The sequence below is a fragment of the Bacteroides timonensis genome (genome assembly GCF_000513195.1).
Classification (GTDB): domain Bacteria; phylum Bacteroidota; class Bacteroidia; order Bacteroidales; family Bacteroidaceae; genus Bacteroides; species Bacteroides timonensis.
In genome coordinates this window covers 1-57,671 of sequence record NZ_CBVI010000056.1, presented here as the reverse complement: position 1 = coordinate 57,671, position 57,671 = coordinate 1, and the positions used below count along the sequence as shown (strand labels likewise).

The 57,671-nt window shown below is 43.8% G+C and carries 40 protein-coding genes (1 of these 40 running past the window's edge); 15 read left to right on the top strand and 25 right to left on the bottom strand.

The window, feature by feature from the left end; translation table 11 throughout:
- From BN161_RS11650 to BN161_RS11620, 7 genes are all read right to left on the bottom strand, one after another.
- A protein-coding gene (locus BN161_RS11650; protein ID WP_044266276.1) for a DHH family phosphoesterase crosses the window boundary here: on the bottom strand, nucleotides 1–453 show its beginning. The gene continues 585 nt to the left of window position 1, outside the view; the window shows 453 of its 1,038 coding nt (coding positions 1–453); it begins with the start codon at nucleotides 451–453; its stop codon lies beyond the left edge, outside the window.
- A 116-nt stretch (nucleotides 454–569) separates the two neighbouring features.
- The gene (locus BN161_RS11645) at nucleotides 570–1,880 is read right to left on the bottom strand and encodes an HlyD family secretion protein (RefSeq protein WP_044266274.1); all 1,311 of its coding nucleotides are present in this window, start codon (nucleotides 1,878–1,880) and stop codon (nucleotides 570–572) included.
- A 19-nt stretch (nucleotides 1,881–1,899) separates the two neighbouring features.
- Nucleotides 1,900–4,110 (bottom strand): peptidase domain-containing ABC transporter, encoded by a 2,211-nt coding sequence (locus BN161_RS11640; protein ID WP_125910797.1) that lies wholly within the window; start codon nucleotides 4,108–4,110, stop codon nucleotides 1,900–1,902.
- Nucleotides 4,107–5,657, bottom strand: coding sequence for a vitamin K epoxide reductase family protein (locus BN161_RS11635; RefSeq protein ID WP_044266267.1), 1,551 nt, complete (start codon nucleotides 5,655–5,657; stop codon nucleotides 4,107–4,109). Before BN161_RS11635 ends, BN161_RS11640 begins: the two co-directional genes overlap by 4 nt.
- 37 nt (nucleotides 5,658–5,694) lie before the next feature.
- Nucleotides 5,695–6,801, bottom strand: coding sequence for a 6-bladed beta-propeller (locus BN161_RS11630; RefSeq protein WP_044266265.1), 1,107 nt, complete (start codon nucleotides 6,799–6,801; stop codon nucleotides 5,695–5,697).
- Nucleotides 6,802–6,864: 63 nt separating this feature from the next.
- Nucleotides 6,865–7,086: a hypothetical protein gene (locus tag BN161_RS11625; protein WP_244436475.1), complete on the bottom strand. Its 222-nt coding sequence runs from the start codon at nucleotides 7,084–7,086 to the stop codon at nucleotides 6,865–6,867.
- Between the two features lie 292 nt (nucleotides 7,087–7,378).
- Complete coding sequence (locus BN161_RS11620) at nucleotides 7,379–8,818, bottom strand: tetratricopeptide repeat protein (protein WP_044266261.1); 1,440 nt, start codon at nucleotides 8,816–8,818, stop codon at nucleotides 7,379–7,381.
- 411 nt (nucleotides 8,819–9,229) lie between these two features.
- On the opposite strand from BN161_RS11620, the gene BN161_RS11615 reads away from it, so the two are divergent.
- Nucleotides 9,230–10,588 carry an ATP-binding protein gene (locus BN161_RS11615; RefSeq protein ID WP_044266283.1) on the top strand — a complete coding sequence of 453 codons (1,359 nt, stop codon included), beginning with the start codon at nucleotides 9,230–9,232 and terminating at the stop codon, nucleotides 10,586–10,588.
- Between the two features lie 77 nt (nucleotides 10,589–10,665).
- On the opposite strand, the gene BN161_RS11610 is transcribed toward BN161_RS11615, so the two are convergent.
- The 16 genes from BN161_RS11610 to BN161_RS11535 all read right to left on the bottom strand — a co-directional run bounded on the left by BN161_RS11610 (nucleotide 10,666) and on the right by BN161_RS11535 (nucleotide 32,875).
- Nucleotides 10,666–13,953 carry an efflux RND transporter permease subunit gene (locus BN161_RS11610; protein ID WP_044266258.1) on the bottom strand — a complete coding sequence of 1,096 codons (3,288 nt, stop codon included), beginning with the start codon at nucleotides 13,951–13,953 and terminating at the stop codon, nucleotides 10,666–10,668.
- 19 nt (nucleotides 13,954–13,972) lie between these two features.
- A complete protein-coding gene (locus BN161_RS11605) occupies nucleotides 13,973–15,448 on the bottom strand; it encodes a TolC family protein (RefSeq protein ID WP_044266255.1) in 1,476 nt (491 codons plus the stop codon).
- A gap of 4 nt (nucleotides 15,449–15,452) precedes the next feature.
- Nucleotides 15,453–18,518, bottom strand: coding sequence for an efflux RND transporter permease subunit (locus tag BN161_RS11600; RefSeq protein ID WP_044266253.1), 3,066 nt, complete (start codon nucleotides 18,516–18,518; stop codon nucleotides 15,453–15,455).
- Entirely contained in the window at nucleotides 18,511–19,605 is a 1,095-nt protein-coding gene (locus BN161_RS11595) for an efflux RND transporter periplasmic adaptor subunit (RefSeq protein ID WP_044266250.1), read from the bottom strand. Before BN161_RS11595 ends, BN161_RS11600 begins: the two co-directional genes overlap by 8 nt.
- A 177-nt stretch (nucleotides 19,606–19,782) precedes the next feature.
- Nucleotides 19,783–21,015, bottom strand: a complete 1,233-nt coding sequence (locus BN161_RS11590) for a DUF4934 domain-containing protein (protein WP_044266247.1) — start codon at nucleotides 21,013–21,015, stop codon at nucleotides 19,783–19,785.
- Nucleotides 21,016–21,178: 163 nt separating this feature from the next.
- A complete protein-coding gene (locus tag BN161_RS11585) occupies nucleotides 21,179–21,778 on the bottom strand; it encodes a hypothetical protein (RefSeq protein WP_044266246.1) in 600 nt (199 codons plus the stop codon).
- Nucleotides 21,779–21,900: 122 nt separating this feature from the next.
- A complete protein-coding gene (locus BN161_RS11580; RefSeq protein ID WP_044266243.1) occupies nucleotides 21,901–23,055 on the bottom strand; it encodes a 6-bladed beta-propeller in 1,155 nt (384 codons plus the stop codon).
- 156 nt (nucleotides 23,056–23,211) lie between these two features.
- A complete protein-coding gene (locus tag BN161_RS11575; RefSeq protein ID WP_044266240.1) occupies nucleotides 23,212–24,438 on the bottom strand; it encodes a 6-bladed beta-propeller in 1,227 nt (408 codons plus the stop codon).
- Nucleotides 24,439–24,575: 137 nt separating this feature from the next.
- On the bottom strand, nucleotides 24,576–26,678 hold the full coding sequence (locus BN161_RS11570; protein WP_081743684.1) for a ComEC/Rec2 family competence protein: 2,103 nt from the start codon (nucleotides 26,676–26,678) through the stop codon (nucleotides 24,576–24,578).
- Nucleotides 26,679–26,734: 56 nt separating this feature from the next.
- Nucleotides 26,735–27,385: a ribulose-phosphate 3-epimerase gene (gene rpe / locus BN161_RS11565; protein ID WP_007210126.1), complete on the bottom strand. Its 651-nt coding sequence runs from the start codon at nucleotides 27,383–27,385 to the stop codon at nucleotides 26,735–26,737.
- A 63-nt stretch (nucleotides 27,386–27,448) separates the two neighbouring features.
- Nucleotides 27,449–27,634, bottom strand: coding sequence for a hypothetical protein (locus BN161_RS11560; RefSeq protein WP_007210125.1), 186 nt, complete (start codon nucleotides 27,632–27,634; stop codon nucleotides 27,449–27,451).
- A gap of 207 nt (nucleotides 27,635–27,841) precedes the next feature.
- Nucleotides 27,842–28,468: a DUF4840 domain-containing protein gene (locus BN161_RS11555; RefSeq protein WP_044266231.1), complete on the bottom strand. Its 627-nt coding sequence runs from the start codon at nucleotides 28,466–28,468 to the stop codon at nucleotides 27,842–27,844.
- A 139-nt stretch (nucleotides 28,469–28,607) separates the two neighbouring features.
- The gene (locus BN161_RS11550; RefSeq protein ID WP_044266229.1) at nucleotides 28,608–29,201 is read right to left on the bottom strand and encodes an RNA polymerase sigma factor; all 594 of its coding nucleotides are present in this window, start codon (nucleotides 29,199–29,201) and stop codon (nucleotides 28,608–28,610) included.
- A gap of 195 nt (nucleotides 29,202–29,396) precedes the next feature.
- Nucleotides 29,397–30,368: a methionyl-tRNA formyltransferase gene (gene fmt, locus BN161_RS11545; protein ID WP_044266228.1), complete on the bottom strand. Its 972-nt coding sequence runs from the start codon at nucleotides 30,366–30,368 to the stop codon at nucleotides 29,397–29,399.
- A gap of 12 nt (nucleotides 30,369–30,380) precedes the next feature.
- Complete coding sequence (locus tag BN161_RS11540; RefSeq protein ID WP_007210121.1) at nucleotides 30,381–32,171, bottom strand: chloride channel protein; 1,791 nt, start codon at nucleotides 32,169–32,171, stop codon at nucleotides 30,381–30,383.
- Nucleotides 32,172–32,311: 140 nt separating this feature from the next.
- Nucleotides 32,312–32,875, bottom strand: coding sequence for an L-threonylcarbamoyladenylate synthase (locus tag BN161_RS11535; protein WP_044266226.1), 564 nt, complete (start codon nucleotides 32,873–32,875; stop codon nucleotides 32,312–32,314).
- An 80-nt stretch (nucleotides 32,876–32,955) separates the two neighbouring features.
- On the opposite strand from BN161_RS11535, the gene BN161_RS11530 reads away from it, so the two are divergent.
- The 5 genes from BN161_RS11530 (at nucleotide 32,956) to aat (ending at nucleotide 38,032) form a co-directional block, all read left to right on the top strand.
- On the top strand, nucleotides 32,956–33,390 hold the full coding sequence (locus BN161_RS11530; protein ID WP_044266225.1) for an acyl-CoA thioesterase: 435 nt from the start codon (nucleotides 32,956–32,958) through the stop codon (nucleotides 33,388–33,390).
- Nucleotides 33,391–33,485: 95 nt separating this feature from the next.
- A complete protein-coding gene (locus BN161_RS11525) occupies nucleotides 33,486–34,223 on the top strand; it encodes a hypothetical protein (protein ID WP_125910796.1) in 738 nt (245 codons plus the stop codon).
- A gap of 612 nt (nucleotides 34,224–34,835) precedes the next feature.
- Nucleotides 34,836–35,144: an ATP-dependent Clp protease adaptor ClpS gene (locus BN161_RS11520; protein ID WP_025725925.1), complete on the top strand. Its 309-nt coding sequence runs from the start codon at nucleotides 34,836–34,838 to the stop codon at nucleotides 35,142–35,144.
- A gap of 16 nt (nucleotides 35,145–35,160) precedes the next feature.
- Nucleotides 35,161–37,389 (top strand): AAA family ATPase, encoded by a 2,229-nt coding sequence (locus BN161_RS11515; RefSeq protein WP_044266220.1) that lies wholly within the window; start codon nucleotides 35,161–35,163, stop codon nucleotides 37,387–37,389.
- A gap of 4 nt (nucleotides 37,390–37,393) precedes the next feature.
- Nucleotides 37,394–38,032: a leucyl/phenylalanyl-tRNA--protein transferase gene (aat, locus tag BN161_RS11510; protein ID WP_044266217.1), complete on the top strand. Its 639-nt coding sequence runs from the start codon at nucleotides 37,394–37,396 to the stop codon at nucleotides 38,030–38,032.
- A gap of 13 nt (nucleotides 38,033–38,045) precedes the next feature.
- Here aat and yaaA read toward each other — a convergent pair whose 3' ends face one another.
- Nucleotides 38,046–38,810, bottom strand: a complete 765-nt coding sequence (gene yaaA, locus BN161_RS11505; protein WP_044266280.1) for a peroxide stress protein YaaA — start codon at nucleotides 38,808–38,810, stop codon at nucleotides 38,046–38,048.
- Nucleotides 38,811–39,032: 222 nt separating this feature from the next.
- On the opposite strand from yaaA, the gene recJ reads away from it, so the two are divergent.
- Together recJ and BN161_RS11495 are read left to right on the top strand one after the other, a co-directional pair.
- Nucleotides 39,033–40,748 carry a single-stranded-DNA-specific exonuclease RecJ gene (gene recJ, locus BN161_RS11500; protein WP_044266215.1) on the top strand — a complete coding sequence of 572 codons (1,716 nt, stop codon included), beginning with the start codon at nucleotides 39,033–39,035 and terminating at the stop codon, nucleotides 40,746–40,748.
- 66 nt (nucleotides 40,749–40,814) lie between these two features.
- The gene (locus BN161_RS11495) at nucleotides 40,815–42,740 is read left to right on the top strand and encodes a RecQ family ATP-dependent DNA helicase (protein WP_044266213.1); all 1,926 of its coding nucleotides are present in this window, start codon (nucleotides 40,815–40,817) and stop codon (nucleotides 42,738–42,740) included.
- A gap of 49 nt (nucleotides 42,741–42,789) precedes the next feature.
- Here BN161_RS11495 and BN161_RS11490 read toward each other — a convergent pair whose 3' ends face one another.
- Complete coding sequence (locus BN161_RS11490; RefSeq protein WP_044266210.1) at nucleotides 42,790–43,575, bottom strand: M48 family metallopeptidase; 786 nt, start codon at nucleotides 43,573–43,575, stop codon at nucleotides 42,790–42,792.
- Between the two features lie 207 nt (nucleotides 43,576–43,782).
- On the opposite strand from BN161_RS11490, the gene BN161_RS11485 reads away from it, so the two are divergent.
- From BN161_RS11485 to BN161_RS11455, 7 genes are all read left to right on the top strand, one after another.
- Complete coding sequence (locus BN161_RS11485) at nucleotides 43,783–44,739, top strand: tetratricopeptide repeat protein (RefSeq protein ID WP_181991735.1); 957 nt, start codon at nucleotides 43,783–43,785, stop codon at nucleotides 44,737–44,739.
- A 4-nt stretch (nucleotides 44,740–44,743) separates the two neighbouring features.
- Nucleotides 44,744–46,459 (top strand): DUF6377 domain-containing protein, encoded by a 1,716-nt coding sequence (locus tag BN161_RS11480; RefSeq protein WP_044266207.1) that lies wholly within the window; start codon nucleotides 44,744–44,746, stop codon nucleotides 46,457–46,459.
- A 201-nt stretch (nucleotides 46,460–46,660) separates the two neighbouring features.
- Nucleotides 46,661–49,702: a SusC/RagA family TonB-linked outer membrane protein gene (locus tag BN161_RS11475; RefSeq protein ID WP_244436474.1), complete on the top strand. Its 3,042-nt coding sequence runs from the start codon at nucleotides 46,661–46,663 to the stop codon at nucleotides 49,700–49,702.
- A gap of 24 nt (nucleotides 49,703–49,726) precedes the next feature.
- Complete coding sequence (locus tag BN161_RS11470) at nucleotides 49,727–51,520, top strand: RagB/SusD family nutrient uptake outer membrane protein (protein ID WP_044266202.1); 1,794 nt, start codon at nucleotides 49,727–49,729, stop codon at nucleotides 51,518–51,520.
- A gap of 186 nt (nucleotides 51,521–51,706) precedes the next feature.
- Nucleotides 51,707–53,095 carry a C4-dicarboxylate transporter DcuC gene (gene dcuC / locus BN161_RS11465; protein WP_044266196.1) on the top strand — a complete coding sequence of 463 codons (1,389 nt, stop codon included), beginning with the start codon at nucleotides 51,707–51,709 and terminating at the stop codon, nucleotides 53,093–53,095.
- Nucleotides 53,096–53,109: 14 nt separating this feature from the next.
- The gene (gene iadA / locus BN161_RS11460; protein ID WP_044266193.1) at nucleotides 53,110–54,255 is read left to right on the top strand and encodes a beta-aspartyl-peptidase; all 1,146 of its coding nucleotides are present in this window, start codon (nucleotides 53,110–53,112) and stop codon (nucleotides 54,253–54,255) included.
- Nucleotides 54,252–57,278: a M14 family zinc carboxypeptidase gene (locus BN161_RS11455; RefSeq protein WP_044266190.1), complete on the top strand. Its 3,027-nt coding sequence runs from the start codon at nucleotides 54,252–54,254 to the stop codon at nucleotides 57,276–57,278. The genes iadA and BN161_RS11455 overlap by 4 nt, the downstream gene beginning before the upstream one ends.
- Nucleotides 57,279–57,671 lie beyond the last annotated feature (393 nt).

Genomic DNA, 57,671 nt, shown 5'->3' with positions numbered 1-57,671 from the left:
ACGGAATACGAGCTCGGAAGTGGAAGATATAGTTGGGTGCGAAATAGTAATATTGCAGAATTCTTCGGGATACAAGTGATGATCTATCAATATTTTCTTTCCTTTGGCAGCCTTTATGGCACTTGCCATCGCATCTATACGGCTCAAAGCGTTGAAGTCCAGGCAGCAAATGATCTCCGCCTCAGCTATCAGTTTGTCAGCAAACTCTTTGTAGCGGTCGTAAAGCAACACATCTTTACTGCCCGGCATCCACTTCAGGAAATCGGGAAAAGCATTCGGCACAATGACGTTGGCTGTCTTATCTTGTGAATTAAGGAAGTGCCATAATCCTAATGAAGAACCGATAGCGTCACCATCCGGTGCCACATGGGCTACAATAACGATTCTCTCCGCATGTCCCATCCATCTGGCAAAGTGGTCTATCTTGGCTTGTTCTATTACTTTGGTCAACATATACTTTTATGATTTAGATATAGACAATCGGAATAATTCCATTCATCTACTCATAATATGAGGCGACAAAAGTACGAAAAAGTTCGGGAGTTGATGGAAAGTAACGAAAGTTTTATTTAGTCTTCGTATTCCACTATCTTCCTTAACGGAGCTAACAAACGCTCCAATACATTCCTGTCCGCCAATATAATATCCGCTGTCCCTTTCAATTCGCGTACTGTGGGAAGCGTTCTGCCATAGTTTGTATGTAAGCCATCCGGCAAAGCGACTTCCACAATGTATACTCCGTCTTCTGTCGGAACCGGAGAAATACTTTCCACCCTTCCCTTTACATAACCAAATTCCTGATCAGGATAATTATCCATACGTACATGCACTTTCTGTCCTATCTGTACCTTTCCTGAACCCTGCAAAGGAAGTTTTGCCTTTCCAACGACTTTCGAATCTTTCGAAGGTTGTACCACAAAGACTGTCTCCCCTGATTCCACATTCTGATTACGGCTCCAAACCGTCATAAAAGTTACTTTGCCACAAATCGGACTACAGAACAAATAGCTCTGTTCCCACGAACTCAATTGAGCTTCAAGCTGTTCCACTGCATTCTTCAATTCAAGTCTGTAGTTTTGTTCTTCATCATAAGCCTGCTTGCCCAAATCCAACAAGTTTTCTTCCTGCTGCTCCAATTGCATTTCAGCTTGCAACAAACTCATGCCGGAAGTTTCCCTGGTACGCAGACTCTGCAAATAACGACTACCCGACTCTTCAAATTCTACTGCAATCATAGCATCTCCTTCAAAAAGGATGGAATCCCGGTCATACATACTTTGCGCCAATTTCATTTCTTTTTCAGTCAATGTATGTTCACGCTGCGCCAGATTGAGATAAGAACGTTGCCCGTCCAGCTGCTTTCTTCCGGCATTCAATTTCTTTGTGTAATAGTCCTGCTCAATAAAACGGACATAATCCGAAAGAGAAATTATGAAAGAAGCGTACACCGATTGCAGTTCCCCTAATTGCAAGCGTTTACCTATAAAATAGTCCGCTCCCTTATCCGGTTCATAACCGGCCTCTTTCCATTCTTTCATACAATCTGTCAGCCACAGTACATCTTCAGTAACAGAAGTATTCTGAATTACCCCCAAACGCTCGCCTGCCTGCACCATGCCACCATTATTTATATACAACGTATCAATCTTTCCTGCTGAACGTGCCAAGATAAAAGCCGGAGGTTCTTCAGTCGTCAGAGTTACTTCCGCTTGCAGCACATCTGGGTATCGAAAGACCCAGCACCCAACCAATATAACAAGTAGAATAATAAATAGCACCGTTATCCCCCACCTCACCACCCAAGGTGAAATGTGATTCATAACTTCCTGCACTTCTTCACTACGCAGTTCTATCTCCTTGTATTTCTTCTCTTCTTCCACAGTATTGAGTTACAAATTTCTAATTACCCAGTTCCAATTGATTTTTCACCAACTGATAATACAAACCTTTCCGCTCAGTCAGTTCCAGGTGAGTTCCCTCTTCCGCAATCTTCCCTCTATCCAGCACTATTATGTTGTCCGCATCTCTCACCGTACTCAACCGATGAGCCACCACCACGACCGTCTTGCCCTTATAGAATTCGTACAAATGTTCCATAATCTCACGTTCATTATTGGTATCCAAAGCATTAGTAGCCTCATCAAAAAACAGATAATCCGGATTCTTATAAACGGCACGGGCTATCAAAATGCGTTGTCGTTGTCCCTGACTGATACCATTTCCTTCCATACCAATTTTAGTGTTATATCCTAACGGTAGAGAATCTATAAAATCACGAATATTTGCAATAGTCACCGCATGCCGCAAGCGTTCAATATCAATCAGCTCTTCGCCCACTGCAATATTCTGGGCAATTGTTTCAGAAAAGATGAAACCGTCCTGCATCACAGAACCAGTTCGGGCACGCCATAGATGCGGATTAATATTTTCCAACGGAGTATCCTGTATTTTGACAATTCCTTTATTGGGAGTATAGAAGCCGAGCATCAACTTTATCAGAGTGGTTTTACCGCTTCCACTCGCTCCAACAATAGCTGTCACCCTATGTCGGGGAATATGAAGAGAAATATCATCCAGCACATAATCCCTGTCTGCACCATCATAACTGAACGACAGATTCTCGATCCGAATATCTCCCTTTTCCGGCAACACCGTCAGTTTCGATGAGATATCCTGTTCTTCATCCCTTTTGCTATGTATCTCATTCAGACGTTCCAAGCTAATCTTCGCATCCTGAAACTGCTGAGCAAAACTGATAAAAGAAGAAACCGGAGAACTCAACTGCCCGATAATATAAGTAAGAGACATCATCATACCCAAAGTCATCTGCCCATCTATCACCGCCTTTGCCGCAATGAATGAGATTACAATGTTCGTGGTCTGATTAAAGAAAATAGAGCCCACTTGCTGAACCTGTCCCAATGCCAACCCCTTTATACTGATTTTAAACAATTTCACCTGTATGCGCTCCCATTGCCAGCGTTTTTGCGTTTCACAGTTGTTCAGTTTGATTTCCTGCATGGCAGTCACCATCTGTATCAGACTGCTTTGTTCTCCGGCAGCTTGTGCAAAGCGTCGTATGTCCAGTTCACGCCGATACTTCATGAAAACGAGTATCCAACAAACGTACAAAATATTGCCTAATAAGAAAATACCTAATACTGTGAGATTATAATAAGCAAGTACAAAGGCAAAAATAAAGAAATTGACAAAGGAAAAGAGTGTGGTAATAGATGACCCTGTTAGGAACGTTTTAATACGTTCATGATCACCGATACGTTGCATAATGTCACCTACCATTTTTGAGTCAAAGAAGTGCAATGGCAATTTCATTAACTTAGCCAGAAAATCAGATATTAAAGAGATAGTAATACGTGTATTAACATGTAACAGTATCCAGCTGCGAATAAACTCTACCGAAAGTTGCGATACAGATATTATGATTTGTGCTATCAGTACCAGAATGATAAAATTCAAATTACTATCACGGATACCTACGTCCACCAATGACTGCGTCAGAAAAGGGAGAATCAGTTGCAACAAGCTGACTGTTAGCATCCCCAATATCAACTGTATCAATTGCTTTTTATAAGGGGTGAGATATCTCAGAAAGAAAAGCAATCCTCTTTCTCTAATTTCCGGTTCATCCTCACGATGATAAAAGTCCGGTCCGGGTTCCAATATCAATGCTGTACCGACATCTTCTCCCTCTGTCCTTGTCGACAGCCAGCACTTCTTAAATTCCTGTTCATTATAAGTCACCATCTGTTTTCCGGGATCAGCAATCTGAAACCAATACTCCCCTTTTCTTTTTTTAATGCCATAGCAAACTACAAAATGGTTTTGGTTCCAATGTAAGATGCAAGGTAACGGTACATCCGTAATAAATTGTTCAAATGATACATAAACTCCCGACGTCCGAAAACCAATAGCCTCTCCCGCATCACTAATCCCCAATAGTGATACTCCCTCACGGGATATAAATGAGCGTGCACGCAATGTCTGTAATGAATAGCTTTTACCATAATATTTAGCAATCATCCGCAAACAGGTAGGACCACAATCCATTGCATCCGCCTGATGATAGTATGGAAATGAATGTTTCATCAATTGATATTTAAATCCCCCAAATACCTCATATCTTCAATCTTATAATTATCCGGCAACTGGTAACCGTTTATTAAAATAGTGGGAGTTGCCGTTAACCTGTTTTTATATTGCCATTCATTATGATTACCCAACTCTTGAGAAACTTCCGTAGTTCCCAAATCATAACCAAACGTCATGATATAGGTTTCACCCAAATACTTCTTTCCTGCAAACCACTCATTATAAATCCTTTCAGCCTTATCACGTTTTTCCTGTTGATAAACGGCAAGAAGAAACCGGACGCTGTTTTCAAGCTCTTTATTGAAAGATGAAAAAATATATTGCACACAAACCTTGTCCCCCATTTGTTTCAGTAATATGCCAATACGCTTATGCATCCGTGCGCATGGATTACAATGCGGATTAGTCAGGATCGCAATACGCAACTTTGCTTGCGGACATCCCCAAAGAATTTGAGAAGTGACAGCACCAACCTCATAACGAGGCTGTTGTTCTAATTGAGAAAGAAAAACATTCTCTGATGCTTTCAGATTACTCAATTCATACTTTACACTCTCTAATTGTTCTGAACGAAACCAACGTTCAGCCAGAAGGTGTAAAGCTAAGAAAGGGAGTAAATAAAGTATGACAACAAACAGAATCTCCTGTATTTCAAAAGCCGGCCACTGCCATCCTACACAAACATTGACAATAGCCGTCAGCCAAAGCAGCAACAAAACAGACAAGCACAACGGACACCATTGTTTAGCCACCTTATACTGATACCAAACGCTCCAAACCGTGTAAGGTAAAGACAATAAATTGACAAGAGCCAAGTAGGGTCCCCATTGGGGATAAAATACTGTCATGATAAGACTTGATACAAAATAGCCAAGTCCTATTTCACTCCAACTAAATACTCCCCATAGCTTAGCCGCTTCAGACTCCAGCACACTATTACAATCACCTTGTTTAAATAAAGAACAAATTTTATCAGTATACTCGCTTTGTACTTTACCCTGTTTCAGCAATAGTAAATAAGTTACCCCTACACCTGCCAAATTAATTGGTAACAATAAGCTACCTACCACAGAAGAGAACAACTGATGTTGCAAACATCCCAATAACAATAAAATAGCTAAAATCAGAATCATAGCTATTTTCTGAACTGAACTCAAAAATTCCGCTTTCCAATGTTTTTTATATTCCGGTTCTACTGATAACTTTCCCGGTTCGGCAACAAGTGCGATGCCCGACCATAATCTTTTAAATTCATCTGCAGATACAAATATTTGTTTCCCACGCCAAATATATTCCACCATTTGTCCGGATAAATGTCTCACGACTACAAAATCATTACCAACGTGAGCCACGAACGGAAAAGTCAATTCCCCCAAATTCTTATCTTCCACTTGTACTCCAGCATTCTCTATTTTATAGACAGACAACATATCCGACAAGCCATACAAGTTATAGCGATGCGGATGCTCTGCAAAAAGTTTATCGGCAAAACTTCTTGTAAAGGGGATATGTAATTCTCTTAGATAACTCGATAAAAGTGTTTTCATTGTATATTCAGATATCTATGCTATTAACTTATTCATCTTATTTCTTCAGCCGAATCCGTATCAATACATTATTACCTTCTTCATCTATGTTCTCAGCTAGTTTCCGTATTTCAGAATTATCAGAAACCAACCAAGCATCTAATAGTTTATAAGTTGGATAGCCACATTCCAAATATTCATAACCATCCATCACGTAATAGTTAGATGGAATTACAGAAGAAAGTCCACATAAATCATCGACGATTCCCTCTGAATTAAATAACTTCCCAGATGTTTTATCATAAAAACAATAATTCCATTGGTTCTTCATTATGTCATAAGGACGCCATATACACAAATAATAATAAACCGTTTCTATTATAGTATATATTATCATAGATTGATAATATTCTTCCTTTTCCACTTTGGCAGGAGTCAGTCGCTTATCCCACTTACCCCATACAGCAAGAACCTCTTCCCCTTTTTCTGAAATTCGATAGATGGTATCACTATATTGATTCCAAGCTAACATAGCATCACCAAAAAGTCCGATATGGTCAGAAGGGAAACTCGGATAATTACCTGAAGCAAAATATATACTTTCGTCTTGTTTAAAAGATAATAAATTCCCTATTGTATCTGTTATGGCATACATACAAGAACGCAATTTATCATCAGCTTCTACACTATAATAAAAGTAAAGCTTGCCTTTCAAATAATAAAACTTCCATGCCCACTTTTCAGGAAGTTGAAGAGAATATTTATTTAGAAAAGTCCCTTCATAAGAAAAAGATAATAATGTAGAAGTATCCATACGATAAACATAAATAATCCGGTCTGTTTCATTTATTGCCATTTGATAAAGTCTACTATATTCACCCGGCCCTTGCCCTATTCCCCCTATCCTATTCATAAAATGCCCTTCTTTATCATACCTCAATATACCCTGCTCCGTTCCAGCCAAGAAAAAAGATGAAGCATGCACAATTCTAGCCCCCTTATAATCAATAGAATCGGGTTGAATGATTGTTACCTTGTCCGCTATATCAGAGAGTTTCACATCTCTTTTTATGAAATCATCATAATGCCAAACCATTAGATTACTGTCAGACTGACTATGGCATGAACACAAAAAAATATATATTATACAAACTATCTTTTTCATACTTTATAGTTGTGAATTACATAGGAGAATAAAATTCTGTTCCCCTATGCAATCAATCAAAACTTACGTACAACGAATACTTGCTACATCATCTTTAACACCTTGATCATAATAAATCAAGTTTACGCTCGTGCGAGCCATTGCTCCGCTTGTAGCACAAACGGAGCCACTAGAACGGCCTCCTCCCACCCAAATGGTAGCACAAGTATATAGTGACTCACCTTCACCGCACATACTTGAAGGAACCGCCCCTCCACGCACCTGCTTCATTTCCGAGACATTCAAAATCTTTTTCATAAGCATAGATTTTAATAAAACAATAAGGAAACTTCCGTTTTATCCATCACAACAGCCAGCTACTCCGTTACAATTAATACTATACGGTATCAGTATCAAAGTTGGAATGCAGCTAACATCCCGACTTGGAATGTAGCAAAATTAGGCAGGATACTACACTTAAACAAGAAAAGATACCGGACAAAAATCAAATCAGATATAGCACTATAAATCAAAATATTACCTCTGTAATAAAGATAAAAAGAAGAACCTCAACCGGACAAGACATTCTCTTTATTCTCTACAACTTCCGTATAAAATCATCAAAAGCATCACCACCGGACAACAAAAATTTACTCTTCATACGCTGCTTTGACTTCGCAATAGCATCGGCAGTTACGTTAGAAACAATGGCAATCATGCCATTCGTGAACCCGGCTCGGATAAGATAACATATCCTCCGCTCCTGCATACCCAGTTTATAACCGTCCAGTTTCTCCGACATATCACCATAAAGAGTATCGATTACTCCAAATACCTCCATCCATTCCTCATCCGACTTCACCAGCCCATATGCCGGTTGGCAACGCAACTGACACAACCGGCTTAGTGCAAGCGTACGCTCAACAGGCAATAAGGAATGAATTTCCTGATATTCTTTCAATTGCTTTGTATAGGATACATTCAGTTTCTGCAAATAAGAGTTCAACTCATCCTTATCTTTCTGCCGGACGAACAACTTCTCTATCCTCCGAGACAATTCATGATTTTCTTGTAATAATTGCTGCCGTTTTTCTTCCGATTCCAGTCTTCCTTCATCCAATTGTTTCTCATTCTCTTTCAGGCGAGTAAGCAAATGTTCAATCCTCCTCTGAACATTCCGTTTGTATAAGTGAAAAGCCACAAAGCCAACTACAACTAAAAGCATGGCTCCGAAACCGATAGAAAGCAACCATACTTTACGATTTAACAGCTCATTTCTTATCCGCTGATTCTCATTTTTCAAGATTTCACTATTGTACTTCTCCTTTATTTCACGGTCTAAAGCCAATTGATCCTCATTCATTTTACACCAGCTTGCATAAAGTTCCTGATATTCGGAAGCAAACTGCCTGTAGTCTTTGATTTTAAACTCTTCGCCCTGCAACAGGTTCAGATTTCGATTCCTTCCTCTCACAAAATTCTCTTTCATCAGAAACATCCCATTGGAAACCCGCCGCATCGGAAGTTCGTCCGTTGCCGATATTCTCCGGTATTGAAGCATTTGTTGCTTTCCTTCTTCCCAATCATCCACATTATGGCAGACAATGGATAATTCAGTAGAAATATCCATAAAAAGAGTCAGGTCAAAGTCCGCCACTGCCTCCTGCGCTTGAAGATAATAATACAGGGCACTGTCCGGACGCGAAGATAAAAGATGAACCCGCCCCATATTTCGCAAGGTATTGGCATAAGAAGCGGTCAGTGATTTCTTTTCGAATATGCCGGCAGCTTGTGAAAAGCATTGCAGTGCATCCTCATAGTTATGTCCATTCAGGTATCGACGGCCATAGTAACAATAGATAGAAGCTTTCAGAGACGGACTTTGCACTGTGTCGGTAGCCCGTAAGGTGGTGGTACTGCAAATGGGAGCTTCCTCTATAGGATGCTGGCAAGATGACGCAAACACAATCATCCCCCCAAAAAGCAATAAACAGAACAGCATTTCCCGTAGTAATAGCAATCTCAGTATAATATGCATAGGTTATCATTCATGTATGGTGCAACAAATATACTGATTTTAATAAACATCTTCGACTTTATGCGCGCATTTCTGCCAGTGCCTTTGAAAAGAAAGCCAGTCCGTTCCTATCCTGAAGCCCTCTTTTCAAAAAATCAATTATCGAATATTTTTTTTCAGTGTCCATTTTATAGAGCTGCTGCAATAAAAAATGTAGTATTGACTACTTTAAAAAATAGTATTAACTAAAGATTATTTTTAGTGTCTACTTTTCTAGGCTGGTACAAAAAGATTCGTAAAACAGTGCGCATTGCAGGTAAAACAATGATTTACAAAAATGCGTATTGCAGGGTTTTAAGACTATATTAAGTTTGCGCATTGCAGAAATATCACTAAATTTGCGCATTGATAGAAGGATTAATATTGAACAACATGATATTTAAACGTAAATTGTACAACAAATTGCTTGTCTGGAAACAGCAGGCGGCAGGCACTAAGGCACTTCTGATAGAAGGTGCCCGACGGATAGGCAAGTCCACCCTTGTGGAAGAGTTCGCAAAGAGTGAATACCAGAGTTATCTTTTGATAGACTTCAACAAGATAAGTGACTCGGTTATTTCAGCCTTCAACAATTACATGAATGACCTCGACACCTTTTTTCTGATTCTATCTTCAGAATACGGTGTGAAACTTTACCCGAAGGAGTCCATTATCATATTTGATGAGATACAACAGTTCCCGAAAGCCCGGCAAGCGATAAAGTATCTGGTAGCAGACGGGCGATTCGACTATATAGAGACAGGTTCACTCATATCCATAAAAGAAAATGTAAAGGATATAACTATTCCATCAGAAGAGAGAGCACTGTCCATGTACCCCATGGACTTCGAGGAGTTTGCCTGGGCAATGGGTGAAGAACCATTGATGGCATATATCCGCCAATGCTTTGATAAAAAAGAGCCTTTGGAACAGGGGCTTCACGCCAAGGCTATGTTGCTGTTCCGGCAATACATGATTGTAGGTGGTATGCCAAAAAGCTTGTCGGCATACCTTGAGAATAACCGGAGCTTTGAGATGGCCGATATGGAAAAAAGGGATATACTGACACTGTATCGGAATGATATAATGAAGATAAGGTCTGGATACAGGTCGAGCGTGCTGAGCATCTTTGACCAGATTCCAGCCTTTCTCTCGCGCTCGGAAAGACGGGTGCTGATGAACCGCATTGAGAAGGGGGCAAGCTTCCCCAAATATCACGATACCTTCTTTTGGCTCTCCGATTCGATGATTGCCAACGAATGTTTTAACTGTTCAGATCCCAATGTAGGGCTCTCACTGAATGAAGACAGGACCTATGTGAAGTGTTATATGGGTGATACCGGGCTACTCATCAGCCATACATTTGACGAGAATGAAATCTCCGACGGAGAACTTTACCGGGAAATTTTGTTGGGAAAACTATCAGTGAACGAGGGTATGTTCTATGAAAACGTAATCGCGCAGATGCTTGTGGCTGCCGGACACAAGCTTTACTTTTATACCCGATACAATGAAGAGAAGCATCGCAACGACATGGAAATAGACTTTATTCTCTCGAACCATAGCAAATTAAAATATAAAATCTTTCCAATAGAGGTGAAATCGAATGACAAATATACCATTCGTTCACTCACCCGTTTCAACGAGACCTTTCATCAGCGCATAGGGGAGAGTTATGTGATCCATCCTAAAAACCTGAATGTAAAGGAAGAAGTAGTATATCTGCCTGCCTACATGACTTTCTGCTTGTAATACAGTTTCCACGAGAGGGAACGAGCGTTCCCATTAAAGGAAACGACAGTTCCCATTAGGAGAAACGCGAGTTTCTATTAGAGGGAACGGCAGCTCCTGCCTGCAAACTTCTTTTTTGGGGCCTTAATACCTTTTTTATGGTATTTGCCAACCTCTTTCCTCTTCAAACTAAACACCGGCAAGAAGAAGAAAATACCGATAATAGACATAACCAATCCGCCAATAGTACCCGCAGCCAACGGAAACCAGAAAGCTTCCTTATTCGTCCCCACCATAAACGGAATGAAACCCAGAATGGTGGAAACTACCGTAAGAAAAATAGGCAGTATCTTTGCATTCCACGCCTTTGTATATGCCCGAAGCATAGAAAGCCGGGGAAAGCGGCTACGGATGCTGTTATACTCATTCAGAATATAGATGCTGGCATTTACCGTAATACCACAAAGCAGCACAAACGAAGCAAAACCACCCTGATCAAAATTCAGGCGGAACCAATAGAATGTAAGGAACACTCCGATATAAGATACCGGAATAACAAAGATAATAGCCAAAGGCTGTTTCAGAGAATTGAACAGAATACTCGTTGTAAAGAAGATAATGGCAATCACAACCAGCAACAACAGGTATTGCTTGTTTTCTTTCTTACCCCATGACCACGATTGACTATCCGATTCAGCAGTATACCCCATCGGAAGCAATTTATTAAACTCTTCCAAGTCCCGCTTCTGTATTTTATTGCCTTGCTCGTACGAGCCGATATACTCATATTGCAGACAAAGACGATATTGCTGATTCTCTTTGGCTACCTGTTGCGGCATCTGCCCCTTCTCTACCGTAGCCAATTCGGAAAGTTTATAATGCTTTCCGCCATCCACACCGTAAGGAAAAAACTGCATGGCCCATACATCATAGTCGTGAGACTGCCGGGAAGAAAGTCGAATACTTTCCGTACCGCTTTCCGTCACCACCGAACCCACCTGCATATTCTTGCCGAATATCGGCTGGATAGCGGAGAACAAGTGCTGGGCATTAATCCCCTCCTGAGCCATACGCTCCTTATTCAGATTAAAGTAAAACTCTTGATAATCGTCTTTCCACCAGGAAAATTCCGACTTGATAAACACTTCCTTGATGCGACGGTGCGAAAGCAACACCTCCTTCAGCTTTTCGGCCCATGCATAGAGTTCATCATAATTGTAGCCATACATCTTGATGCGATAAGAACCTGCGCTCTCACGAACATCATTACTAAAGCCCTGATCTTGCAAGCCATATACATCCCAGCTGCCACCTCCTAACTCAGATACTTTACCAATCAGATTCGCCTTTAACGTATAAGGGAAACCACTATGCTGATACTCTTTCTTGAAATAAATCTGAAGATTAGCTCTGCGTGCATTATAGACAGAAGCATGAAACTGCTTAATCTCCTTGAAGCCGCTAAGATAAGTTTCCACACGTTTCACCAGCGTATTCATCTGTTCCAGCGTACTTCCATTCGGTAAGTTCGCATTCGCATAGAGCACCACTTCTTCGTTGCGACTAAAATAACTGCCTTCGTACACTTTCTGCACAAACAAACGAAGACTACCACCTAAAGCCTTATCCACCACAGGTTTCACTTTCTCTTTATAAGTAGAGGAGCCCAACGTCTTGTTATACCGTTCTATCCATTTACCTTCACCCTCCAACTTCTCAGGAAGAAGGAAAACGGGCAGCCCGAAACCAAGCAGGAGCAAAATGCACACCGCCACCCTCCAGCGCAGAAGAAAACGGATGAGCAACTGATAGAAATGCGTGAAGTAAACAGTCAGCCTGCGAATACGTATATGACTCCGCACCCAGTGTTTCACACTCTGCATCCATCTGTAAAGACGAATCTTCTTCCACCAACCCAGTCGAGAGGCCTTTTCCGAAGACTTCTTGACAAGCTTTATTCTATCAATCATGGCCGGAACAAAAAAGAGAGCCACGAAAAGAGATACCGCCAGATTAATAATCACCACAGCTGCGAAGTCTTGCAGGTTCAGGCGGATTTTCTCATCCAGAAAGAAGATAATAACCAAAGCCCCCATTGTGGTCAAGGTAGCCGCCAGCACGGACATAAAAGCTTTCAGATTACGCCTGTGCAAGATGTGATCCGTCATCACAATGGTACTGTCTATCACAAGATTCAAGGACACAGTAATCCCTGCCAATGAATACAGTTGCATCTCCAAACCGAAAAGATAATAGAAAATAACCGCCACGGAAATGTTGATAGCCAGGCTGGTAACGATCAGCAACAGATACTTCAGATTCAACGTAATAATCCAGACAAATACCAATAGGATCAGTACTGTCAGCCCCGTACGGAAATAAATTTTATTCAGTTCCTCGCGAATATACTCCGTAGCATCATAGCTGGTATGCACCTCGTAGCCGGGCGGCAAAGTCAGACGTATTGCTTCCATTTCCTGCATCACTTCATTACTCAGTTGCAATTGGTTAGCAGTCTCTACGGCCGTGACAGACATATAAATGGAATTCAGACCATTGATACGGTAATAGCTTTGGGGGGCTTCTTCCATACGCGCTACAGTCACCAACTCGTCCAAGCGGATAATCTTGCCGTCCGAAGCAGTCACCGTGATGTCTGAAGGAATAAATTGCCCGCTGACTCCATCCGGTATCAAGACCAGACGTATCCACTGCTTACCACCGGCCGTATCCATGTTGTGCGTTCCCAGAAACTCTTTATTATAATGTAACTGGATGGCCCGTTGGATATCAGAAATGCTGATTCCCAGCGTCCGCAATTGTTCACTGTCGTATTCCAACCGCCATTCCATCGGGGTAGCACCACTTAAATCTATTTTATAAATGCCTTGCAACTTAGCCAGACGCGGCTTGATATGTTCTTCTGCATACTGCTGTATCAGTATAGGCGTGGACGGTGCATTCAGTGTGAACGATAAGAACGGACGGGCTGTATTCGCATCGGGCACCTTCATGTCGATATACGGATAACTGACTCCGGAAGGCAGTTGCGACCATGTCTGCCGGATAATAGTAGAAGCCTCAAAACGTACCGCATCCACATCAGCGTGTTTATCCAGATCTACCGTAATGGAACCGTAGCCATTGCTTGAAGTAGAGTACATTCCCTTTACCCCTTTGATGCGGGCCAGCATGGACTCCAGTTTGCTTGTCGCCTCCATCTCTACCACCCGCGACGAAGTACCCGGCATGCTAAAGTGCACCGTAAAGCCCGGCAATGTGCGCGACGGATTCAGCTTGACCGGAAGCATCGGAACCAAGGCCAAACCCACCAGTGCCAGACAGACAAAGGTGACGATGAGGGTAAAAGGGGAAAGGCGATTCATAGTGATTAACTATTAGTGATTAGTGACTATAATCGAATTTGTCAGAAAGAGAGAAGCCGCTGGCAAAATCGTGCAGGGTTAGCTTGCGGATTTTATAATAGTTCAGCCAATAGTTTTTCAGGGCTGAGATATAGTTGCGCTGGGCTTCTTGCTGACGGTTCAATGACAAGGTAAGGCTACTGATATCCGCCTTACCGATGATGAAGCGTTGGCGGGTTTCATTGTATGCCAGGATGGAAAGGTCGAGGGCTTCTTCGGCACTTGTCACCAAGTCTTGCTGGACATTGAAATCACTTACGGTCATAATGACTTCTTCTTCAATGCTGATTTCGTTCTGACGGGAAGAGGTCTTTACTACATTCAGATTGTTACGGGCCATATTATATTTCCCCTTACGCACTCCCCAGTCCACTAAAGGAATGGAGACGCTGACAGATACCATTTCCTGCTGCATAGGCCGGTTGTAGGCTTCGCCAAATTTCTCCGCCACCTGGTTGAAACCGACACTGGCGTTGATACTGGCGTTGAAGCGGGATTCTTTCTTGGTCTTGTCTACATTCCGTTCTGCTTCCAATATGTCCTGGCGCAATTCCAGGAAGTTCGGGTTGTTGGAACGGGCGGCATCCAAGGCAGCATCTACAGGAATGTTTAGTTCTCCGGGACGGCTAGGGAGAAGAAGCCGTATCTCTGTATTCTTTTCCAGATTGAGGAAAGAAGCCAGCGAGAACATGGCACGTTTCAATGAACTTTCAGCATTCTGCAAAGTGTTACGGGCATTCACCACGTCCAGCTTCAGCGTCAGAAGATCGGCACGACTGATAGAGGCTATCTTCAGACGTTGCATACCAATACGATAAAGCGTATCGGAAGAAGCGACATTCTCTTTTGCCAAGTCATACTCAGCCTGCGCCATGGCAAGTGCAAAGAAATAAGTAGTGGCCTGTTCGGATACCTGCTCAGCATTGTAGATATATTCTTTCTTTACTTTCTCGTATTTCAGCGGTTCAATCTTTCGTTCCCAGCGAAAAGGATTATAACCTACCAGACTTTGCGAATAACCTAAACGAACGGGAACACTGGTATACTGCGTGTAGGGATTGGAACCGAAACTACGCATATAGCCCAACTCGGTATCCAGATAGAAAGTGCCACCCGTCAGGTCAAAGTTCTGCCTGACTGCCAGGTTACCATAGGCATAGAAAGACTGTTGGCTACGGTAAATATCCAAATCCTGTTCGGAGTCATAACGCTTCGTAATGTCACGGTTATACTGTGCAGGAGTCATATTCAGCGTCAGGCTCGGCAAGCGATTTGCCTTATAGGTACGATATTCCCAATAGCCTGAAAGATACATATTTTTGGTACGGAAAGCTTCCAGCGAACTGTCGTTCGCCATCTTAATCGTCTGCTGCAAGTCCAGCGTTACCTGCTGTTGCGCAATGGCAGGAAGCATCAGAGAAAGTCCGAATAGAATTATCAAACTAAGTTTCTTCATTGTATCAAGCTTTTTTGTTCCGGTAAATAAACCAATATATCAAAGGGATAATGAACAGACTGACCAGCGTACCGATAAACATCGCCCCAATCATAGCAATGGAAAGCGGCTTCTGCAATTCCGATCCCATATCGAAAGAGAACAGCAACGGCACCATGGCAAAGATGGTGGTCAGCGAGGTCATAATGATAGGACGCAACCTGCGCCTTCCCGCCTCATGGATAGCTTCCAGAAGCGGCATCCCCGTCTTACGCAATTCATTGATCGCATCCAGTTTCAGGATGGAGTCGTTGATGATAATACCGCACGTAACGATCAGACCGATGGCAGACATCAGATTCAGCGTATGTCCGCATATCCACAACAGTACCAGGGCAAACGCTACGTCTATCGGTATCTCCAACAACACTATAAACGGTTGCACAAAACTCTCGAACTGTGCCGCCAGAATGAAGTACATCAACAGAATGGAAATAAACAGAATAACCACCAGTTCATCCAGCATCTTCCGGTTAGAGAAGAAACTTCCTGAAAAAGCGGTATCCCAATCACCGGTAGCATCCACCACCTCCTTCACTTGCTCCATAAGCGGTTCCGCCTCTTTTACTTCATAAAAACGGAACGGAACATATTCTCCGTTACGTCCTGCGGTAATCGCTTTCAGATCTTCCGCCGGTGCCACTGATACCAGCTCACGCAAAGGCAGATACTCAACACCATATTGATCCGCCCGTGTCGGAACAAGTGTTTCCTGTAAGATACTGTTAACAGTTTGTTCCTCTCCCACAATGCTGATAGGCAGATATTGCTGGTAAGAATGAAGAGTAGCTATGCTATTTTCTTTGAAAGCTGTTTTCAGTATGCGATACAACTCGTCATACGAAACATTATAAAGTAGCAATTTTTCTTTATTGATACGGATATTCAGCTGATTTTCAAAGGCAATACCCGTGGGAGCATATCCTGTGCGGGTAGCAAACTCAGCTTCCAGATTACGTAATTCATCCGCTGTCGGCACTTTTTCTTTGTTGCGGGAATAGAGTTCAGCCACAACATCGGCTTCTCCCGTCACAAACAGTTTCTCAAATACCGTCTCGGGGGGCGAAAAAGAAATCACGGCCAACGGATACTCCGCTTTGAGGGTACGGTAAACCTTTTCCTGCAAAGGGACTATCTCAGAGGGATTCTTTGTCTTGAAATAAAGTTCTGCTTCCGAAGAAGAAAGAGCCTGCTCCCGATTCAGGAGATAGTCTTGTTGTCCGACGGCGGCAGTCTGTTCGATAGTCTCTGTCTTAAACAACTCAAATAAATTGTCTACCCTGCGACGATTCTCGTCCACATGGATATTCTCATTCCATTCCACACGGGCTATCAGCTCGTTCTGATCTATTTCCGGCATACGCTCTTTTCCTATGAAATAGAACATGAATACACACAATGGCACGGAAACGATGCAGAACAATACGCTTGCCGTTTTATGAGCAAATATAAAATCAATCCCGGCATCATAGAAACGATCGAGTGTATGATCCTTTATAGGATTATTGATTCGAATACGCGAGAACCATGATTTGCGCAGTCCCGTCCGGTAAACCAGCATATAGAGCACCGGCAGCAACATGATGCCCGTGAAGTAAGAAACCATCAATCCAACGGTTACCGAGAAAGCCTGATCGTAGAAAATGGCTCCGGCAATACCACTCATAAAGATCAGTGGTACAAACACCGCAATGGTCGTCAATGAGGAACTGAGCATCGGAGTAATCACCTCACTGGTGCCCGCAATACAGGCACGTTTCAGCGAGTAACCCTTTTCCCGATATTGAGAAATATTTTCAGTTACGATGATGGAACTGTCGATCATCATACCCAGTGCAAGAATCAATCCGGACAGGGATATGATGTTCAGTGACATCTTGAACAGATAGAAAAAGAGAAAACAGATCACAATGGAAACTACCATACTCAGTCCGATGATGAAAGGAGATTTGACATCCCCCAGAAAGAGTACGGCCACGATACAGATAAATAGAAAGCCCAACGAAAGGTTTTGTTGTAAGTTGGAGATAGTATAATCTAAAAGTTCTGTCTGGTTTCGGCTAACGCTGAATTCAATGTCAGGATATACACTCTGAAAATAATTCATGGTGCCGCCAATGGCCTGCTTCATGTCATCCATATTCTCGTCCGCCTGCTTGATAATGGCCAATGTCACTGCCCGTTTACCATTGCTCATGGATACGCCTTTTTCCCTGACGGGAACAATACCTATCCGGCAGAACTCTTCCAGACGGATGATGCGTCCGTTTTTGTTAATAAGAATACTCTTCACATCCTCTTCCGTACGCAACAGAGTGGAGAACTTGATATTGTATTCATAATATCCATCACGTACGGTCATACTTCCCGGTTCCACATTATTTTGGGCAAGAGCAGATTCTACATCCTGTATGGAAAGTCCCAGTACGGCAAGCTTATTTTCATCGGGAACAATCTGCAACTGGCGCTCCACCAATCCTGTGATATCCACCATAGCTACCTCTGTCAGCTGCTCGATACGCCGTTTGATGACGCTTTCGGCAAATTCACACAGGTCGAGGAAAGCACGTTCGTCCGTTTGTCCGTAAGCGCTGTCATTCTTCAGGGTGAGGCTGAGATAGAATACCGGAATATCGGTAGCGCTTGCTTTTACCACTTTAGGACGGTCTGTATCCTTAGGCAGGTAGTTCATGGCGGCGTCAATCTTCTCATTCACTTCGATAAAAGCAAGATCCGTATTGGTGCCGAAGTCGAAATTCAGTCGGATAAGACCTGCCCCATCATGCGCCTCACTATCCATATCTTTCAGACGAGCCACCTGAATAAGTTGTTGGCGCAATGGTTTCACCACTGTATTCTCCAACTCACGCGCAGAAGTGTTCTGTGCCGAGATTTGTACTGTAATCTCCGGGATGGCAATATCCGGCAGCAGAGATACCGGCAACGTGAAATACGTTACCATACCGACAATAAAACATGCGGTAAACGCCATCAATACGGCAATGGGCCGCTGTATCAAGAACTTAACCACCCCTTTTATTTTTATTTTCAATAACTTTCACCGGTGCCTCATGAGCCAGGTTCACATTGCCTGTCACAATCACCACATCTCCTTCTTGCACTTCATCTTCCACAATCGTGTATTCATCGGAATTTTCCAGTACGGTCTGTACGTAGTTCCATTTCGCTTTATTATCTTTCAGTGTAAAAATCACCTGCTTACCGGAACGCAATACCACGGAACTCTTCGGAACAACCAGCTGTTCACCTAGCGAACGATGTACATTAACCCGTATGTTCATGCCATTAAAGAGCTTGCCCTGTCCGTTGACAACGGCCTTCACTTTCACCATGCCTTTATCGTCCACCAGCGGATTGATTTCGGAGATACGTCCTTCATATTTGGCAGAAGGATCTGCATAAGGGATAACAACCACTTTGTCGCCACCTTTGATAAGGGGGAGTTCACTCTCCAATACAGTAAAATCAGCTTCCATGCCCTGTGAACCGATAATTGTACAGAAAGCGTCTGAACTGCTGGGAGCATTATAGGGTTTGGAAAAGAGATTAGCCACCACTCCGTCAAAAGGAGCAACCAGAGTGGCATGTTCTTCTTCGTATTTAGCCAGTTCATATTGAGAAAGGGTCTGATCATAGCCGCTTTTTACCCGTGCCAGTTGCATGATATCATCGGGCACATTGGCAGTATCATCCGCTGCATACCCCTGCCCTATCAATACGTCCTGCAATTCCAACTTAGCTTTCTCCAAAGCATCTTTGGACTGTGCGGTCTTATTTTTTAAACGAAATTTATCCAGCTCTGCCAGTTTTTGTCCTTTGTGTACCCGGTCACCGTTCTTCACATAAATCTGCGCCACGATACCCGAACTTTCAAAACGCAAATCTGCCATTCCTCCGGCCACTATCTTGCCATTACTCACCAACTCGTGATTGAATATTTGCCGCTTCAAAGGCAACACGGTCACTTCATTCTTCTCATCCGGCAATACGGTAGCTACTCCTTCATCGGCGGCTTCTTCTTTTTTCGCACCGGAACATGCTGCCAACGCAAATAGTGCCAGACAGATCAAAAACCGGTAGTTCTGTGTCTTTATCATTCTATATTAGTTTTTCCGTTTACACTTAGTGTATGCAAAAATAGTCGTTTTCCCTTTACGAGCCGCCATATATAGATGGACAAAACGAGACTGGGTACAAACTGTTACTTTTCTAATTATCAAATAAGTATATTCTTGTCCATTCCCAAACAGGTGGACAAGAACATACCTCCTTCCTTATTTAGGGACTGTAATAATCACTACCGGATTAGAATCATCCGTCAATTCTTTCAGTGCCGAAAGTTTTTCATTTTCTGCCGCTTCAGGATTTTCTTCCAACCAGGTCATCACTTCTCCGGCATCAATAATCATTCCATATTCTCCCTGTGCACTGCATGCCTTGGGACGGAAAGCCATAAAGCCGGTCAGGTCATCTTTTATACCTTCCTTTTCGGCATACATCTGGGTAGTATTTGCCTTCCGGTCGTAGATTCCGTTAAACGTTTCCGGTTCATCTGTATACAGTCCCCGGATACACTGAAAAAAAACAGTATGATCCGTCTCAAAAATACATCCCACCAACAAGCGTTTTTCGTTATCTTTGGATTCAGTACGTGCTTCGGCGCCCCAATGCCATTTACCTGTGGAGAATGCGATATAAGGTGTCAGCTCATTTCCTCTCACTGTATAAATGGTATCATTGAAATTCTCTTTGTAACGTATCTTATTATCACTCTTCCACAGGAAAGGAATACCCGCTACACTTGCCGAGGCATCTCCACTTTTAAATGTAGTCAGAATAATACCTGCATTTCCCTGCTTTTTGACGCTGATACTGTTTATGTCATCTACTCCTCTATTAGGCAAAACCGGAAGTAGACTGGGCACCGTATCTAGCTGTTCTCCCGCTTCATTAAATAACAGCAAAGCGCGCCCGTTATCACCTACAATATTACCGTAACGACCTATTATCACGGAATCTGTAAAGCTGAAATCACTCGGTGAATCCGGAGGGGTAGGTATCGTTACACCACCACGGTAATTACCTTGCAAATCATATTTCTGTAATTTACCGGGTCTACGCATAAAATAAAGCAGACCGTTTACATCATTATAAGTAGGCGCCGCAGTTGAATAAGCTTCCGGATCATCGCCCAAATGTCCTACTTTACTTAAAAACTTACCGCTCTCTTTATCAAAGACAAAACAGGTTTGACGTGAAAAGACAACAATCTCTTTATCCAGCAACAGAATATTCGGACTTCCACCTACCAAGCACGAATCCGTTGTTTCCAACGGAACATAGCGTACATCGCTTCCTAATTCCGAAAGTTTCAATTCAACAGGCTTTTCCATAGCTCCCGCCACATCAATAATAGAACATAATCCATCTGCAGAAGATTGCGGAGTACCGGTACAAGCCGCCATCAGACAAGATAAGCCCGTGGCATACAACCATCCTTTTCTCATAATTCTTTGTGTGTTTTCAGATTCAACATTTATAACATCTCCGCAAATAAACTAATATTTTTAGTTTTAAAACTAAAGTTTATCGTTAAAGAAGTAAAAAGGTTTATTTTAAAGTATCTTCAAGATGCGTCGCTTATCGTTGGATAAGGGAAATATGGGGATTTTAAAATTTCAAGAACATCAATACCGGATTATCATCATCAGACAAGTGGCTCAAAGCCTCCCGTTCTTCAGGAAGCATATCGGTGTCATGTTCAAGAATATACTCTATGTTTTCTGATTCTGATGAAGTAAGAAAAATAAGACAATCATTAGTAGCACCATTCACTGCCCGATAAGAACGTATTTTTCCGGAGATAAAATCTGGTTTTGTAAGTTCTCCGGTCTGTTTATTCTTCAACAGTGCAATCGAAGGGAAACTATTTATGTCAATATAGGTATATTCATCAGTCTCATAGAATGCACTTATTCCACGTAGCACTTCCTTATCTTCCGTATATACAGCCTGTATATTCTTCCGCCATTTCTTCATCATATCTTTAGTAGCCCAACGAGTGGAAGGAAAATCTAAATAACTCTTGATACCATTCTCTGTGACTTCACACAATTCAGTTGAAAACAATTTATAAAAATAAAGGGAACTACCTGAGCGAAAGAACAATGATCCAAAACGCTGAATGCCATCATCAAAAAAACCATCATAAGTTGACAGCACCTTAAGTTCCTTAGAAACGGGAGAATATCTGGCCAAAGCAATATCCATTTTCTATTTTATCTTCCTGCTTGTGCTGGCAGGCAAATAAACATAATAAACTCGCGGCAATAAGTATCTTTTTCATAAGCTGCAATACTATATATTATAAATCCTCATTATCTTCAGCCTTACTAATACGACTTCATGCGAACTTTAAACAATACCGGATTAGAATCTTCATTTAAAGAAACAATCAGTCTATCCATTTTGTCTCGATACATATCCGAGCACTTTTCTCTCGCCCACTTCCAGGAAGAAATCAGCCATTCTGCCTGTTTCACGAAAATCAGGTCACCGGTAGTTGTGGTATAAAAATAATGCATATTCAACTCTCCCAATTCGGACAATTGGACCATACTACCCACTTTGTATGCAGAAGTTTGCTTATCATAAAGAAGATACTTAAACTGATCATAATCCACATAATACCCCAACATAAAACGCTCCGTACTCTGTAAGTATTCCAATCCTTTCAAAAACCTGTTACGATGAACATATCTGGAAAAATCCTCCCGATCCACATCTACATCTTCAGGAAGATTTCTTGAAGTGAAATGAAGAACATAAGAAGGATACACCGTATCCTTTTTTACTGTATAAATGGTATCATTAAACGGATAAATCAAAGTAGCAGCATCACCAAACCTGCTGGCATACCTGTTTAATCCATTCCCTGATCTATTTTTATACTTTTCTTCATAAGAGATATAAGATGCAATCACCTCAGAAGTTCTTAAATCGAACTTAAAAAGATTATAATTACCCTGCTTATCCGTATCATAATTCGATATCTGATAAATTGTATCATTTCCAAATAATAACACCTCAAAATGCCAAGTGTCATAGGGAATTTCCCGATAGAAATCGCTATTCAAATCATAGATAATATACTTCTGTCCAACCATCTCCTTCATTAGAATCGAATCTCCTTTAAAAGTAAAATTCCACAATCGTACATATTCACCGGGGCCATTTCCCTGCCTTCCAATACGATTCTGAAACTTTCCTTGCGAATCAAAAACCAATATTCCATTAGTTTCATCAAGCACATATATCTTATCCTTATAAAATTCAACTCGCTTAATATTAGAAATGAGGCATTTGTCATTTGTTTCCAATGGAATAATCTCGATCGAGTCCTCCAATACTTCAGACAAATCTAAGATAGGCTCTACTTCTTCAGGATTTATCATTATCTCTTTTATTGCCTCATACGATTGAAGGGGAGCAGGACCACATGAAAAGAAAAGTGGCAACCAGAGAAATAGGGTAAAGTAATTCTTCATGGTAATTGGACGATTAGGCAAAGACACTAATTTAATTCTACCTGTAAAAATATCACTTATTTCCATATGTTTTACGTTTCATACTAAAAACAGGACTATTATTTTGCATTAAACAGAAAGAGCACTACAATCTTGCACCCCCTATTTACAAGCCTATCACTTTTTAAACTCATAATATATTATAATAGGATTAGAATCCTCCGTCAATGTCTTCAATTTATCAGCACCTTCTATATGAGAGTTTATTCCGCCTTTTTCTAAATTCTTTAAAAGTATATCTTTTGTAAAACCATCGTTCATCCCTATACAATATATCCGGTTCTTGTCGAACGTGGCAGTATTAAAAGTCAACATAGTTTCCGCTTTATCTGTATAGAACAAATCGTCACTAAAACCAGTCATCACATAAGTCATATTGGTTTTCTTGTTATAGAGAGCAGTATATCCATACATCCCAACTTGATAGTTCAAATGAATATATTCATCAGTTTCCCAATAATCATACATACTATATATCTTCTTAGCTTTCGTCAACCCATCGCATATTTTCGAAATGACCCTAGGATCTGACATATTATTCTGAGCCATTTGATCTTCCATATCTTTCTTTGTCACCAAACTTTTACTTTGAACAGCAATATATGGCTTTATTCCTTTAGGGGTTATTTCGAATATTGTATCCATAAAAATCTGCATAAATTTAGGTTTTCCAGCAGGATCAGAAACAAAAGTATGCTGATTAGTACTGAATAATTCGTTCCATCCTTTATTATATTGGGAAGCATTTAACTGAAAAGAGGTTCTTTTTCCGTTAGTAATATCCACTTTGCTCAAAAGAAACTGATTTCGGGATTTATCAAATGTATACAAGTCCGTATACAACGCATTTTCAAAACACTGAATATAAGTAGACCGTGTACGCTTATTCTCTAAGCTAAACGAGTTCTCATAAACTCCATTACTACTATACTTCAAGACTCTCTGAGTTTGAGAATCCAGTATATATATTTTCTTATTCTTCTTGTCAATAGTTATATCATCTGGCGATACGTATTCACTGGGCCCATTTCCTTTACTTCCTATCCTTTTCACAAATTTACCCTGTTTATCAAATAGAAATAGCCCCCTCCTTTTCTCCAATACGTACAAATTATTATCAAGGAATTCTATTTTATCAACTCTTCCCAACAAAGATTCATCCGTATCTTCCAGAACAATGATCCCCGCCTTGCTAAATAAAGAAGAATAGGTCATATTTTCTAATTTTTCGGCACTATCCAGATTCATCACATAGCAAGTTTCAGTAACAGTATTGCCATTCTCTTCACCGGAAGTAGTCAGCATGCCCAGCATTAATGCCATTAACAGTGTTAACATTTTCATAGTATAATCTATTATTTCATTTAAGATAGTTATTGTCATAGCAAAAGTAAGACATATAACCAGACAAAGAAAAGAAATGTGTTACATTTTCTTTTGATTACGTTACCAATTTATAAGAATTATCACTAAACATGAGATTATAAACGAATACAAAGCGCTCCCCTCTCTTTTAAAGAGATACAAGGAATAGTCAAACGAGAGCAATCCTCTTTAAGGATGTCACTGCGATAATCAGAAAGGGAAGTATCCAGAATGACAGTCCGGATACGGAACAAAGTAGTTAGTTCTTCGATGCGTCCTTTATAGCCTTTAGAAATGTATAGATAATCAATAGATAAAGGATGACTCGAAATTTTATTCCGCCAGCGGGCATCATGAAGCAAGCAAATCCGTTTGCCGGCATAAGAAACAATATGGTTATGGAAAGCAAAACCGGAGGTAACGTAATCACCGGTTAATATTTTGGGAGCGGAAAGACGCTGATGATTCCAGTTCGGAGAAAGCGCACGATACAGACGGGATACATCCGGCAAACTATCGGCACAGGCCAACCAGGACTCTCCGTTAGCGGCAAGACAATGAACAGCAGGACAACCACGAACGTTATAAAAGGCAATGCTACGCCGGGGAGTAGATAGGCTGAGCGAAACTGCATGGCAAACAGTAAAAAGCAGCAGGCAACATAGAGAAAGATAGATACTGCGGGAAGTACGAACTGCTAAGCTCCGGAATAGGAGCATGATAAAAAGATAGAACAATACAATTTCCCATTGCTCCAGCCAAAGTCCATCAATAGAAGACATGGGAAATTGTTCTATACGGCGTAGAACATGATTCTGGCTACTTAACAATATATTGACAACAGATGCAAATCCTTGCTGTAGAACAGGGAAAGGAGTCAGAATAAGCATAAAAACAGCAGAATATAGAATCAACGTTACCATAGGAATTACCCACAAGTTCGTTAGCAGAAAATGAGATGAGAAACGAGAGAAATAAAGAATAACCAAAGGAGCCGTACCAATTTGCGCAGCAACAGAAACTGTCAGCAGGCCCCAAATGTAACGAGGAATACGACGCTGTACGGAAAGTAAATTATAAAGTTTGGGCTGAATGAGCAAGATAGAAGCTACTGCAACAAAAGATAATTGAAAACCGACATCAAACAGCCAAAGCGGATTGTAAAGCAGCATCAGAAAAGCAGTAGCAGCCAGAGTATTCAGTGTTAATGGTTTCTCTGGTTGCAGACCGGATATCGCCAACAAAGAAAACATGATAACAGAACGTACCACAGAAGAAGACAGTCCTGTTAGAAAGGCAAATCCCCATAAAAAAAGAATAATCAGAAAAAGCCCGAAAGGCTTAAAGTAACTCCACCTCTTCCATATAAGAGATAAAAGAAAAAAGAGTAAAGCATACAAAAAACCGATATGGAGCCCCGAAAGAGCCAACACATGACTGGCACCTGTTATAGAATAAGTCTCCCGGATGTCTTCACTCAGGTTTTCTTTGTCGCCAACCGTGAGGGCGGAAAGTACAGCCAGATTATCTCCCTGAAAACCTAAATGATGATAGAGTCCCACCACTTTTTCCTGATAATCCGAAGCTATCTGACGGAGAGTACGAGAAGAATCATGCCCCACTATCCGCCAATGTCCGGCAGGGATATAAGCCGTACCGGTACCATCTTTACGGACAAGATAACGTATATAATCGAATTCATCAGGATTGCCATTATTAACCGGGGGAGTAAGTGGGGTGCGCACCCACAATCTATCTCCCCGGCTCAATGAAGCAGCAGTAGAATCTTTCGGGAAATAGAACAAGAAAGTATGTTCATGATCACTTCTCCGCACAGCTCCTTTTTCCATTCTCCCTTCTAACCGAACCCGACATAAAAGACTTCTTTCCTTCATTTCCGGCTGCTCACTGATAATTGCTTGATAGACTGCCGCCTCATCGGAAAAAGGAAAATCCGTACGATGCAAATATTCTTCCGTCATACCGGCGCCTAATCCGAAACAACAGAGAAAGACGGAAACTCCATACAGCCAATGAATACGATATTTATCAGAAAGGAAATAAGTCAGAAACAGTAACAGGAAACCTGCCAGACAAATCCAAACAGGAAAAAGATTGGAAACCGGACAGGATGTCTCTGCCGGAATATTTAAGGAAAGTTCCGCCCGCTGCCGGAAGAAATGCGCATCTCCACATACAATACCGCCTGCAAACGGCATCAGAAGTCGTAGAAACGGATGTCGTTGCAAGCTGCTAATTATCAATGGATGAAGATTTAGAGATCCTTCAGCGAATGTATCATACCTTCAGGATCAGGAGCTGCAAACACGGCACTACCTGCAACCAATGCATCTGCACCGGCAGCTATCAGGCGGGCACCTGTCTCCAAATTCACACCACCATCCACTTCTATCAATGCTTTCGAACCGGTACTGTCTATCAAAGCACGCAATTCCCGTACTTTTTCAACTGTATGTTCGATAAATTTTTGTCCGCCAAAACCAGGATTCACACTCATCAGCAACACCATATACACATCCTGAATAATATCTTTCAACATTGCCACAGGGGTAGCCGGATTCAGTGTAACGGCGGGCTGCATACCTGCTTCACGTATTTGTTGAACCACCCGATGCAAATGCGGGCAAGCTTCGAAATGCACATTCATGGTGTGCGCACCCAATGCTTTCACCTCATTAATGAATTTCTCGGGTTGCACAATCATCAGATGTACATCCAAAGGCTTCTTTGACAGTTTTGCCACATACTTCAATACCGGGAAACCGAAAGATATATTAGGAACGAACACACCGTCCATAACGTCAATGTGAACCCAGTCGGCTTCACTGCGGTTCACCATTTCCAAGTCCTTTGCCAGATAAGCGAAATCTGCGGACAGGATAGAGGGAGCTATGATTGGTTTCATAATACACTACATTTTACAGGTTATATACAGATATAACGTACAAATGTAGACAAAAGATTTCATTCATCCTAATATTATACCCTGCAAGCCTTGCGGAAGCTGAGGTACTGTACGATAATTACGGGCAAGGTTACGAAGAAAATCCAAAGTTTTCCCGGAAGGCTGCGGATGTCCATCCGGCAATGCATTATCAGCACTTCTCGGTTTCACGGATGAAGAAGAAAAAGAAGGAGTAGTTTTTTTATCCATAGGCTTATTGAACTGAGGATTAATAATTAATTAGTTAAAGCTACGGGCTGCAAAAAAGAAGCAGGAGGTACTTTATATACTAAGAACGGGAGAAGAAGAGATATAGTATACAAGAAGTTATAAAAAACATGAGAGATGTAAATAAATCAGCCCAGGTTAGTGCCAACACACCATACCTGGGCCAACATCCGGTAGAGATGAAAATATTTATTTCGCTTTGGCTAAGTCAAATGAGAAAGTAGTCACGGGAAGTTCGAAAGGTTCATTATTCACTTTCACACCAGTTACCTGAAGTTTGAAAGCTAATTTATTACCAGCATAGGCAAAACTACCTGCTTCAGGTGCTGCAATTGTCACCTCCACTTTCAAGTCCGGGGTTTCACCTTCTCCTTCACCCTCAGTAGGTTCTGTCGGGAAATTGATTTCAAGAATTAGTGGTTCAGGAGTAAACGCCATGCTAATAACTGTCTTGTCGTCATTGAAAGTAGGTGTATACTTCACTTTATAACTTACATCACCTACGGCTTCAATAATTCCGGGAGCTGCCTCCCCCATAATGGCTGTAATCAAATCCGCTACCGGGAACTTTTCAAAAGACACATTTTCATTGGTGACTTCTGCGGTCACATCCGTACCTTGGGGTTCTTCACCCTCTTCTGCAAGAGGAGACACAGATGTAGTTTGCATTTTTCCGGCATAATTACCTACCACGTCAGTCAATGCGGGAACATTAGGTTTAGGTTCATCATCATCATCACAAGATGTGAAAGTAGTTACCAGGCCCAAGGCCATTACAAGAAATACGAAACGCTTTAAACAATGTACTTTTTCCATTACTTTAATAAGTTTAGTCTAGTAAATAATAAAATTAATAAAATCACATAATTAAGGTTGTACGTACATTAGGTTAAATGGCCTTATTTGTGAAATACTGCATTTGGAAAAAGGAAAAATTTATTAAAGGATGTATTATTTAGTCCATCGTCAGCACGATTCCATGCTTCTCCGCCATCCGGCGCAGGTTCAAAATAGCATAACGCATCCGTCCTAAAGAGGTATTGATGCTGACTCCCGTCATTTCTGCTATCTCCTTGAAACTAAGGTCTTGATAAAAGCGCATATGTACTACTTCCCGTTGTTCGTCCGGCAGATGTTTCATCAGGCGACGTACATCCAAAAGAATCTGGTGGTTCACTATTTCAGCTTCAACCGTTCCTTCAGACAGACGGATATTATTCAGTAAATTCCGTTCTTCTTCATCACAAGACACCAGGTTTTCCTGCTTTTCCTGACGGAAACAGTCGATAATAAGATTATGTGCGATACGAGTCAACCAAGCCGGGAACTTACCGTTTTCATTGTAGCGTCCCTGCTGAATGGTGACAATGGCTTTTGTGAAAGTTTCCTGAAAGATGTCTTCCGCCAGTTCTTCATTACGCACCGTATAATAGATGTACGTATAAAGACGATCTTTATAGCGGTTCAACAGAATATCGAATGCCTCGTTATTGCCTTGTGCATAAAGGGCCACTAACGTTTCGTCAGCAGCATTTGTTTGTACTTTCATTACGTGTGTTTTTAGATTTCAGCGTAATGTATTCCGATAGGCATTCGATATTTGGCAGTTAATAATATGCAAAGAAAAGAAATTTTTAGGAAAGAAACAATATTAGAAGCAATTATTAAGTTACGAACTACAAGCTACGAGTACTATGCAGAGTGACAGCGCAGCAACTTGTAGTTTGTAGCTCGTAGCTTGTAGCTATTTCACTCTGAATTCTTCCGTCAACCGGAATCCACGCAAAAGTTCATCTGTCTTCAAGCGTTTCTTACCGGGAAGTTGCAAAGCACGTATGCCGATAAATCCATCAGCAGCGGCTACATAGATATAAGTTTTACCATCCGTCAGCAAAGTTCCGGGAGCCAACTGGTGAGATTGGATTATTTTTTCTGTCTCAAATATCTTCATAACTACCGCCTCTCCATCAGGTTGAACTAATTCCGACCAGGCGGCAGGATAAGGAGACAGACCGCGAATAAAATCATAAATACGTTTCACTGGCTGATTCCAATCGATACGACAGGTATCTTTAAAAATCTTCGGTGCAGGGCGCAATTCGCCTACAACTGCCATTTCTTCCTGTGGAATAGGTTTCACTGCATCATTCAGGATTGCATCTACCGTTTCAGTCACCAGTTTTCCACCAAGCATCATCAGCTTATCATGCACAATACCCACATCATCCGTATCTACGATAGGAATACGAACTTGCTGAATCACTTCACCCGTATCGATTTCATGACGCAGGAAGAAAGTTGTGATACCTGTTTCCGTATCACCATTAATTACCGCCCAGTTAATAGGAGCGGCTCCCCGGTATTGAGGCAAAAGAGAAGCATGAAGATTGAAGGTTCCCAAACGTGGCATATTCCATACCACTTCAGGCAGCATACGAAAAGCAACTACTATCTGCAAATCGGCCTTCCACTCACGCAGAGCCTCAACAAAAGCCTCATCTTTCAACTTTTCCGGTTGTAATAAAGGAAGACTCTGTTCCAGTGCATACTGTTTCACTGGAGAAAACTGAAGTTTATGTCCCCGCCCTGCCGGTTTATCAGGCATAGTAATGACACCTACTACATTATATCCACCTTCTACTAAACACCGCAGAGACTCCACTGCAAAATCCGGAGTTCCCATATAAACTATTCGTAAATCTTCTTTCTTCATCATATAACAACTTTATTAATCTTCAGAAAAATGCACCAGTACCTGACGGTATGAATTGAATATCTTCGACTTGGAAACAAATCCCAGATAGTGCCCTTCTTCATCTACCACAGGAAGGTTCCATGCTTTCGTATCATCAAACGTGCGCATCACCTGTTCCATACTATCCGTGTCATAGAGGCGTGCCGGAATAGCCGTCATCAGCTTGCCTACCGTAAAACGATGATACAACTCCTGCCGGAACATGATATTCCGGATATCGTCTAAGGTAACAATACCAATCAGGATTCCGCTCTTATCTGTCACCGGGAATATATTACGCCGTGAGGCTGAAATCGCTTTCACCAATTCACCCAAGTCCATCTCCGGATGAACCACTACAAAATCTTTCTCCACCACATTTTCCACCTTCATCAGAGTAAGTACCGCTTTATCTTTATGATGAGTCAGCAGTTCTCCCTTTTTAGCCAAACGCATGGAGTAAATACTATGAGGTTCGAAAACAATAATTGTCAGATAAGAACTGGCTGCTACAATCATCAGCGGGAGGAAAAGGTCATATCCACCCGTCAGTTCCGCTATCAGAAAGACTCCGGTCAACGGGGCATGCATGACACCACTCATCACACCCGCCATACCCATCAGGGCAAAATTCTTTTCGGGTAGATAATAAGAGAAATCAAACTTATTACTAAAAAAAGCGAAGACAAAACCGGCTATACATCCCAAATACAAAGAAGGTGCAAAGATACCACCACAACCGCCACCACCATTTGTCGCGCTAGATGCAAATACCTTGAACAAGATAATGAGCATCAAATAGAGTAATAGCAAATTCCCATGTCCATAGAAAAAAGAGTTGTTCATCACTGTATCCCAATCGGCATTGGAAGTACCGTTCAGCAACAGTTCAATAGTATCGTAGCCTTCACCGTAGAGCGGTGGAAAAAGAAATATCAAGATACTCAACATGACACCACCCAAAGCCAACTTCTGGTAAGGGCCTTTCAACTTGCCAAACAAACCTTCCACAGAGTTCATAGCACGGGTAAAATAAAGCGAAACCAGTCCGCAAAAAATACCCAGCATGATAACGTAAGGAATACGTTCCATCTCAAATGCCTGGTCAAGGTGGAATTTAAACATTGCTTCTGTTCCGGTAGTAATATAGGACACTGTAGCAGCCGTCACTGCAGAAATCAACAACGGAAGCAGAGAAGTCATAGTCAGGTCTATCATCAGTACTTCCAGTGTAAACACCAGTCCTGCAATAGGCGCCTTGAAGATACCAGCAATAGCACCGGCAGCACCACAGCCTACCAAAAGCATCAGTGTGCGGTGTTCCATCTTAAAAACACTTCCCAGATTGGAGCCAATGGCGGAACCTGTCAATACGATAGGCGCCTCTGCTCCTACCGAGCCACCGAAACCAATGGTTATGGAACTGGCAATCACAGACGACCATGTATTGTGCCGCTTAATCCGTCCTTGTCGGCGGGAAATCGCATAGAGAATTTTAGTAACCCCATGACTGATATCATCCTTCACCACATAGCGTACAAACAATCCAGCCAGAAAAATACCCACTACCGGATAAACCAGATAAAGGTAGTTGGCTTCCGTTGTATTGAAATTATTCGTCAGGAAATTCTGTATCCAGTGTATCAACATCTTCAGTATCAAAGCCGTAATAGCCGTAAAGATACCTACCAGAAAGCTGAGTATCAAGATAAACTGTTTTTCCTTAATATTCTTTTCACGCCATAAAAGGAAACGCTGAAACAAACTTCTCTTCTCTTTTTCCATATACCTATATTTACCAATCTAAACGAAATAAAGAATTTACTCTCGTATCCATATAATAAGAGAGAAAATCCTTCGACAAGCTCAGGGCATACCCGAGCTTACAGAGATTCAAAATAACGATACCTTTTTTAGTCCGTTATTTACTCCCGGATAATTTTTATAACACCACCCTTATCCAGTTTTATGATGCTGGATGGTTTCGGATGTCCCATTTCTTCCCATCGATAGCCCACTACGTAATCGACCATGGACTTAAGTTCTTCTGTGATCTCACTGTAATTTGCCGGCGAAGGTTGTCCACTGATATTGGCCGATGTAGAAACAATCGCCTTACGGAACTGTTGACAAAGCCGTTTTGAGAATTCTTCATTCGTTACCCGGATACCCACGCTACCATCTTCGGCAATCAGGTTAGGTGCCAGGTTTCGCGCACCGGAGTAGATGATCGTCAACGGTTTATCTGCCACTTCAATCAAATCCCATGCCACTTCAGGCACATCCTGCACATAGAAGTCTACCTTTACAGGAGAATCTACCAACACAAGCATCGCCTTACTGTCCGAGCGCTGCTTAATCTCATACACACGCCGCACAGCTTCTTCGTTGGTGGCGTCACAACCTATTCCCCAAATGGTGTCGGTGGGGTACAGAATGACTCCGCCTTCGTTCATCACTTGACAGGCTTTTTTAATATCTTCTATCATTTCTTGGTGTATAAATACAGTGATTAACACGCAAAAGTACTATTTTTGCACGGATTAATAGAAAAGTTTAAGAGAAAACAATGGAAGAAATTCAATTTAACCACAGCCTGCCCATACAACTACGATTTAATGATGTCGATAAGTTCGGCCACGTAAACAATACGGTTTATTTCTCTTTCTATGATTTGGGAAAAACCGAGTATTTTGCCTCCGTATGCCCGGACGTCGATTGGGAGAAAGACGGCATTGTCGTCGTACACATAGAAGCGAACTTCCTTGCACAGATTTATGGCTCGGATCATATCGCAGTACAAACCGCCGTTACTGAAATCGGCACTAAAAGTTTTCACCTCGCACAGCGGGTGATTGATACGGAAACACAGGAAGTAAAATGTGTCTGTACTTCGGTGATGGTAACCTTTGATCTTGAAAAGCATGAGTCTAAACCTCTGGAAGAGGAATGGATCAATGCGATTTGCAAATACGAAGGAAAGGATTTGAGAAAGAAAAAATAAACAATCTCTCGAAATACAAGAAGTCCCTTTCACTGTGCTACTCCTTAATTCATAAAGGAGAGTACATGAAAGGGAATCATAAAACCACTAATATTATGAAAAACCAAAAGAACTCATTCGCTCCATTGCTGCAAGCCGGTTGCTCTGCAATCTTATTTATTAGCTGCTTACTACCCTGGTTAAACCTCACATCTCCACAAGAGGCTTTGCAAGGAAAATTTAGTCTCATAAATATGCCTCTTCAAACAATGAATGATGCAGGAGTAATAACTAACATCCTCCCTCCTTCAGGTTCTATTTTCGACTATTATAGAATTCCACTCTATATTATCCTATTCTCCATTTTCATCAACGTATTTATTCAACCCATAAAGAGGATTCCCTTCTTTACATTTTATTCATGTATTATTCCAACATGCTTCAGTTATTTCTTTTGGACAAGAGTAGCAGACTGTGGAAATTATCTTGAGTGCACAGGTATAGGACTTTATTTAACTAATATATTCGGTACAATTGCCATCATCGTAGCACTAACAGAGGTAGGGCAAAATTTCCAGATACATGAAAAGCTATTCAGTTTCTGCAAAATATGGAGTATTGTGAGTCTTGTATTTCCAATACTTCTGATTATTTTTTCCGGCCATCTGAGGATGCAGACTGCTGATGGTAATGTGATTCAGAAAATACTACTTTTCTTAATGGCGATAATTTCCTTTATCTGGATAGTAGGAATCATACAAATTCCATTCTTGATTTATGCTAAGATAGTGAGCTTATTGGCAGAGAAAAGAAGAAGAATAAACGGATCATCAAATCAACACCAAATTGCATAAATCACAAGACAAATGTTTTTTTTCCCTTCTTTTAGTAACAAGTACTTCACGCAAATAACCTCTTCCAGAAAACTACATCTGCAATTTTAGAGATTTACATCATCTGTTTGCTTGAAACAGATGATGTATTTACCCCAAACGCACCATCTATTTACCCCAAACGCATAGTCTTTTTTTTCTCTAAACAAATGCCAAGGCTACACCCTTTGCTCCAAAAGGTGACCCCATAACCGTAAAAGGGTGACGCCATCCTCCCAAAAGGGTGTAGCCCTTCCAATATTCAAGCGATATTTTTCTATTTCGGAGGAAACGGGCAGACAAACAAAAACAGCATTCCGAAAGAACATACAAGAATATTATATCTTTAAGCACACAAACACCCACCTTCTTCTTTACCAAATATCACAAAATATTCATTCCATCGTCCACATTGCATTTCCCCGACAGAAATTCCTTGCATTTTTCCTCAGCCCACCATCATCTGTATTCAAAGAAAGGAATGTAGCGCAACAGAAATTACATTTTGTCATTTTGTCAAGTTCCTCCTCCGATACATATTTACTACTCTATCCCTACTGAATCTGCCTCTTTTTTCATAAATTTGCCCCCATTATGGAACAGCAACAATCATCTTTCAAAGAAAAGGAACGTACAGACCTGCGCGAGCCGCAGCATTTCAAGGTGATCATCTATAACGATGACTTCACCACAATGGAGTTTGTCGTCAAAATACTTACCACCATATTCTTTAAATCGGCAGCAGAAGCGGAAACGCTGATGCTACAGGTACATAAGAGTCAATCGGCAGTGGTGGGCATCTATACATACGACATTGCACAATCGAAGGTACAGAAAGCCACCCGTATGGCACGCGAAGAAAATTTTCCACTCCGGCTCACCGTTGCGCCGGAAGAAGAATAAGAATTAGGAGAAGATTATGGATATACAAAATACAGTGCATGTGAACAGCGCATTCACCTTTGCACAAAAAAAGGCGATATCGTATCGCCATGAATTTATCACACCTGAGCATTTGCTGAGTGCATTTCTGGAACAGAGTCCCTTTGCCAGTGCCTTAAATATGTGTTTCTGCGATACCCAAGAACTTGCTTTCTCTTTAGAGAATTATTTCACGAAAGAACTGGAAAGTGTTCCCGCAGACATGGATTATGAACTGGAAGTTTCAACCCAGCTCAACGAACTGATACAACATGCCTATCTGATGATAGACTATTCAAGTGCTGAAGCATTGAACGTCCCCCATTTAGTGCAAAGCATGCTTCAGCTCAAAGACTCCTGGGCATGCCATATTCTGAAAGAAACTCTTGAAGAAGATCTACCCGAATTTATCAGCCAACTCATCTCCCGATATGAAGAAGTGGAGGAAGAAGATGACCTGCAAACCTCTCCACAGGAAAAAAGCGAACCCTGGCGAAGCTTTGTAACTTGTCTGAATGACTGTCTGCAAGACCACAATCCACTCATCGGACGGGAAGCTGAACTGGAACGAACCATCCAGGTGCTCTGTCGCAAAGAGAAAAACAATCCGCTGCATGTAGGCGAACCGGGCGTTGGCAAAACCTCCCTCGCTTACGGACTCGCTGCCCGCATCGAAGCACGTGAGGTCCCCGAACGACTCCTCGACTGCCGTATCTATGAACTGGATTTAGGTACCCTACTGGCAGGTACGCAATACCGGGGTGACTTTGAAAAACGCCTGAAAACCATTATGGAAGGTGTCCGCAATGAAGGACGTGCCATCATCTATATCGACGAGATACACAATCTGATAGGTGCCGGACGTACAGGAGACGGCTCCATGGATGCATCCAATATGCTGAAACCTTATCTGGAAAGCGGAGACATCCGTTTCATCGGCTCTACCACTTACGAGGAATACAACCGTTACTTCGCCCGCAGCAAAGGATTGGTGCGCCGCTTCCAACAAATAGATATACTTGAACCGAGCATTGAGGAAACCATCCATATTGTAGAAGGACTGAAAGAAAAATATGAAGAATTTCATGGAGTAACCTACCAGCCCGATGTAATCCCTTACGCCGTCAAAGCGAGTGTCCGCTATATCAGCGACCGTTTTCTGCCCGACAAGGCTATCGACCTGGTGGATGAAGCAGGAGCTTACCGTGAAATTCACCCTATACCCTCCGGAGAGCAAATTGTGGACAAGACATTGATAACCGATGTACTCGCCCGCATCTGCAAAGTAGATGCACTCGCCATGAAAGAAGAAGATACCACCTCACTGGAAACTTTGCATGCACGTATCAGTGCCAAAATTTACGGTCAGGAAGAGGCAGTGCGTCAAGTAGTGGAAGCCGTACAAATGTCAAAAGCCGGGCTGCTGGATGAAAACAAACCGTTGGCAAGCCTGCTCTTCGTCGGTCCTACCGGAGTAGGTAAAACCGAAGTAGCCAAAGTGCTGGCCTCCGAACTGGGTATTTCCCTGCAACGTTTCGATATGAGCGAATATACCGAGAAGCATACCGTAGCCAAATTAATCGGTTCACCCGCCGGATATGTAGGCTATGAAGACGGTGGTTTATTAACCGATGCCATCCGCAAAACTCCCAACTGCGTACTGCTGCTTGATGAAATAGAGAAAGCCCATCCCGATGTATTCAATATTCTGCTACAAGTAATGGACTATGCTGTTCTTACGGATAATAAGGGACGAAAAGCCGACTGCCGCCACGTGGTACTTATCATGACCTCAAATGCCGGTGCACAATTTGCCCGTCAGGCATCCATCGGATTCAGCAGTCAGATTACAGCCGGGGAAGCCATGTTGAAACAAGTCAAGAAAACTTTCAAGCCTGAGTTTATCAACCGCCTGTCCGCTACTGTCGTTTTCCACGATATGAGTCGGGAAATGGCCTCACTTATCCTCGACAAGAAGCTTGGGGAACTAAGCAGCAAGCTTGCCGCACGCCAGATAGAGATGGAACTGAGCCCGGAAGCCCGCAACTGGTTATTGCAACGTGGATTCCTGCCCGAATATGGCGCCCGCGAAATGGACCGTGTGATAGCTTCGCATCTGAAACCACTCCTGATGCGCGAAATCTTATTCGGTCCCTTTAAATCCGGTGGTAAAACTTGCATACGGGTAGACAAAGATCAGTTAATCCTACAACTCTCTACAAAGTAATATTATGGTCTTTGCACTAACTGACGAAATTACATTTCCCGATCCGCGCTACGGCGATCCGGACGGATTGCTGGCAGTGGGCGGTGATCTGTCGACCGACCGCCTCATCCTGGCTTACTCCAACGGGATATTCCCCTGGTACACTTTTCAGGAGGGAATGATACAATGGTGGTGCCCGCTGGAACGCTTCGTCATTTTCCCCGACGAAGTCCATATCTCCCACTCCATGCGGACGCTTATAAACAAAGGGAAGTACGATGTCACCATCAATCAGGCTTTCGATGAAGTCATCCGTAAGTGCGGAGAACTGAGGATGGATATGGAAGGTGCCTGGCTCGGTCCGGAGATGATAGAGGCTTACACACTTCTGCATGAACAGGGCTTTGCCGCCAGCGTAGAAATATGGGAAGGGGAACAGTTAGTAGGCGGACTCTATGGAGTCACCTTGGGGCGCTGCTTTTTCGGTGAAAGTATGTTTTCACTGGTTCCCAGTGCATCCAAGTTAGCCCTCATCCACTTGGCACAATTCTTCGGAGAACATGGCGGCGTACTGATAGACTGCCAGTTCGAAACTCCCCATCTGAAATCAATGGGAGGAAGATATATCAGCTACAAAGAATATATGGAGCTTTTGCAATCATAACTACCTTCGCTGGTCACACCAACGTAAATTGCAAATGCTCATCCGTACTGCGTCCCTCATCGTATGCGAAGCCCTCCCATGTAAACGCTTTCAAGTCTTCGGAATTTTCAATGCGATTTTTAATAATATAGCGTAGCATTTCTCCGCGGCACATCTTGGCATATATCACAATTGTCTTTAGCTGCCCGCCTTTCCATACCTGGAATTCGGGAGTAATGACACGGACTTCTTCTTTTACTCGCTTCCAGTCGAACAGATCTCTCATCTCACCACTGGCAAGATTAACGAGTATGCCACCCTGCCGTTTGATATCCTCTATAAAATAATCCGTCAGCAAAGGTTTCCAGTAATCAAACATACTCATCCCTCCCCTTTCAGGCAGGCGTATATCTCCTTCCATACGATAAGGTTTTATCCCGTCCAGCGGACGAAGCAGTCCGTACAGAAAGGAAGTGATGCGCATGTGTTCCTGAGCGTAACGAAAATCATCTTCGGAAAAATCTTTCGGTACTATACGTTTGAACACCGCACCGGTATAGGCACAGATAGCGGGCATCGCAGAATTTACCTCCGAAAAGAAATCCTGATAGCGCAGATAATTCTCAGCGGCAATCTTGGAATTTATGCGTAACAGACGTTCCAGGTCAGCAGCAGAAAATTGCCCCATATCCAAGACATTCTGTACTGCTTCCGCCTGAAAATGCGGAACGGTTATTTCAGGGACTCCTACAGATGTGCGTGCCGTCATCGTTTTGGCACAAGAGATGAATGTCAACATATCACGTTCTAAGTTTTTTTGGGAAACAAAGATAATGCAAATCGAATGTAGAACTTTCATGCTCGCATGAAAAAGTTTTGCGCAAAGTTTTTCTGTATAATCTTCCTCTGTTTCCATACTTTTTCGTACTTTTCGCCTTGTTGGAAAAATATAGGCTTTTCCCGAGAGAAACGAAACCTCTTCCAACCACGAGACTGAAAAAAGGAAAAAACAATATATAAAATGACTCACAAATGGAATTATCAACCCATTACACCCGAACAGGCAGAGACAAGCCAAAAGTTGGCCCAAGAATTAGGGATTAGCCCGATTCTTGGCGGATTATTGGTGCAGCGGGGAATAACGAAGGCACAGGATGCCAAGAAGTTTTTCCGCCCGCAGTTGCCCGACTTGCACGACCCATTCCTGATGAAAGACATGGATGTGGCCGTGGAGCGCCTTAATAAGGCAATGGGAAAGAAAGAGCGTATTCTGATTTATGGTGATTATGATGTAGACGGCACTACCGCAGTGGCACTGGTCTACAAGTTTATTCAACAGTTCTATTCGAACATTGACTATTACATCCCCGACCGCTACAACGAAGGTTACGGGGTATCTACCAAAGGGGTAGACTATGCCGCAGAAACCGGTGTAGGATTGATTATCGTACTGGATTGCGGCATCAAAGCTGTAGAGGAGATAACCTATGCCAAAGAAAAAGGCATTGACTTTATCATCTGCGACCACCATGTGCCCGACGATGTACTTCCACCTGCCGCCGCTATCCTGAACGCCAAGCGTTTAGATAATACGTATCCTTACGAGCACCTTTCCGGTTGCGGCGTAGGCTTCAAATTCATGCAGGCATTCGCCATCAGCAATGGCATCGAGTTCCATCACCTCATTCCACTGCTTGACCTGGTTGCCGTAAGCATCGCTTCGGACATTGTTCCCATCATGGGAGAAAACCGGATACTTGCTTTCCACGGATTGAAGCAGTTGAACAGTAATCCCAGCGTAGGTTTAAAAGCGATTATCGACGTATGCGGACTGACGGAAAAAGATATTACCGTCAGCGACATCGTATTCAAGATAGGCCCGCGCATCAATGCCTCCGGACGTATCCAGAACGGAAAAGAAGCCGTCGACCTGCTGACTGAGAAGGATTTTTCCATGGCTTTGGAAAAAGCCAATCAAATCAATCAATACAACGAAACCCGGAAAGATCTCGATAAGACCATGACCGAGGAAGCCAACCAGATTGTAGCTGACCTGGAAGGACTTGCCGAACGCCGTTCTATCGTGTTATACAACGAAGATTGGCACAAAGGTGTTATCGGTATCGTTGCCTCTCGCCTGACGGAAATTTATTATCGCCCCGCGGTAGTGCTGACCCGTACGGATGATATGGCAACAGGTTCCGCCCGTTCCGTATCCGGCTTTGACGTGTATAAGGCGATTGAATATTGCCGTGATCTGCTGGAAAATTTCGGTGGTCATACCTATGCAGCCGGTCTTTCGATGAAAGTGGAGAATGTTCCCGCCTTTACCAAACGCTTCGAGGAATTCGTTTCACAGAACATCCTACCGGAACAGACAAGTGCGGTCATAAATATCGATGCAGAGATAGATTTCAGGGATATTTCTCCGAAATTCTTTAGTGACCTGAAGAAATTCAATCCTTATGGTCCGGATAATCCGAAACCGATATTCTGTACGCATAATGTCTATGATTACGGTACCAGCAAAGTAGTGGGGCGCGACCAAGAGCATATCAAATTGGAACTGGTAGACAACAAATCGAATAATGTAATGAACGGCATCGCCTTCGGACAAAGTTCGCACGTACGCTTCATCAAGACCAAGCGTTCGTTTGATATCTGCTACACCATTGAAGAAAATACCCATAAACGGGGCGAGGTACAGTTGCAGATAGAGGATATTCAACCTAATTAATAAATTGGAAGTTGAGAGTTAAGTTATGTAGTATAACTCAACTCTCAACTTCCAATCCTTCGTATTATGACTGCGCAGCTCAACTCCCAACCTTCAACTCCCTACTCTCAAATTCTCAAAGAATACTGGGGATATGATAACTTCCGGGGCATACAGGAAGACATCATCAATAGCATTGGCGAAGGCAGAGACACCCTGGGGCTGATGCCTACGGGCGGCGGAAAGTCCATCACATTCCAAGTGCCTGCACTTGCCAAAGAGGGGCTTTGCATAGTTATTACTCCCCTGATTTCTCTGATGAAAGACCAAGTGCAGAACCTGAAAAAAAGAGGAATCAAAGCACTTGCCATCTACTCCGGAATGTCCCGGCAAGAGATTATCGTCACGCTGGAAAACTGTATTTTCGGCAATTATAAATTCCTGTATATATCGCCCGAACGGTTGGATACGGAAATCTTCCGCACCAAGCTACGGAAAATGAACGTCAGCATGATAACCGTTGACGAGAGCCATTGCATTTCACAATGGGGATATGATTTCCGTCCTGCCTATCTGAAAATAGCCGAAATACGTGATCTCCTACCCGGTGTCCCTGTGCTGGCACTGACTGCAACCGCTACTCCGGAAGTCGTGAAGGACATCCAGGCGCGGCTGTGCTTCCAGCAGGAAAATGTTTTCCGCATGAGTTTTGAACGGAAGAACCTTGCCTACATAGTCCGCAAAACAGAAAATAAGACCGGAGAACTTCTTCACATCCTACGCCGTATGCCGGGTAGCGCCATTATTTATGTACGCAATCGTCGGCGAACCAAAGAAATCACCGAACTTTTAATTAACGAAAAGATTACCGCCGACTTCTACCACGCCGGTCTGGACGATGCCACCAAGGATATACGTCAGCATCGCTGGCAGACAGGCGAGAGCCGTGTAATGGTTGCTACCAACGCTTTCGGTATGGGTATCGACAAGCCCGATGTACGTATCGTAATCCACCTCGATTTGCCGGACTCTCCCGAAGCCTATTTTCAGGAAGCAGGACGTGCAGGACGTGACGGTAACAAAGCGTATGCTGTCATCCTCTATGCCAAATCGGATAAAGTTACCCTTCATAAACGCATCCCGGACACCTTCCCGGAGAAAGACTACATCAAACAGGTGTACGAACATCTGCAATATTATTACCAAATGGCAATGGGAGACGGTTTGGGATGTGTCAGAGAATTTAATCTGGAAGATTTTTGCCGGAAATTCAAATACTTCCCTGTACCTGCCGACAGTGCATTGAAAATTCTGACGCAAGCAGGATATCTGGAATATACCGATGAACAGGACAATGCCTCCCGTCTTTACTTCACCGTCCGCCGTGATGAACTGTATAAATTACGCGAACTGGGAGAGGATATGGACAAACTTATTCAAATCGTTCTGCGCTCTTACACCGGAGTATTCACGGATTACACCTTTATCAACGAGAATTCACTTGCCGTACGTAGCGGATTAACGCGACAACGGGTGTACGACTTACTGATACGTCTATCCAAGATGCGCGTCATCGACTATATTCCACATAAAAAGACACCTTATATCATATACACACGCGAACGCGTAGACAGGCAACATCTGCAAATCTCCCGCAGTATATACGAGGAGCGTAAAGAACGTTATGAAGCCCGCATTCAGGCAATGGTAGATTATGTAACGACCGAAACCGTTTGCCGCAGCCGTATGCTTCTACGCTATTTCGGAGAGAAGAATGAACATAACTGTGGAATATGCGATGTCTGCCTCAGCCACCGTGCCGAGACTCCCGGGCTTTCCTCCCAACAAATAAAAGAAGAAATTAAAGAATTGCTTTGCAAGCAACCTCTGACACCTGCCGATATTGCCTCACAAATAGAAGCAGATAAAGAAATCATCTCTCAATGCATCCGCGAATTGCTGGAAGATGAAGATCTGAAGGCGGAGAACGGCATCATAAGCCTGAAGGCATAAGAAAGGGCGTACAGTGAAGCACGCCCTTCTCCTTATTATATAATAAGAATTATTCCGTTACTGCCGGTTTCTCAATACCTTCGCTGGTTGCACGTTCTTCCATACGCTGAATACGGGCATCCAAATCAGGATGAGTAGAGAACAGTTGATTCAGCTTACTACTTTTCTGTGCACCGGCTTCCTCCTGCAATTTCTTCAGCTTTTGGAAAGATAAAGCCATTGCCCAGGGATTCTTACCATGACTTTTCAGGAATTCATATCCATAGTCATCAGCACTTCTCTCCTGCTTCTGTGAGTATGTAGAGTTTACCAGAGCCTCACCCAGGCCACCCAACTGAGAATCAGACAACTTAGCTGCCGTACCACCTTGTGAAGAAATGCCATCCTTCAAAGCTGAAGTCAGCAATGCCGTACGGAAACCATTCTTAGAGTCCTTGTGTGCCACGTGACCTACTTCATGACCGATTACACCCAGCAATTCATCATCCGTCATGATATCCATCAAAGACGAGAAAATGCGCACACTACCGTCAGCACAAGCAAATGCATTGACATCTATCACATAATAAACCTTGAAATTCAAAGGGATTCCCTCTACATCCGTCAAGCCTTCAGTCAGCTTTTTCAGACGAATTGTATACTCATTATCGTCAGCACATACCTGATTATGTGTATCCATCCAGTCGATATACTCTTTTACATATTCTGCCATCTGAGCATCAGTCAAAGTCACAGCTTTAACAGCTTTAGCCGCACCTTTCAGTGCCTTTACATTAAACTGAGCCATTGCAGGTATTGTCACGGCCATACATAACATAAAGAAGGCCCACTTCATGATTTTTTTTTCATTCTTGTGTTTTTAATTTAGAAATGATGATTAATTAATATAATTGGTAAATGTATCGCAAAAGAACAAATTTTAAATGATATCATCAATAATAACACGGATGTTTTTTCTTTTTAGACGGAGTTCTTGGTATGGAAACAAGATTTTTATGTAAGTTTGCAAAAAGAATAAAAACAAAACACCTAAGAAATACAGATTATGGGATTCTTTAAATCTTTCTTCTCCGGCAAACAAGAGAAACCGGAAACTGAGAAACAGAAAAACGATCAAAAGAACTTCGAGATATTCAAGTATGACGGCATGCGTGCACAACGCATGGGTCGTCCTGATTATGCAATCAAATGCTTCACGGAAGCCCTTGCCCTTCAGGAAGACTTTGAAACCATGAGCTATCTGAGCCAGGTTTACATTCAAACCAATGCCCTCAGCGAAGCACATGAACTGCTGGAACGCATGGCAAAACAGGAACCGGACCACACCTCCACTTTCCTCACCCTTGCCAACGTATGCTACCTGCAAGAAGACTACCAGGCAATGGCAGACGCCGCACAAAAAGCTATTGAAATAGAAGAAGGAAATGCCATGGCACACTATCTTCTGGGCAGAGCCAAGCAAGGTATGGACGACGGTATCATGAGCATCGCCCATCTCACCAAAGCCATCGTACTGAAAGACGACTTCACCGAAGCCCGCCTGCTGCGTGCCGAAGCCTTAATCAAGATGCAGCAATACAAGGAAGCTACCGAAGATATCGACGCTATTCTCTCCCAAGATCCCGATGAAGAAGCTGCATTACTGCTCCGCGGTAAAGTGAAAGAAGCAGCGGGACAGCAGGAAGAAGCCGAAACCGATTATCGCTATGTAACAGAATTGAATCCATTCAACGAACAGGCTTTTCTTTGCCTGGGACAACTTTATATCGTCCAGAAGAAGTATCCCGAAGCTATCGCACTCTTTGACGAAGCCATCGAACTGAACCCTAATTTCGCACAAGCCTATCATGAACGTGGTCGCGCTAAATTGCTGAATGGTGACACGGCAGGCTCTGCAGAAGATATGAAGAAAGGATTGGAGTTGAACCCCAAAGAAATCCAAGGTATCAGCGGACAATATGACAATCAGCCAAGACAAACGGACGTTTTAGGATTGTAGCGCCATGAAAAGCGGCCTCTTTATACTCATTGTATGCCTTCTTTTTCCTGCCTACGTCTGTGCAGACACTTCTAAACATGCTTTAGAGGAAAACAGGAAATTGCTTCACTCTTTAGATAGCCTGCTGGAACAGCAGAATCTATTTGTCAGAGTAAAAGAGGAGCGCATCAAGCAATTGAAAATGCAGTATAGCCGGGTCAAAGATGTGAAGGAACTCTATGCCATGAATAGAATGGTCTATTTGGAGTATCGGGTTTATGATGCGGATTCCGCCCTGCATTACATCAACAAGAACATACAACTGGCACAACAGACCAACAACCGTACCTGGGAAGTGGTCTCTTTGCTCGAACAATCATTTGTCCTCACCTCCTCCGGGTTACTGACCGAAGCCTTGAAAGCCGTCAGTGACATTCAACCGGAAGAATTACCCCAAAATCTCCGTTCCGAGTATTTTGGCAGGTTATGTACACTCTATTCCCGCCTGCGGGATTACTCCAGTGAGAACTCCCAACTGTCGGAACATTACAATAATCTCCAAAAAGCTTTCCGAGACTCGGTATACCTCACAGCCACTCCCGACGAATTGCGCTACTGGAACTGCCGGGCATGGCTCTACCTGGGAACCCCGGAAATAGAACCCGTCAAACAGGCATTTGAGGAAAACAAGCAAACATTGTCTAACGACAGCCGCAAATATTCTATAGCTACTTATAATCTCTCCGCCATTTACCGGAGTGAAAACAACGAGAGCAAATATCTGGAGAACCTCATTCTTTCGGCTATGGCAGACATACGGTCTGTCAACGGAGATATCGGCTCTTTGCAGGAAATAGCGGAATACCTATTTAAGCATGGAGAAATAGACCGCGCCTATAACTACATCCTCTATTGTTCCCAAAAAGCCATGCTTTTCCACAACCGGGTACGAATAGTCAAAATGTCTCATTTGCAAAACCAAATCTACAAAGCGTACCAGGAACAGAGCCGTACACAGCAAAAGCGTCTTCAAGCCTCCCTGATTGCCGTCAGTTTCTTATTTCTCGTACTGATCGGTGCCTTCCTGTTCATCCGCAAGCAAATGCGCCGGCTAAAAGAAGCCAACTTGAAGTTAGACAGTACAAACCAGAAGCTGTCCGTCAATATGGATGCCCTCTCTACGGCACATCAACGCCTGGAAGAAGTAAACATACAGCTAAAAGACTTGAATACGCAATTACAGGAAGTCAACGACCAGTTGCGGGAATCTAATTACGTAAAAGAAGAATATATCGGCTATGTATTCAACATCTGTTCCACCTACATCAGTAAGCTGGAAGAGTTTCGCAAGAACATCAACCGGAAACTGAAAGTAGGCCAGATAGAAGATGTAAAAGCAATGACGGACTCTTCCGCAACAGCCTCCAACGAACTGAAAGAGTTCTACCAGAATTTCGATACCATCTTCCTGCATCTCTATCCCGATTTTGTAGGTGACTTCAACGCCTTACTGCTACCCGAAGAGCGCATCGAACTGAAAGAAGGCGAACTGCTTAATACCGAACTGCGCATACATGCCTTGATAAGACTCGGCATCACAGACAGCGTGAAGATAGCGGACTTCCTCCATTGTTCCGCACAAACGGTTTATAACAACCGGCTTCGCACCCGGAATAAATCCATTATCCCGAAAGAAGATTTTATAAATGCAGTGAAAAAGCTCGGAAAATACAAAGCGTAAGCTCTGCTCTCTACTACCGATTCCACTTAAAGAGTTTACTTCCGAGCCTCTCACTCTCAGGAAATAACTCTAATAATCAAACACTTATCAGTTTTAACAGTTTACTTCGCCTGTTTACCTCGCAGAGTAAGTAACCCTTATTGCGCATACCTTTGCCACAGAGATCCAAACTAAAAACTTATGTTAACTATTAAACGAATCATGAAGAACAAAAGAAAAGAAAAACGCTCATGCAGACTCATTCTTGCCTGCTGCGCTTTGTTACTGTTCATTTCGGTAAATGCATTTGCACAACAGCAAGTCACTGTTACCGGAAATGTGAAAGATGAAAAGGGAGAACCCATCATCGGAGCTAATGTCATTGTGAAAGGCACTGGTACAGGAAGTGTCACCAATGTAGAAGGAGACTTTTCATTGGCAAATGTACAGAATGGCAGCACTCTTGAAATCTCTTTTATCGGCTATCTGAACCAGGATGTGAAAGTCAACGGCACGAAACCCGTCAGCATTATCCTGAAGGAAGACACTAAGATGCTGGATGAGGTAGTAGTGGTAGGTTATGGTGTGCAGCGCAAGTCGGATATGACAGGTGCAGTTGCTTCCGTAAATACCAAAACACTGGAGAACCGCCCGCAGACCAACATCATCCAATCTTTGCAAGGTGCCGTACCGGGCCTGAATATCTCAGTGACCGGAACCAATGCGGAAGGCTCTTCCACCAAAACCCGCATCCGCGGCGAGAACTCCATCACAGCAGACAACAAGCCACTGGTTATTTTGGATGGTATTCCCTTTGATGGTCCCTGGTCCGAAATCAATCCGAACGATATCGAATCCATTGAAGTATTGAAAGATGCTTCTTCGGCTGCCATCTATGGTGCCCGCGGTTCGAACGGTGTCATCCTCATCAGCTCCAAGAGAGGTGAAAAAGGCAAACTGACCGTATCCTACGACACCTACATCACCATTGACAATCCCATTAACTTCCCCAACCTCATGAATGGAGCTGAATTCTGGAAGTATAAGACGGAAGCATTGAAAGATGCTAATACCACCCCGCCCACTGAAAGCAATCCCGAACCGTGGATGGGATCTATGACCGCCACAGAATTGCGTATGCACGAAGCCGGCATGGATACCGACTGGCTGGACCTGGCAACCCGCACCGGTTTCAAGCAGCAGCACAACATCTCTTTCCGTGGTGGCGTCAACAAGACCAACTATTTTGTCTCACTGAACTATACCGATGTGAAAGGTACTGCCGTAGGCAACCAATTCAAACGCTACAACATCCGTTTCAACCTCGACCAGGAGTTCACTTCCTGGTTTAAATTCTCTACCAGCACCCAGTTGGGACGCTACGACCGAAGCGGCAGCAGTGCTTCTTTCTCCAGAGCATTCCGTATGAATCCCCTGGCAGAAGCTTATGACGAAGAAGGCAACATCCGTTCCGCCGCCTGGGAAGATTCCAGCGAAGCTTTCTCTGTAAACCCCTTAAGCAGCCTCAACAACAAGAGCAACGACATACGCTCTAAAGTCATCACCAACAACGTGGTAGAAATAAAGTTGCCGTTCGTCCCCGGACTCAGCTATAAGCTCAATACCGGCTATACGTACCAAAACAGCAGCTGGAAACAGTACCAAGGAATGGACACTTACTACGGCGCACGCTCCAATGGTATTCTGAACACCGACGACTGGCACTCACAAGAGTGGATTCTGGAAAACATCATCACTTATACCCGTGAATTCGGCAAGCACCGCATCTTCTTCACCGGTCTGTATTCTGCACAAAGCTACGAGAAAGAAGGCAACGGAATGGAAGGCAAAGACTTTCCGAACGACGTGATGTACTATTACCAGATATCCAAAGCCGCCACCATGTCCGGCAGTTCCAGCTATACCAAGCAAAACCATATCTCTCAGATGGCACGTCTGAACTACTCATACGACAGCCGTTACCTATTGACACTGACTGCACGCCGTGACGGTTACTCCGCATTCGGTAGCCAATCCAAGTTCGGTATATTCCCTTCCATGGCTATCGGCTGGAACATTTCCAATGAACATTTCTTCCAGGCAAGCCCATTAGCAAAAGTGGTGAACAACCTGAAATACCGCCTATCATGGGGTAAGAACGGCAACGAAGCGGTAGGTGCCTACACTACATTGCCCGACCTTTCCACCTTCAATTATCTGAAAGACGACCATACTCCCAACTACGGTTTCTATCCTTCCAAGCTGGCTTCTCCCTCACTGGGATGGGAAACTACACAATCCATCAATACCGGTATCGACTTCCAACTGTGGAACGGACGTATCCAGGGAACATTCGACATGTACTGGTCGAAGACAAGCGACCTGTTACTGAACCGCTCCATCCCCACCATCAACGGTACGGGAAACATTACCGAGAATATCGGTGAGACCAAGAATCGCGGTTTAGAGTTGCAGATTACCTCCAACAACATTGCCAAGAAAGATTTCGACTGGTCCACTACCTTCAACCTGTCTCACTACAAGACAAAGATCGTGAATGTAGGTCTCTACGATGCCAACGGCAACCCTATGGATGACATCGGTTCCAGGTGGTTCATCGGCCAACCTATCAGCGTGAACTATGACTACCGCTTCATCGGTATCTGGCAGATCACCGACCCGTCTAACCCGAACGGACAGCAAGACCCGAACTATCGCTACTCCATCCCCGGATATATGAAGTATCATGACAAGGATGGTGTGAACGACATCACCCCGGCAGACAAAGAAATCATCGGCTCGGCAATCCCTAAAGTAACAATGGGTATGACGAATACTTTCCGCTACAAGAATGTCAGTCTGAGCGTATTCCTCAATGCCCAACTGGGACAGACAGCCAATAACTGGCTTTACGACGTATCTCACAACTCCTATCGCCAGAACCGCCTCATGGTAGACTTCTGGACACCGGAGAATCCTACCAACAAGTACCCGAAAAACTCACTGGATACTTCTGTAAACCCGATGAGCGCAGGTTTCTACGAAAAGACCGACTTCCTCCGTGTGCAGGATGTCACGCTGGCCTACCGTGTTCCTCAGCGTTGGTTAAAGAAGATTTCCCTGAACCGCCTCGAAGTATATATGAACATCAAAAACCTGGCAACCTGGACAAGCTGGACCGGCCTCGACCCGGAATTTATCAGCGACCAACAGTCCACTCCGCAGGTACGTTCATTCACATTCGGTCTGAAACTTGATTTATAAACCGCTAAAACAAAGAGAAACAGTATGAAAAAGCTAAAATATACACTGATAGCACTGCTCGTGCTCTGCATGACCGGATGCAATGAATCCAGTTTTCTGAAAGAAGATCCGCGTGCTTCACTCTATCCCGAAAACCTGTTAGTAGATTACAGCGGGTTCCAATCCATGGTAACCAGCCTCTACGGAATGATGCGTAACGAATACCGGCGTGCCGATGCGCTCGGTGGTGGTCTGCCGCTCGTTCTGCACTCTGCATGGGGTTGTGGTGTGGATAATTCATGGAGTAATAATTCTCACAGCGACTTTAAATACATGTACTATCCGTCGCAAATCAACCAGACGGACTTACGGATATTCCAGAACATCTTCCAATGGTGTTACCGTATCATCAATACAGCAAACATGGTGATTTCACGCGCCGAAGGCAGTGGTATCGACTGGAAAGGAACCGAAACCGAAGCTGCCGCCCACAAGAATAAGATCATCGCACAGGCCCGCTTCTTCCGCGCATGGGCTTACCGTCATCTGACGTATTCATTCGGTGCCGTACCTTTGTCCACCGAAGAAATTACAGGTATGAACTACCGTAACGACTGGGAGCGCAATTCTGTAGAATCCATCCGTGAAGTCATGGAGCAGGACTTTGTTTTCGCCATGAACAATTTACCGTTGCGTGAAGAAAACAACAGCAAGATTTCAGGAGCCATGGCACGCCATTATCTGGGTGAACTATACCTGGCAATGGACCAGCCCTCCAAGGCAGTCGAAGTTTTGAAGCCACTGGCAGAAGGTTCCGAATACAGTTTGATAACCAACCGTTTCGGCAAGAACTCCGCCAATCCCGGCTGTCCGTTTATCGACGTATTCCGCACACCGATGTATGCGGACGGAAACACAGAGGTTTTATACGCTTTTGTCAACACGGAACCGGAAAACAGTGCTTTCGGTACAGCCGAAGTTTACATGAAGAGTACGTATAAGAACTATTACTCCAACGACGGTGTCATCAACAAGAGCAATAAGTACGATCCCGACTATACAAGCGGTGCAGCCACTTGGCCTCAGGTGTTCTGGATAAACAACGGTGGTAAAGGTGCCGGACGTTGCGTGCCTTCAAGAGGTGCTTTCCGTCTCTACAACTATAAAGATCAGGGAACTCAGGACGACCGTGTATCCGATTATGCAGTGGTATGGACTATTAACGAGAAGGGGGCCGACGGCAAGATTACGGAATTCCTTAACAACGGTAAGATGGTGGTAGACACCACTGTAACCGCCGCTATGCTGGATGATAATAAGACAACCATCAAGAAGTATAACTGGCCCACTACCCGCAAATGGGATTACGTGGCACCGTTGCTGGCAAATGGTGACAAGGATGGATGTTATCAGGATATTGTTTATCTCCGCCTCGCCGACACGTACTTGCTTTATGCGGAAGCCTTGCTGAAAAACAACCAGGCAGGTGAAGCCATCAAATGGATTAACAAGGTACGCAATCGTTCCAATGCAGTCAGCATCACAGAAGCCGAACTCACCGCAGGAGGCGTAGATTTCATTCTGGACGAACGCAGTCGTGAACTTCTTTCTGAAGAAGAACGCCGCCACACCCTGATTCGCGTAAGTCAGGAGAAAGGTGGAGATGAACGTGATGTGAACAATTACTTCAAACGTCGTATGCGACAATTGAATGAGATTGCAGGACGCGAGGCACGAGGCATGAATTCGTATGATACGCCTGTGTTGTTCCCGATTCCGCAAGAGTTCATTGATTCCAATACAGGTCGCCAGTTGGAGAATAATCCGGGGTACTTATAAAAGAACGGTACGGAAATGAACGAAATGATAATTTAGCGAAATGAAGAACTAAGAATGAAGAATTTGGCTGCGGCTATGCAAGCATGCCGCAAGGTAATTCTTCATTCTTCATTCTTAGTTCTTCATTAAATTATCATTTAAAATCACTCCTCAAAAAACAATTTATAACCCAGAACCAATCAGATTATGTCAGTCGTAGCCTTCCTCCTCTGTATATTGGTGACCACCGTCACCGCTATTTACCTCTACCGGAAACTGAACCCGCAAGGAGTTTTGATGCTGGCCGGACTTGTGATGTTGACATTCGCCCTCATTCTCAATGTCCAACCCATCATTCCGGATAAATCCACCGGCAGCGTTGTTTTCGATTTGGTGAAAGTGGTGGAAGAAACATTCATCAGCAACCTGTCCCGTGCAGGACTGATGATTATGACCATCGGCGGCTATGTAGCCTTTATGAATCACATTAAAGCCACCAATGCCCTGGTGCACATCTCCATGAAACCGTTGGGTTTCTTTCGCCGTTATCCCTACCTGGCAGCTACTGTCACCATTCCCATCGGCCAGTTGCTCTTTATCACTACCCCCTCGGCAGCCGGATTAGGACTCTTGCTTGTCGCCTCCGTTTACCCCGTCCTCATCGGATTGGGAGTAAGCCGCCTCACCGCATTATCCGTCATTGCCGCCGCAACGCTGTTCGACCAGGGCCCCGGCTCGGCAAACACAGCCCTTGCCGCCGAACTTATCGACCAGACCAACGTAGCTTATTTCATTACCCACCAACTCCCATTGGTTATCCCTACCACCTTGGTAGTCATGACCCTGTTTTACTTCAACAATAGGTATTTCGATAAAAAAGAAGCCGCCAGGCAGAGTGCGGAAAATAGTGAAACAACAGAAGTCCCGCAGACCTCTGCCAAACCTGATATCCCATTAATATTCGCCATGCTCCCCATACTTCCGCTTGCGCTTCTCATTGTATTTTCGCCCTATGTGGGCCTGTTCCAGCCTCCCATAACGCTCAATACAACGACTGCCATGCTATTTTCCCTCTTTGTCTCACTCGTATTCGTAGGTTGCCACACACGCAATATGCGGAAAACCTTTGACGCCTTCTCCAGCTTCTGGAAAGGGATGGGAAATGTCTTCGGAAGTGTCGTGACACTGATTGTTGCCTCCGAGATATTCTCCAAAGGACTGATTAGCCTCGGCTTCATCGACTCACTGGTAGATTACTCCACGCATATAGGACTTTCCGGCATTGCCATCGCAGCAGTCTTCGCCCTGATAATCTTCTGTGCGGCCATGCTGATGGGAAGCGGAAACGCGGCTTTCTTCTCGTTCGGCCCGTTGCTGCCCGGAATTGCCGGACAGTTGGGTATGCCTGCCTATTCCCTCGTGCTTCCTTTGCAGTTATCCGCCAGTATGGGGCGTGCCGCATCTCCCATAGCGGGTATCATTGTCGCCATTGCCGGCGTGGCGGGTGTATCGCCCATTGAACTGGCAAAGAGAAATACCCTGCCCCTTATAGGCAGCATTCTATTCCTGATAGCTTATCATTTCATAACACTATAAAACAACTCCGAATCATGTTCACACTCATTAAAAATGCAAACTTATACTCTCCGGAACATCTTGGCATGAACGACGTTCTGCTGGCAGATGATAAAATAGCCCTCATAGACCGGAAGATAGAACTGACCGGTATTCCATTTGATACCATAGACGCCGGCGGGTGCGCCGTCACCCCCGGCTTTATCGACCAGCACGTCCACATCACCGGTGGCGGCGGACAAACCGGCTATGCTTCTTTAGTCCCCGACGTCTCCATGAGCGAACTGGTGGCTTGCGGAACCACCACCGTGGTAGGACTACTCGGCACAGACGGTTTCGTAAAAGAACTGACCACCCTTTATGCTAAAACCAAAGCCCTGGAAGATGACGGCCTCAGCGCCTACATGCTTACCAGTTTCTACGGATTGCCTCCCAAAACACTGATGTCCTGCGTAGCCGACGATCTCATCTTCATCGACAAAGTGATCGGTTGCAAACTTGCCATGAGTGACGACCGCAGCGCTCTCCCCACCAAACTGGAGATACTGCGCCTCATCAACCAAGTACGCCTCGGCGGTTTCACTTCCGGCAAAGGAGGTATCCTGCATATTCATCTGGGAGCCTTACCCGACGGTATCACCCCGTTGCTGGACATCGCCCGCAAATATCCCACGCTGATTCCCTATCTCTCGCCTACCCACCTGATACGCACGGAAGCTTTATTCTGGCAAGCCGTAGAATTTGCCTGCATGGGTGGTATGGTAGATTTCTCCACCGGAGGAACCAAATTCGACGCTCCCCATCGCTGCGTCATGAAAGCCCTCGAAGCCCATGTACCCCTCGACCGCATCACCTTCTCCAGTGACGGCCGTGGCGGAGTGCGCCGTACCAATCCCGAAACAAAAGAAACGACCTATCGCCCCGCTCCCCTGCACCTCAACTTGCAGGAGATGACATTGCTCGTAAAAGAAGGTCTGTTGCCTCTGGAACAGGCACTGACCCTTATCACCAGCAATCCGGCACGCAACCTCAAACTGCGTACCAAAGGCAGAATAGCCATCGGTTTCGATGCTGACCTCTGTTTCCTTGATTCCGAACTTCAACTGACACACGTCATAGCACGCGGCAAACTCGTCCTAAAAGACAAGGAAGTCATTAAAAAAGGGAGGTATGAAGAATGAAAAGACTGATTCTATTTTTTGCCATTGTCTTTCTGGGCGCCGGACTCCGTGCCGCCTCCGTGCTTCCCGTGGGTGAAGGCAAGTTCACCTACAAAGACTATCCGCCTTTTGCCGACCGTCCGGTAGATGTGCACTATTACATTCCGGCTTCGGGCGATGTACGCCGGATGCCCATTGTCTTTGTCTTTGAAGGTGCCGACCGCGGTTTCACTTATCTGCTCAAAGCCTGGAAGCAGGAGGCAGAGAAGCATAAATTCATGGTTTTCATTCCCCACTTCGATCTGGAAAGGTTTCCTTTGCCCGATTATCAGGAAGTCGGTGTCATGGACGACAAAGATCATACGATACGTCCGGCTGAAAAGCGAACTCCGGCACTGGTTGATAAAATCTTCGAGTACGTCCGCCAATCTTCAGGTAGTGAACGGAAAGGATATATGATTTACGGTCACTCAGCCGGAGGGCAGTTTGTGCAGCGTTTCATGCTTTTCCATGACAGCCCGTATGTGGAGAAAGCTGTTATCGGCAGTCCGGGATGGTACACTTTCCCCGATGCTTCGCAAGATTTTCCCTACGGAGTACGCAACATTCCGTATGTCACCCCTGAAACAATCAAGAAGTATCTTGCCAAACCGATTATCCTCCAACTGGCTACGGGAGATACCATCCGCGAATCATATTTAAGGAAAACTCCCGAAGCCGAAGCACAGGGATGCAACCGTTACGAGCGCGGTAACCAGTTCTACCAATACCTCCACCGGATAGCAGCCGAACACAACTGGCCCTGCAACTGGCAGAAAATAGAAGAACAAGGCATCGGACACCACTCCACCGGAATGAGCAAACGTGCCATTCCTGTCATGTTGGGAGACTCCCTACGTGCACTGTTCATAGGCAACAGCTACACGCAATACAACCGTTTAGTCCGACAAGTGCAGACCCTTGCCGCCTCCACCGGTCACAAGCTTTCTGTTAAATTAGTGGAACACGGCGGCTGGACATTGAAGAAACATGCCGCCAACCCTGAAACCCTGGATGCCATCCGTGAAGGAAACTGGGATTTCGTCATCCTGCAAGACCAAAGTAAAGCGCCTGCCCGTGAAAAAGAATGGGTGCGGGAGAATGTGTACAAGCCTGCCCACTCCCTCGACAGCCTGCGCCGCCTCTACAATCCGAAAGGAAAAACCGTCTTCTACATGACCTGGGGACACGACATCGATACGTATGCCGAAATGCAGCAACGACTGGCTGAAAGTTATTTGGAGATGACCGCGCAACTGAATGCCTGGTGTGCCCCCGTCGGTATCGCCTGGAAGCGTGTCCGCACGGAAAATCCAAGCATCACGCTTTACAATAACGATCACAGCCACCCTTCCCGACAGGGTTCTTATCTTGTCGCCAATGTATTCTGTAGCGTATTTTTTCAGAAACCCTATACAGGCACTTATTATGCCGGACTGCCCGAAGAGGAAGCGCTCTATCTGCAACGTATTGCGCAAGAAACCGTATTCAGCAACCCTTCTCTCTGGAATATCCAGCCCACGGTGCAGCCGGAAGAGGTAACCCGCCGTTTCTATCCCGAACCGGAACAGCAATATTCCACTCCCACCCTCGGCAAGCCGCTTGAAGAAGGTCTGGCTTCCTTGTTCGAGATAAACAGATATTTGAAGGATTTAGCCGACAAGCATCCCGGTAAGGTTACGCTGTCCGATATAGGAAAGACTCCACAGGGCAGGGATATCCCCGTGCTCTATTTCGGAACTCCCAACGAGAAAAAGAAAATAAGGGTCTGGATACAGGCAGGACTGCACGGCAACGAACCTGCCGGCCCCGAAGCAGCCTGCATGCTTGCCGATTATTTACTGAATACGCCCGAAGGTGCCGAACTATTGAAAAAGGTTTCTCTTGCGCTTGTACCCGTAGCCAATACAGATGGTTATGCCATGCAAAGCCGTAAATCGGGTAGTGGGTATGATTTGAACCGGGATCAAAGTAAACTTGCCGATCCGGTGACTCTTCTTCTTAAAAAAGCGTACAAGGAATGGAATCCCGAAATAGCGCTGGACATCCACGAATTCAATCCTTTCCGCAAGGAATTTGAATTACTGCGGGGTACTAATGCAGCTACGGCCGCCGATGTCCTTTTCCTACCCAGCGGGCATTTGAATATCCCTGCCGGAATACGTACACTTTCCAACGGCTTATTCCGTGAAGAAGCAGAGAAGGCATTGGAGGCTAACGGTTATCATTCAGGCTTTTACTTTACACCCAGTGTCAGGAATGATAGTTTGTATGCAATGAAAGATGCCAAGAGCCCGCAATCCAGTTCCACATTTCAGGGACTCACCAATACGGTATCTCTATTCATAGAAATCCGTGGAATAGGATTGGGAAGAACGTGTTTTGCCCGTCGTGCAGAATGTGGTTTTCTGGTATCCCGCAGTCTTTTGGAAACGGCGGCACTTCATTCAAAAGAAGTAAGAAGTGAGATACGAAAGGCAGTGAAAGAGACTTGCAGCGGAAAGAGTGATATATTCGTCACTTTTCAATCTGCACGGACAGAGCTTCCCGTTACTTTTATTGACCTTGCTAAAAACGAACGTTTTACGAAGACTCTGCCTACCTTCGATGCACTTCAACTGAAAGCTGAGTTAGTACGCAAACGTCCCAAAGCATATATTCTGCCGAATACCTGCCGGATGCAAGCAGAGAAATTGCGGGCTTTAGGAATAGAGGTAGAAGAGATAGGAAAAACCTTCACAGCCACCGTAGAGAAGTATATGGTTACCGGATACAAGAAAGCTACCAAGGAATGGGAAAAGATTTATCCGGTCACAGTATCTACACGGATGGAAAAGGAAAAGAAGAGCTTCCCGGCAGGTTGTTTCATCATTCGTCTTTCACAGAAGAATGCGAACCTTGCGGTAACGCTGTTAGAACCGGAGTCCGTGAATGGCTTTGTCAATTTCGAAGTGGTTCATACGGAGTTGAGGAAAGAGTTGCCGATATACAGGAAAGGTTTCTAACTCCATTCCGATTCATTACACATCAAATCGATTAATTCTTTTTTGATGGGTTTTGAACAAAGAGTGATAAGGCGGTAAAGTGATAAGGTGATAGCGGGATAACGCTCTGTGATATATAGCGCAGCCACTTTATCACCCTATCACCTTACCGCCTTATCACTCTTTTTCCTCCTTTCTTTTCATTATGAATCTGTTTCAACTTCTGATTCGCATGATTAGTTTGCACGTCTAAGCGTAACCAATTTCAAGTGATGCCTGAATTAATTGTTTTCGCTCCATCAATTAAGTTTTTTTCATGCAAGAAAATTAATTATTGCACTGTAGGAAGTTAATTGATGCACAGCTTGAAGTTAGTTATTCCTAATCAGAACAACCGCATCAAAAGTTTGATTC

Excerpts from the sequence above, each read along its gene's own strand:
- BN161_RS11635 (WP_044266267.1), bottom strand. The coding sequence starts at position 5,657 with ATGAAAACACTTTTATCGAGTTATCTAAGAGAATTACATATCCCCTTT.
- recJ (WP_044266215.1), top strand. The coding sequence starts at position 39,033 with ATGACTCACAAATGGAATTATCAACCCATTACACCCGAACAGGCAGAG.
- BN161_RS11570 (WP_081743684.1), bottom strand. The coding sequence starts at position 26,678 with ATGCCGTTTGCAGGCGGTATTGTATGTGGAGATGCGCATTTCTTCCGG.
- BN161_RS11630 (WP_044266265.1), bottom strand. The coding sequence starts at position 6,801 with ATGAAAAAGATAGTTTGTATAATATATATTTTTTTGTGTTCATGCCAT.
- BN161_RS11560 (WP_007210125.1), bottom strand. The coding sequence starts at position 27,634 with ATGGATAAAAAAACTACTCCTTCTTTTTCTTCTTCATCCGTGAAACCG.
- iadA (WP_044266193.1), top strand. The coding sequence starts at position 53,110 with ATGTTCACACTCATTAAAAATGCAAACTTATACTCTCCGGAACATCTT.
- BN161_RS11585 (WP_044266246.1), bottom strand. The coding sequence starts at position 21,778 with ATGGATATTGCTTTGGCCAGATATTCTCCCGTTTCTAAGGAACTTAAG.
- BN161_RS11595 (WP_044266250.1), bottom strand. The coding sequence starts at position 19,605 with ATGATAAAGACACAGAACTACCGGTTTTTGATCTGTCTGGCACTATTT.
- BN161_RS11620 (WP_044266261.1), bottom strand. The coding sequence starts at position 8,818 with ATGCATATTATACTGAGATTGCTATTACTACGGGAAATGCTGTTCTGT.
- BN161_RS11470 (WP_044266202.1), top strand. The coding sequence starts at position 49,727 with ATGAAAAAGCTAAAATATACACTGATAGCACTGCTCGTGCTCTGCATG.
- BN161_RS11515 (WP_044266220.1), top strand. The coding sequence starts at position 35,161 with ATGGATATACAAAATACAGTGCATGTGAACAGCGCATTCACCTTTGCA.
- BN161_RS11540 (WP_007210121.1), bottom strand. The coding sequence starts at position 32,171 with ATGGAAAAAGAGAAGAGAAGTTTGTTTCAGCGTTTCCTTTTATGGCGT.
- BN161_RS11520 (WP_025725925.1), top strand. The coding sequence starts at position 34,836 with ATGGAACAGCAACAATCATCTTTCAAAGAAAAGGAACGTACAGACCTG.
- BN161_RS11475 (WP_244436474.1), top strand. The coding sequence starts at position 46,661 with ATGAAGAACAAAAGAAAAGAAAAACGCTCATGCAGACTCATTCTTGCC.
- BN161_RS11605 (WP_044266255.1), bottom strand. The coding sequence starts at position 15,448 with ATGAAGAAACTTAGTTTGATAATTCTATTCGGACTTTCTCTGATGCTT.
- BN161_RS11495 (WP_044266213.1), top strand. The coding sequence starts at position 40,815 with ATGACTGCGCAGCTCAACTCCCAACCTTCAACTCCCTACTCTCAAATT.
- BN161_RS11575 (WP_044266240.1), bottom strand. The coding sequence starts at position 24,438 with ATGAAAATGTTAACACTGTTAATGGCATTAATGCTGGGCATGCTGACT.
- BN161_RS11530 (WP_044266225.1), top strand. The coding sequence starts at position 32,956 with ATGGAAGAAATTCAATTTAACCACAGCCTGCCCATACAACTACGATTT.
- rpe (WP_007210126.1), bottom strand. The coding sequence starts at position 27,385 with ATGAAACCAATCATAGCTCCCTCTATCCTGTCCGCAGATTTCGCTTAT.
- BN161_RS11590 (WP_044266247.1), bottom strand. The coding sequence starts at position 21,015 with ATGAGAAAAGGATGGTTGTATGCCACGGGCTTATCTTGTCTGATGGCG.
- BN161_RS11550 (WP_044266229.1), bottom strand. The coding sequence starts at position 29,201 with ATGAAAGTACAAACAAATGCTGCTGACGAAACGTTAGTGGCCCTTTAT.
- BN161_RS11615 (WP_044266283.1), top strand. The coding sequence starts at position 9,230 with ATGATATTTAAACGTAAATTGTACAACAAATTGCTTGTCTGGAAACAG.
- BN161_RS11525 (WP_125910796.1), top strand. The coding sequence starts at position 33,486 with ATGAAAAACCAAAAGAACTCATTCGCTCCATTGCTGCAAGCCGGTTGC.
- BN161_RS11490 (WP_044266210.1), bottom strand. The coding sequence starts at position 43,575 with ATGAAGTGGGCCTTCTTTATGTTATGTATGGCCGTGACAATACCTGCA.
- BN161_RS11535 (WP_044266226.1), bottom strand. The coding sequence starts at position 32,875 with ATGATAGAAGATATTAAAAAAGCCTGTCAAGTGATGAACGAAGGCGGA.
- fmt (WP_044266228.1), bottom strand. The coding sequence starts at position 30,368 with ATGATGAAGAAAGAAGATTTACGAATAGTTTATATGGGAACTCCGGAT.
- BN161_RS11580 (WP_044266243.1), bottom strand. The coding sequence starts at position 23,055 with ATGAAGAATTACTTTACCCTATTTCTCTGGTTGCCACTTTTCTTTTCA.
- aat (WP_044266217.1), top strand. The coding sequence starts at position 37,394 with ATGGTCTTTGCACTAACTGACGAAATTACATTTCCCGATCCGCGCTAC.
- BN161_RS11480 (WP_044266207.1), top strand. The coding sequence starts at position 44,744 with ATGAAAAGCGGCCTCTTTATACTCATTGTATGCCTTCTTTTTCCTGCC.
- BN161_RS11455 (WP_044266190.1), top strand. The coding sequence starts at position 54,252 with ATGAAAAGACTGATTCTATTTTTTGCCATTGTCTTTCTGGGCGCCGGA.
- BN161_RS11610 (WP_044266258.1), bottom strand. The coding sequence starts at position 13,953 with ATGAATCGCCTTTCCCCTTTTACCCTCATCGTCACCTTTGTCTGTCTG.
- yaaA (WP_044266280.1), bottom strand. The coding sequence starts at position 38,810 with ATGTTGACATTCATCTCTTGTGCCAAAACGATGACGGCACGCACATCT.
- BN161_RS11555 (WP_044266231.1), bottom strand. The coding sequence starts at position 28,468 with ATGGAAAAAGTACATTGTTTAAAGCGTTTCGTATTTCTTGTAATGGCC.
- dcuC (WP_044266196.1), top strand. The coding sequence starts at position 51,707 with ATGTCAGTCGTAGCCTTCCTCCTCTGTATATTGGTGACCACCGTCACC.